Source organism: Polaromonas eurypsychrophila, from assembly GCF_014641715.1.
Taxonomy (GTDB): Bacteria; Pseudomonadota; Gammaproteobacteria; order Burkholderiales; family Burkholderiaceae_C; genus Polaromonas; species Polaromonas eurypsychrophila.
The window spans coordinates 1-57671 of record NZ_BMIG01000014.1 but is presented as its reverse complement, the minus strand read 5'-3'; the positions used below and the strand labels follow the sequence as shown (position 1 = coordinate 57671).

Genomic DNA, 57671 nt, shown 5'->3' with positions numbered 1-57671 from the left:
GCATGGCTCAAGATGACGGAGCCTGAATGGCAAAATTGCCACCACCCGGAGATCGATTACCAGGCGATCAGTTATTACGCCGCACCCAAGATCAGAGCAAAGTTGAACAGTATCGACGAGGTCGATCCTGAATTGCTGCGTACATTCGAGAAGCTGGGTGTGCCGCTGCATGAGCGCATGGCGCTGGCGGGCGTGGCGGTCGATGTTATTTTTGACAGTGTCTCGGTAGCAACCACCTACAAACACAAGCTGGCCGAAGTTGGCGTCATTTTCTGTTCGATGTCGGAAGCGGTGCTGGAGCATCCCGAGCTGGTGCAAAAGTATCTGGGCACCGTGGTGCCCACCGGCGATAACTTTTACGCGGCGCTCAATTCGGCGGTATTTACCGATGGTTCGTTCTGTTTTATTCCCAAGGGTGTCAAGTGCCCGATGGATTTGTCGACTTACTTCCGTATCAATACAGAAGAGTCAGGACAATTTGAACGCACGCTGATCATCGCCGAAGAGGGGGCGTCCGTTTCCTACCTGGAAGGTTGTACCGCGCCGGCGTTCAGCACCAATCAGCTGCATGCGGCGGTGGTCGAACTGGTCGCGCTGGACAATGCCGACATCAAATACTCGACGGTACAGAACTGGTATGCGGGCGACGAAAACGGTGTTGGCGGCATTTACAACTTTGTCACCAAGAGGGGCCTGGCCAAAGGTGTCAATGCGCGTATTTCGTGGACCCAGGTCGAAACCGGTGCGGCGATCACCTGGAAGTATCCCTCGGTGGTCTTGCTGGGCGATAACTCGATTGGTGAGTTCTATTCGGTCGCGGTAACCAACAACTACCAGCAAGCCGACACCGGCACCAAGATGATACATATTGGAAAAAATACGCGCAGCACGATTGTCAGCAAAGGCATTTCCGCAGGCAAGTCGAACAACAGCTACCGGGGTCTGGTCAAGATTGCGGCCAGTGCCACCGGCGCGCGGAATTATTCACAATGCGATTCGATGCTGATAGGCGATGAGTGTGGTGCAAACACCTTCCCCTACATCCAGGTCCTGAACAACAGCGCCCAGGTTGAGCACGAGGCGTCGACCTCGAGGATTGGTGAAGACCAGATGTTTTACTTCGCCCAGCGCGGCGTCGATGCCGAGGCTGCAGTGTCGATGATCATCAATGGTTTCTGCAAAGACGTGTTTCAACAACTGCCCCTGGAGTTTGCAGTCGAAGCGACCAACCTCCTGAGCTTCAAACTTGAAGGAAGTGTCGGATGATTAACCCGAACAGCAAAGTATTGCTTGAAGTGCACGGACTGTGCGCGAGCGTGAATAGCGTGGAAATTCTGAAAGATCTTGACTTCACGGTCAGGAGCGGTGAAGTCCACGCCATCATGGGCCAAAACGGTTCGGGCAAAAGCACCTTCGCCAAGGTACTCGCGGGCCATCCAGCTTATGAAGTGACCGGAGGCAGTGTGCTTTTCGAGGGCCAGAACCTGTTGGCGCTGAAACCCGAAGAACGCGCGCGAGCCGGCTTTTTTCTGGCTTTTCAATATCCAATCGAGGTACCCGGCGTCATCAACAGCCAGTTTCTGCGCCTGACGTACAACACGCATCAAAAACAGCGCGGCAAAGAGGAGCTCGACCCGCTTGAGTTTGACGACTTCGTGCGCGAAAGGATGGGGCTGCTGGAGATGAACCCTGAGTTTCTTGACCGCAGCGTCAACGAAGGTTTTTCCGGCGGCGAAAAAAAGCGCAACGAAATACTGCAAATGGCGTTGCTTGAGCCGCGTCTGGCGGTTCTTGACGAGACCGATTCCGGCCTCGATATCGACGCGCTCAGAATCGTCGCCCACGGTGTGAATCAGCTCACCACCCAAGACAATGCGATTGTGATGGTGACGCACTATCAGCGCCTGTTGAACTATATCGTGCCCGATTACGTGCACGTGATGGATGGCGGTCGCATAATCAAGACCGGCGGCAAGGCGCTGGCACTCGAGCTTGAGGCGCGCGGCTACGAGTGGGTCAGCGACGAGCACAAGACCACTGCGGGTGAGACCGTATGAGCGAAACCACCCTCCTGACGCCGCCGATTGCCGGGCGCACCCTCGAAAGCCTGTTGGCAGGACAGCCGCAGCAGGCGGCGTGGCTCAAGGCGCTGCGCGCGGAGGCGGTCGAGCGCTTGGGTGTTTTGAGGCTGCCGACCACGCGCGACGAGGAGTGGCGTTTCACCGATATTTCCCTGATTGGCAAGACCTCGTTTACGCCGGCGCTAAGCGCAAGCTACCTAAAAGTAGCCGATGTGGCGCACTTTTTTATTGAAGAAGCGAGCACCCGACTGGTGTTTGTGGATGGTATCTTTGCACCGGAGTTGTCCTCTGCCAATGGAGTTCACGGTACCCGCAGCGGCGCGGTGGTGTCCAACCTGACGGCGGCGATGGCTGTGCACGCAGCGGCCATTAAGCCCCATCTCGGCCAGCACGCACCCTTCACCAAGGATGCATTTGCCGCGCAAAATACCGCCTTTCTGCACGATGCTGCAGTTGTCATCGTCCCGCGTGACGAAGCGGTGGCAGCGCCAGTCCATTTGCTGTTTATTGCGACCCAGAAAGATGTTGTGAGTACCCCGCGCTGTCTGGTGCTTGCCGAGGCCGGCAGCGCCGTGACCGTGATCGAAGATTACGTCGTGTTGCACCAGCCGCGCTGGCAGGAGGAAACCCATTTCACCAATACCGTGGCCGAAATCGTGCTGAAAGACAATGCACATGTGACGCACGTCCGGGTCCAGCGCGAAGGCAGCAAAGCGCTGCACATTGCCAACTGCGCCGTGTCGCTCGGTCGCGCCAGCAACTACCAGTCGGTCAGCGTCGCACTGGGCGCGCGCTTGTCGCGCTACAACCTGAACGTGCTGCAAACGGCCGAGGGCGCCACTTGTGCGCTCGACGGTCTGGCGCTGATCTCCGGCCGGCAGCTGGCCGACACCCACAGCTGCATCGACCATGCCCAGCCACACGGCAGCAGCCGCCAACTGCACAAATGCATCGTCGGCGGCAGCGCACATGCTGTGTTCGACGGCAAGGTCATGGTGCGCGAAGGCGCGCAGCGTACCGACGCGCAGCAGAACAACCGTAACCTGCTCTTGTCTGCCAAGGCGCACATCGATACCAAACCGCAGCTCGAGATTTTTGCGTCGGATGTCAAATGTACGCATGGCGCAACTGTTGGCCAGCTCGACAGCGAAGAGGTGTTTTACCTGCAAAGCCGCGGGCTGACCGAGGCAGCGGCCCGCAACCTGCTGACCTATGCGTTCGGCGCCGAGATCATCGACCGCATTCCCATCGCCTCGCTCAAGCGACAACTTGAGCAGACGGTGCTCGAACAAACAACAGGTTTACCATGAACGCGCTGCAAGCGGTACGTAAAACGCCGGTGGTGCAAGGTTTTGACGTCGAGCGCATTCGCGCTGATTTCCCCATCCTCAAGCTGCAGGTCAACAGCAAGCCGCTGGTCTATCTCGACAATGCCGCATCAAGCCAGATGCCGCAGCAGGTCATTGATCGGCTGGTGCGATACCAGACCACGCAGCACGCCAATATCAACCGTGCGGTGCATAGCCTGTCGGAAATCGCGACCAACGCGTATGAGCAGGCGCGGCGCAAACTGCAGCATTTCATCCATGCGCGTGAAGAGCGCGAAGTAATTTTCACCAGCGGCACCACCGATGCCATCAATCTGGTGATGCATGGCTACGGCCGCAAGTTCATAGGGCCAGGCGACGAAATTATCCTGACCACGATGGAGCACCACTCCAACATCGTGCCGTGGCAGATGCTGGCTGAAGAAAAAGGCGCAACAATTCGTGTGGTGCCAATCAACGACGCGGGAGAGCTGGTGATTGAAGACTACGAAAGGTTGTTCAACAAGCGCACCAAATTTGTCAGCGTGATGCACGTCTCCAACGCGCTGGGCACCATCAACCCGATCAAGCAGATGATCGCCTTTGCGCATGCGCGCGGCGTGCCGGTGCTGGTCGATGGCGCCCAGGCCGTGCCGCACATGCCGGTCGATGTACAAGACCTCGACTGCGACTTTTATGCCTTTTCGGGGCACAAGCTGTGCGGCCCGACCGGCATCGGAATCCTCTACGGCAAGGCGGCGTTGCTGGAGCGGATGCAGCCCTTCAAGGGGGGTGGCGACATGATCCTGTCGGTGACGTTTGAAAAGACCACCTACAACACAATCCCCCACAAATTCGAGGCTGGAACGCCCCCTATTGCAGCCGCCATCGGACTGGCTACCGCAGTGGATTATTTGTCAACCATCGGTATGGAGGCTATCGAACAGCACGAGCTCAGCCTGCTTCATCACGCGACCACGCAGTTAAGTCGCATGCCAGGCGTGCGTATTATCGGCACCGCCAAAAGCAAGGCCGCGGTGCTGTCGTTTACCGTTGACGGCGTACATCCCCACGACATCGGGACACTCCTTAATCAGGACGGCATCGCAGTGCGCACCGGGCACCATTGTGCGCAGCCGGTGATGCAGCGCTACAAGCTGCCAGCGACCTCGCGCGCCTCGTTTGCGTTCTACAACACCCTGTCAGAAGTCGATACCCTCGTCGCCGGCATTCGCAGCGTGCAGAAAGTGTTTGCCTAATGGCCGATCCCAGAGCCTTGTACCAAGAGGTCATCCTGGACCACAACAGGAAGCCGCGCAATTACGGCACGCTCGAGCACGCCAGTCATCAGGCGTCGGGCCACAACCCGCTGTGCGGCGACCACATTGACGTGGCTCTCCATCTCGGAGGCGGCTGCATCGACGCCATAGCGTTTCAAGGTGCATCGTGCGCAATCTGCAAGGCGTCGGCCTCGATGATGACAGTCGCCGTCAAGGGGAAAACCCGGCAAGAGGCAGAAACACTGATTCGCGAATTTACCGCCATGTCGACCGGCAAGCTCGATCTGAGCGGCGATCACCACATGGGGCGGTTGGTGGTGTTTGCCGGAATAGCCGACCTGCCGGTTCGCGTCAAATGCGCGATCTTGCCATGGCACACGCTTCATGCTGCATTCAGCGCAGTTGCTCGCACATCAACCGAGGCGGAACAAGATCCGATGCACGTCACGATCGGGGATGCATGAAGATGCGATTAATTTTTCTCTCGGCGTACACAGAGCGTTCAGTGAACGTATCGCTCTTGCATGCCTTGTCTGTGTTCACAGTAACTTTAGATTGAGAGACGCCCATGCTGACAGCAGCTGAATTGAGAAGCTACATCCTGGATGGCTTGCCAAGCGACCACGTCGAAGTGCGGGGGGATGACGGACAGCACTTTGAAGCGGTGATCGTCAGCCCACAATTCACTGGCAAAAGCATGGTGCAGCAGCATCAACTGGTGTATAGCGCACTGGGCGGGCGTATGCGTTCGGAGATTCACGCCTTATCAATACGAACCTTCACGCCGGACGCCTGGCTTATTCAGCGGTAAAACCGATCCCCCAACAACTTTGGAGAATGAACATGATGGATGCGCAGACCAGAATCAAGCAGCAGGTGACGACTAATCCGGTCGTGCTTTACATGAAAGGCACACCCCAATTTCCGCAGTGCGGCTTTTCAGGCGCGGCGATCCAGATGCTGCGCGCATGCGGCGGACCAAGTCTCTTCACAGTTGACGTGCTGGCCGACCCGGAAATCCGGGATGGCATCAAATCCTACGGTAATTGGCCGACCATTCCGCAGCTTTATATCAAGGGCGAATTTGTGGGCGGTTCGGACATCATGCGCGAGATGTTTGAACAAGGTGAACTGCAAAAATTGCTGCAAGCAGCAGAAGGATAAGCGGGAGGAAATCGACATGCCAAAAATTGCTGACATTGAAGACACACCGAATCCGAATGCGGTGAAATTTACGCTTCATGAGCCGCTGACCTGGGGCATCACGCATTCCTATGAAAACGCAATCCAGGCCCAGGACGATAAGCTGGCCTCCACGCTGTTCGACATTGAGCATGTCAGCAATGTGTTTTACGTGGATCGCTGGCTCACCGTGACGCAAGATGGCGGCGCCGACTGGCCCGAGCTGGTGCGCCTGATTGCGGTGCCATTGCGCGCCGCACCGGCGGCAGCTGCGCAATCCGCCGCTTCGGTATTTGCAGCACGTGCGACCATTGCCGACCTTAGCGACGAAGACCAGGCACGCCTTGAAGAAATCAACGTACTGCTGGATGAGCGAATTCGCCCTTCTCTGCAAAGCGATGGCGGCGATCTGCATGTGGTCGGCCTGGCCGGCAACTATCTCAGCATTCACTACCAGGGTGCTTGCGGTAGCTGCCCGAGCTCAATTTCCGGCACGCTCAAAGGTATCGAGAATTTGGTGCGGACGATAGAACCAGACATTGAAGTCGTGGCGGTGTAGCTTGCCGTACAGCGCACTGGCCCACGTCAGTCAATTCTGGCCAATGGCCTACCGGGTGGGATAGATGCTTCACGACATCCTTTGGAAGCAGAATTTGCGCCTGGCCGATGAGTGCCTGCATCACCCTTTCGTTCGCGGGCTGGCCGACGGCACGCTTGACCCCGAAACCTTTAAGCGCTACGTCGCCCAGGATGCATTCTTTCTAAACGCGTTCGCTCGCGCCTATGCGTTCGCCGCCGCCCGCAGCCAGGACATGGCGACTTTTACCCACCTTTGCGAACTGTTGAACGAGGTCTTGCGGGAACTTGAGCTCCACGCTGGTTACGCGAAAGAGCTCAAGATAAAACTGGATTGCGTGCAACCGTATCCGGCGGTAGCCGTCTATACCAATTTCTTGCTTGCGACGGCTGGGCAGAGCGACCCAGGCGAAACCCTTGCGGCCATGACCCCTTGCATGCGGCTCTACGGCTATCTGGGTACCGAGCTGGCGCAGACGATAGGAGCCGACAATCCTTACCAACCCTGGATTGCTACCTACAGCAGTCCTGATTTCCAGGCCCTCATCGCCCGAGTGGAATCGCTACTGGACTCGATGGCACAAGACAGCCGGGCGGTAAGGGATGCCTACACGTACGCCATGCAGTGCGAGTTGAATTTTTTCTCTGCCATGTGGGATCCTGCCGCATGACATTGACTCACCCCTGAACTGAAAAGACAAGGAGTTTGACCATGCAGACCACTGAGCCGGACCACAGCCCACAGCACGGGCCTGACGCGTTATCCCCGCCGCCCGTCGGCCCCGAGAAACTTCCGGGAATCCGCCACATCATCGCCGTCGGCAGCGGCAAGGGCGGCGTCGGTAAATCCACGGTGAGCGTCAATCTGGCGCTGGCGCTGCAGCAGCTCGGTGCGAGTGTCGGAATCGTAGATGCCGACATTCTTGGCCCAAGTATTCCCGGCATGCTCGGGATTCCGACCGGTGAGCCACCAGCAATGACTCCGCAAGGCAGGATGATTCCGGCGCAGAAGCACGGCCTGAAGGTGGTGTCGATGGGCATGCTGACCGGAGACGACAAACCGGCCGTCCTGCGCGGCCCGATGGTCGGCAAATACCTGAAGATGTTCGTCGGCGGCGTGCAATGGGGACTCCTGGACTATCTGATCCTCGACCTCCCGCCAGGCACCGGCGACACTCAGTTGACGCTGGCGCAGAGCATGCCACTGTCGGGCGTGGTGATCGTGACGACACCCCAGGCCGTGAGCCTCAAGATCGCCCGACGCGGCTTGCGCATGTTCGAGAAAGTGCAAGTCCCGATTCTAGGAATCGTCGAGAACATGCGTACTTTCACCTGCCCCCACTGCGGCGAAAGCACGGACATCTTCCGTCACGGCGGCGGCGAGCAGATGAGTCAGGAGCTCGGCGTAGCGTTCCTCGGCGCCTTGCCCCTTGATGCCGATGTCGTCACCTGCGGTGATGAGGGTAGGCCCATCGTGGTGGACCAGCCGACGTCGGTTAGCTCTCAGGTTTATGTCACCATCGCCGCTGCGCTGGTGGCGCAGCTCCATGCGGCGGTCGCTACGCTGAAGCCTTTTGTGTGGAAGTGGGACAGCAACCAGGGGGCGCCGGCCTGGCTGGAAGACGCGGTCCGTCCTGCCGGAGCGCGCAATACGCCAATCGGTCTCCTGCGGCGCGATCCGCGTACCTTGTCCATCCTCTGGGAGGACGGTCATCGCGACGACTTCGACGTCCGCGATCTGCGCCTGTCGTGTCATTGCGCCCTCTGCGTCGAGGAGATGAGCGGACGCAAGCTGCTCGATCCCAAGACGGTGCGGCCTGATGTGAGCCCGCGCCAGATTGTGAGCGTAGGCAACTACGCGATCGGGTTCGATTGGAACGATGGCCACAACAGCGGTATCCATTCGTTCAGCGATCTGCGCGCCTTGGGCGAGCGCGCTATGACGAAGAACGTCGAAAATGTCTGAAGCCTTGTCTGCGGATAGGGCGCCTGCGAATCCGACGTTGGTGGGTCAGCCGATTAGCATCCGCGCGGAGACTTCTCTCTCCGACCCCGACACCTGTAAGTTCACCGTGAGCCGCAGCTTGCATTCCGGCGGTCCCTTTTTCTTCGGCGACAAGGACCTGGCTGCCGGGTCGCCGCTTGGCGAGCGACTGTTCGCGCTCTCCGGTGTGGCAAACGTGCTCATTGCGGAAAACGTGGTGACCATCGGCAAGGAGTCGGGCCCCTCGTGGTCGGGACTGAAAGCGACCATCGGTACGGCCATCCGGACACAGCTGCTCACCGGCGTGCCGGCGATCCTGGAGATGGCGGCTTGCGCCAGCACGCAAGGACGATCCGATGCCGAGCTTGGCGTGGTGGTTCAACAACTGCTGGACAAGGAAGTCAATCGTTCCATCGCGAACCACGGCGGGAAGATTTCGCTCGTGGAGGTCCGTGAAGGCAAGCTTTTTATCAGCATGAGTGGCGGCTGCCAGGGCTGCGCGTCCTCTCAGGTGACTTTGAGGCAGGGCTTCGAGGTCATGGTGAAAAGGGTCGCTCCGGAAATCGTGGAAATCATCGATGCGACGGACCACGCAGCAGGGAAGCTGCCGTTTTACCCGCGCGCCGTCAGTCCACGCAACAAAGACCCCCATGACCGCCAAGGTAATTCCCTCCGTTGACCTGCGCGTCGCTCGCCGCCCGCCAATCATTCCGGCGCAGGCGCTTAGCCCCGGCGGCGCGTTGCCGGACACGTGTGACCGTCCCACGACCAAGGACAAACCGTAAACCCGCTTTTTCGCGCAACGCGGCCATGGTTTGCGTGCGCCCATGCCTTCCGGCAAAAGCGGCGAGCAATTTGCCGCTGCCACAGGCTTGATCCGGAATCAACCTGAAGACCGGTATTCTGAAATTTGCACAGAAGAAACTGGGGGAATGAAGGAAATCGAGATGTCCTGTAACGACGGCTGACAATTTCACAAGCACCAAATTTGAGTTTTTTGAATAAAGGATTGAAATGAGTGAATGGATCACGGTCGCGCGGGGCGAAGAGCTCGCGCCAGGCGAGCGGCGGGTCATAGATACGGGCGAAGCGCAGATTGCCGTATTCAACCTCGACGGTAAGTACTTCGCCATCGAAGACGTTTGCACCCATGATGGTGGACAGCTCACCGGCGGCGTTGTCGAGAATGATCAGATCGTTTGCCCTCGGCACGGGGCACGCTTTTGCATCCGCACTGGCGCGGCGTTGTCCGCGCCAGCCTATGAACCGACTCACACCTTCCCGGTGCGCATCGAGAACGGCGAGATTCAAATACGCGATAGCCGCTGGGATTGATACAAATGCCTCGATTGACATCGCACCGCCTTGGGCGCGGGCAAAGTGTGCAAGGACACCCACATCATGACCATTGAGACCATCCGCTTCAGAAATATCGTGTCGGTGATACCGCACGCGTCCGCGATCAGCCCTCGGCCGGACCACCAAAGAGGTTCCCTCAAGACCAAGCGCGACGAAAACCTTGCTGCCGAGAGACTGCCCAAGCCAAACTGGATTCGCGTCAAGGTGGCGTCATCCTCGGGTCGGTTTGGGGAGATCAAAGAGATCGTGCGCGCCCACCAGTTGGTGACCGTGTGCGAAGAGGCATCTTGTCCCAACATCGGCGAATGCTGGAGCAAAGGCAGCGCGACCTTCATGATCATGGGTGACAAATGTACGCGGCGCTGCCGGTTCTGCAACGTCAGCACCGGCCGCCCCGACCCGCTGGATGCCAACGAACCACAGCGGCTGGCCCAAACCATTGCCTTGATGAAGCTGAACTACGTTGTCGTTACTTCAGTTGATCGCGATGATTTGCGTGACGGTGGCGCCAGCCACTTCGTAGCCTGTATCCGTCAAATCCGCGCACTGTCCCCGAACACGCGCATCGAAATCCTTACGCCCGACTTTGGTGGCCGCCTTGATTTGGCGCTGGGAATCCTCAGTGCCGCGCCGCCAGACGTGCTGAATCACAACATCGAAACTGTGCCGCGCCTGTACAAAGAAGCCCGTCCGGGCGCGGATTTCCAACACTCGCTCAATCTGCTAAAAAATTTCAAGCACGCGCATCCCGCCATACCGACCAAGTCCGGCCTCATGGTGGGGCTGGGAGAGACAGATGCCGAAATTTTGGGCGTGATGCGTGACCTGCGCACCCACGACGTCAACATGCTGACCATCGGCCAGTACCTTCAGCCATCTGGCGGCCACATGCCGGTGCGCCGCTACGTGAACCCGGATACCTTCAAAATGTATGAGGAAGAAGCCTACAAGATGGGTTTTTTGAACGCGGCGTCGGGCCCGATGGTGCGCAGTTCATACCACGCGGATCAGCAGGCGGCCAGAGCAGGAATCGTCTGATTGTGGGGATGAAAAAGCTAAAACGCAGTTGGGGAACGATGTGCAAAGACGAAGTTGCGCGGACTGTCTCCGATCCTGAAAATGGTGAAATTCCTTGAACAAGCTGACACTTAACAGGTTGAACAACCACGTTTATCTCGTCCTCTCAAACCAGGGTGAGCATGTAGGAAACCTGAAGTTGATTAGCGGGGTATGGAAGTTCAAGGCTATTGGTTACGACCCGAATGGTGACGTCATTCCCGGCGGGGGCCCGCTCACTGACCGGCACAACACCACCTTCGTGGCTCTCGACGAGGCGCTGGTTAGCGCCAGCCTCGCCCCGACTTGACGGACTCAGGGCGCGCTGGTACGGCTCACCTCTTTCGTGGAGACGATACGAAGCGGACTCAAGGGGCTTTAAAGGCATTGCGTATTGTTCATCTGGTGTTACCCCCGAAAAGCGTACTCCATAGAGGCTTTGCCGGGTTTCACGTGGTGCGAGTTCACCAACCTTATTCCCTGAACAACGCCTCAATCACCTGACGCAACCACCGGTTGCCAGGATCTGCCTCAAAACGTTTGCTCCAGTGCAGCGACACCGTGAAGTCGCGCAAGGGAAAAGGCGGTTCAATGATGGTGTAACCGCTGTCGGCCGCAAAAATCTGCGCGATGTTACGTGGCATCACCACCGCGAGGTCGGTGGCCTTGACGATGGAGGGCAGCACCATGAAGTGCTCGGTGGTGAGGCGCAGCCGGTCCTCAAGTTGCAGCAGTTCAAGAATGCGCAAGGTGTCGGAGTGTGTACGCACCGCGACAAATTCAAGCTGGCGCAAGGCATCGAGCAAGGCCTGGCCGCTGCGACGCGGCCGGGTGAAGGGATGGCCTTCGCGCAGCAATACGATGTATCTGTCCTTGAGCAATTGAATGCGCTGCGTGTCTTTCACCGTCGGCAAAAATCCGAAAGCAAAGTCGATGCGTCCGCTGTCCAGGCCGGCGGCGATGTCGCCACCGGCCAGCGGCGTGGTTTCAATCCGCAGGCCAGGCGCCAGCCGACGCAGTGCCACCATCAGTTCCGGCAGGAAGCGCGCCTCACCAATATCGCTCATATGGATGCGAAACACCTTGCGCGACTGCAAGGGTTCGAACAGCGCCGACTCATTAAGTGCCTGCTCCAGCATCGCCAGCGCGCTGCGCACCGCGTCGGCCAGCCTGTCAGCCTTCGGAGTGGGTTGAACACCGCCGCCGGCGCGCACAAACAACGGGTCCTTGATCAACAGGCGCAGCCGCGTCAGCCCCTGGCTGGCCGCTGGCTGGGTCAGGTCCATCAGCTCGGCGGCGCGGCTCACATTGCGCGTTCGGTAGACCGCGTCAAACAAGCGCAGCAGGTTCAGGTCGATGTCTTTTATATGCATTGAATGAATACCAGATAGTCTTGTTATTTTATTGATGGATAGTGCCAAGCAGGCCAAACTTCCCGGTCCCCCGAGAAATAAAACACGATAAGAACAGGAGACAGCTTTGGAAGTTTCATTCAGCAAGGAAATCGAGTCGCTGCGGCTGAAAAGCGGCGAGACTTTCCATGGCGAGGGCATTCTCGCGATCACCAAAGCCCTGCTCCAGTCCGGCGTGGCCTATGTGGGCGGCTACCAGGGCGCACCGGTGTCGCATCTGCTGGACGTCATGGTCCAGGCCAAGCCCTATATGGACGAACTCGGCGTGCATGTCGAGGCCTGTTCCAACGAAGCCTCAGCGGCGGCCATGCTGGGCGCGTCCATCCACTACCCGCTGCGCGGCGCCGTGACCTGGAAATCGATAGTGGGCACCAACGTCGCGGCCGACGCCCTGTCCAACCTGTCCTCGCCCGGCGTGCTCGGTGGCGCGCTGATTGTGGTCGGCGAGGACTATGGCGAAGGCGCCAGCGTGATCCAGGAACGCACCCATGCCTACGCGCTCAAGTCCACCATGTGCCTGCTGGACCCGCGGCCCGACCTGGGCAAGATGGTGGAGATGGTCGAGCACGGCTTTCGACTGTCGGAAACCTCCAACATGCCGGCCATCCTGGAACTGCGCATACGTGCCTGCCATGTGCGCGGCAGTTTTGAATGCAAGGACAACCAGCCGCCCGCCATCTCCAAGCGCCAGTTAATGGAAGAGCCCGCAGCTTTCGACTACGCCAAACTCGCGCATCCACCGGTGACCTTCCGACATGAAAAACTCAAGACCGAGGAGCGCATTCCAGCCGCGCGTCGCTACATCGTCGAGCAGCAGCTCAACGAGCTGATGGACGGGCCGCGCAAAGACCTCGGCATCATCGTGCAGGGAGGCATCTACAACTCGCTGATACGCGCGCTGCAGCAGTTCGGCCTGTGTGATGCGTTTGGCCAGAGCGAGATTCCGCTGCTGGTGCTCAACGTCACCTACCCTCTGGTGCCCGAGCAGGTGGCTGGGTTCGCGCTGGGCAAGCGCGCGGTGCTGGTGGTCGAGGAAGGCCAGCCCGAATACATCGAGCAGGAGATCGCCACCTTTCTGCGCCGCCGCGACATCAACACACCCTTGCATGGCAAAGACATGTTGCCCATGGGCGGCGAGTATTCGGTGGAGGTGGTCGCCGCAGGCCTCGCCGCCTTCGTCGCGCGTTACGCCGCCGACGTGGACACAAACTCGGCCACCGGCTGGCTGCAGGGCAATGCAGAGCGCCGCAACGCCGTGGGCACCCAGATAGCGGCGCAACTGAACCAGCCGCTGCCGGTGCGCCCGCCTGGCTTTTGTATAGGTTGCCCCGAGCGGCCGGTGTTCTCGGCGCTCAAGTTGGCGCAGCAGGATGTCGGACCGGTGCACATCGCGGCCGACATCGGCTGTCACGCCTTCGGCACCTTTGCGCCCTTTTCGTTTGGCCACTCCATCCTCGGCTACGGCATGAGTCTGGCTAGCCGGGCCGGCGTCTCGCCGATGATGGCGCGGCGCACCCTGTCCATCATGGGTGACGGCGGTTTCTGGCACAACGGCCTGCTGACCGGCGTGCAGTCGGCGCTTTTCAACGGCGACGACGCGGTGTTGCTGATTTTCAAGAACGGCTACACCTCGGCCACCGGCACGCAGGACATCATCTCCACGCCCAGCGATGACGCCAAGTTCAACGCCAGCGACAAGCTGCAAAGCCTGACGGCCACCAACACCACGATTGAAAAAACCCTGACCGGCCTGGGGATCCAGTGGCTGCGCACCGTACACACCTACGAGGTGGAAGAGATGCGCCAGACGCTCAACGAGGCCTTCACCACTGATTTCAACGGGCTCAAGGTCATCATTGCCGAGGGTGAATGTCAACTCGAGCGACAGCGCCGCATCAAGCCCTGGCTGGCCGGCCTGCTCAAAAATGGCAAACGCGTGGTGCGCGTGAAATATGGCGTTGATGAAGACATCTGCAATGGCGACCATGCCTGCATCCGCCTGTCGGGGTGCCCGACACTGACGCTGAAAGACAACCCGGATCCGCTCAAGGTGGACCCGGTGGCCACGGTGATCGACGGTTGCGTCGGTTGCGGCCTGTGCGGCGCGAATGCGCATGCCGCCACCCTGTGCCCTTCGTTTTATCGCGCTGAAGTGATCCAGAACCCGAATTGGCATGAACGCCTGCTGGGCAGCGTGCGTGGCGCGCTGGTACGGGCAATGCAGACAACATGAATTCCTCACAACCTGTCATCCCGGACTTGATCCGGGAACCATCCCCGACGAATAACCGACGCCGGTGTGCACGCATGGATTGCGGATCGGGCCTGCCCCGGACCACGATCCGGGGTCCGCAATGACAAGCCAAAGTCAACGATGAACATGAACCAACAAAAACCCATCACCCTGTTGATCTGCGCACTCGGCGGTGAAGGCGGCGGCGTGCTGACGGAGTGGCTGGTCGACATAGCACGCGCCAGCGGCTACGCGGCGCAAAGCACCTCGATTCCCGGTGTTGCGCAGCGCACCGGCGCGACCACTTACTACCTGGAAGTCTTCCCGGTGCCGCTGGCAGACCTTGGCGGCAAGCGCCCGGTGTTCAGCCTGAACCCGGTGCCAGGTGCGCTCGACGGATTGATTTCCTCCGAGCTGCTGGAAACCGCGCGCCAGGTCGGCAACGGCATGGCTTCGCCGCAACGCACGCTGGTCATCAGCTCCAGCAGCCGCACCCTGACCACCGCCGAACGCATGGTGCCTGGCGACGGTCGCACCGACCCCGCGCCGCTGCTGCAAGCCATAGGCGCGCAAAGCCGCGCCACGCAGGTCTTCGACATGGGCGAGATGGCCAAAAACTGCGGCACGGTGGTCAGCGCCGTGATGCTGGGCGCCATTGCCGGTAGCGGCCTGCTGCCTTTTTCGCGCCAGGCCTATGAAGACGCGATCCGCCACGGCGGCCGCGGCGCCGAGGCTAGCCTGCGCGGCTTTGATCGGGCCTTTGCGCAGGTGAACATCCAGCAGGCACAGACCGCGCTGGTGTCCCGTTTGCTATCAGAACAAGAGCTGCCTGCGTCCATCATTCAAGGGCTGGAGGCCGATTTGTCTCATATCTTTCCGGCACCCGTACACGAGATGCTGGGGCTGGGCCATGCGCGCATGCTGGAGTACCAGGGCCCCGATTACGCCGACCTGTATGTGGAGCGACTGCAGCAGGTGCTGCGTGCCGAGCAAGAGGCGGATCCCGCCGCCGCGCAGGGTTACGCCACGACGCGCGAGATGGCGCGCTGGCTGGCGCTGTGGATGGCGTTTGACGATATCGTGCGGGTGGCCGACCTGAAAAGCAGCGCCAGCCGCTGGCAGCGTGTCTCCGGGGAAGTCAAGGCTGGTGCCGATGATTTGCTGCAGGTGTACGACCACTTCAAGCCCGGCGCGCCCGAGTTTGCCGCGCTGTTGCCGGTAAAACTTGCCGCACATGTCACACGCTGGGACCGCCAACGTGTGGCGCGCGGCAAAGCGCCGTGGGCGCTGCCTTTGAAAATCGGTACGCACTCGGTCTTCGGCATGTTGTCACTGCGCCTGCTGGCCAGCCTGAAATGGCTGCGCGTGCGCGGCAGCCGCTTTGCCACCGAGCAGTCGCTGATCGAGCAGTGGCTGAGCGGCGTCGTGCGCGGCACACAAACCCATTGGCAACTGGGTCATGAGATCGCACTGTGCGGCCGCTTGATCAAGGGTTACGGCAGCACCAACGAGCGCGGCAAGGACAACCTGATGCATGTGCTGCAGCACCTGGCGACCGGTGCGACGTTTGCATCGAACGACTTGCGCGCTGCGGCCATCGCCCAGGCGCGTGAGGCCGCGCTGGCGGACGAAGCCGGCAAGGCGCTGGACCAGACCCTGGAGCAGCACGGCGCACCGGCACGGCCGGTAAAGGCCCAGCCGATTCGCTGGATGGAGAATCCGCACCGCAAGCCGCGCGCCGCCAGGGCATCCTGACAACACCACCCGAGTTACGACCGCAGACCATCCACTTCAAAAGGAGACAAATCATGAAAACCAGCTTCCAACCCCAACGCCGCGTCTTGCTTGCCATGGCATTGGCTGCCAGCGCCCTGTTGCCTGCGGCCCACGCACAAACCTGGCCGTCCAAACCGCTCCGTGTCATCGTCAACTTCCCGCCCGGTGGCGCAGCCGACCAGCTCGCGCGGGCCATCGGCGTGCCGCTGGCTGAAGTCCTGGGTCAACCGGTGGTGGTGGAAAACCGCGGCGGTGCGAACGGCAACATCGGCGGTGAAGCAGTAGCCAAAGCCCCGGCCGACGGCTACACCCTGCTCATGAGTTCCGGCGGCATGGTGTCGGTCAACCCACACCTCTATCCCAAGATGGCCTTTGATCCGATCAAGGATCTGGTGCCGGTGGCGGCCGCTGCGCGCGTGCTGGTTTTCCTGGAGGTCAAACCCACGCTGCCTGTCAACAACATCAAGGAGTTCCTGGCTTATATCAAGGCCAACCCCGGCAAGCTATCCTTCGGTTCGCCCGGCAACGGTAGCTCGCCGCACCTGGCCACTGAGATGATGAAGGTCCAGACCAACACCTTTGCGGTGCATGTGCCCTACCGCGGTGCGGCGCCAGCCATGCAGGACCTGTTGGGTGGTCAGCTCGACTTCATGTTCGATCCCGGCATCGGCCTGCAGCATGTCAAAGCGGGCAAGCTCAAGCTGCTGGCCGTGGGCAGCTCAAAGCGCTCGCCGCTGTTCCCCGATGTACCAACGCTGGACGAAGCCGGGCTGAAAGGCTTTGACGCCGACACCTGGTTTGGCTTTTACGCACCGGCGGGCACACCGCCCGAGGTGGTCAGCCGCCTGAATCGCGAAATCAACAAAATTCTCGGCACCCAGGCCGTGAAGGACCGCATCCTGGCCATTGGCGGCATTCCGGCACCCATGTCGCCATCGGACTTCAACATGCGGGCATCGATCGACGGCGCGCGTTTTGGAGCGCTGATCCGGGCGCGCAATATCAAAGCTGACTAATGCGGCCCCCGGTCGCGCACTTTGTGCCCCTCCCTGCCTGGGGCCAGGCGACTGGGAGCGACGCACAGCCACCTGAGTTTTTTGGTTCTGGCAACATAATGAAACCATGAGCAAGGAAATCATCCACACCATCCGCGTTGAATTCGGCGACTGCGACCCGGCGCGCATTGTGTGGTTTCCCAATTTCTTCCGCTGGATAGACGCCGCTTCACGCTACTTTTTTGTGCAATGCGGCGTGCCGTCCTGGCAGGAAACCGAAAAAACCATGGGCGTGATCGGCACACCGCTGGTGGACACACACTCGCGCTTTCTGCGCACCGCCACTTATGGCGACACGCTGGACATTCAGGTGACGATTCCGGAATGGCGCGAGAAAAGTTTTGTGCAGCGTTACCGCATCATGCGTGGCGACGAACTGATCATGGAGTGCGACGAAGTCCGCATCTTCGCCGGCCGTCGCGCCGACAATCCGGAAGCGATTCGCGCGCTGCCGATTCCGGCCGGGATTCGGGCCCTTTGCGAATAGAGGCCGGGACCAGCCCCTGCCAACCAATTCCTGAGTTGTCATCCCGGACTTGATCCGGGATCCATCTTTTGCTTCCTCGTGCACCAAGGCGCGCCTGCAGGCCGGGTCTCGCCCCGGCGGGCGACTCACTTTCTCTTGCTTCGCCAAGAGAAAGTAAGCAAAGAGAAGGCGACCCGATGGTCCGGGTCCCTACGCTTCGCTGCGGGCAACCTGCGGTGCTCGCCGAAAACGGGGGCTAGCTCGAACTCGGCTAGCGCCTCAGACAATCGCTCGCCCTGATCCGTTTTCGGCTGTGCTCCTCGGCCCAGCCCGACGGGTGGGGGAAAAGATAAATTCAAAATCCGGAGTGCAGGAAGCGCGCAGCGCTTCCTGCACGGGAATCCCAACAGACCGTCATGTTTGCACGCGAGCTCAACGCACGCGGCCAAATGAAGTCCCCCTCCATCGCCCAGCGGGGCGAGGGAGGGGCTAGGGGTGGGAGTGGGGAGTTACGCCTACTGTCAAAGACAGACCCGAGGCGCAGCGTGACGCCAGATTCAAAGAAGTATGGGCCTCCATCCCTTATTCGGCTTGCGCAGACAGCTACAAAATCAATAGCGCCCGAAAATCGTTGACATTGGTATGCGTCGGCCCGGTGACCACCAGATCACCGAGCGGCTCGAAGTAACCGTAGGCGTCGTTGCGGTCCAGGAAGCGGTCCACCTTCATGCCCTGCGCTGCGGCACGCTTGAGCGTATCGGGCGCCACAAAGGCGCCGGCGTTGTCTTCCATGCCGTCGATGCCGTCAGTGTCTGCCGCCAGCGCATACACACCGGGTTGGCCTTGCAGTGCCAATGCCAGACCCAGGCAAAACTCGCCGGCTCGGCCACCGCGGCCTTTTGCGTCGCCGGGCTGCCGCGGCCGCACCGTCACCGTGGTTTCACCGCCGCTCAGGATCACGCAGGGTTTGCTAAAGGGCTGGCCACGCAGCGCGACGGCGCGCGCCAGCGCCGCATGCACCTTGCCGACCTCGCGCGACTCGCCCTCCATTTCATCGCTGAGGATGTATGCGGAAATACCCGCCGCACGCGCCGCGGCAGCCGCTGCTTCCAGTGACTGCTGCGGCGTGGCAATCAAATGGACCGCATGGCCGTCAAAGGCCTTGTCGCCCGGCTTGGGCGTTTCCAGCGCGCCGCTTTCAAGCTGCTCCGTCAGGGCAGCGGGTATATCAATGTTGTAGCGCTTCAAAATAGCCAATGCATCCGCGCAGCTCGTGACATCGGGCACGGTCGGGCCGCTGGCAATCACCGACGGATCGTCGCCCGGCACGTCGCTGATGGTCAGCGTCACCACCGTCGCCGGCGCGCAGGCCGCAGCCAGCCGGCCGCCTTTGATGCGTGACAGGTGTTTGCGCACGCAATTCATCTCGCCAATGTTGGCGCCGCTGTTGAGCAGTGCCTTGTTGATGCCTTGCTTGTCCTCCAGGCTCAGACCGTCTGCGGGCAGGGTCAGCAAGGCCGAGCCACCGCCGGAAATCAGGCACAGCACCAGGTCGTCCTTGCTCAATCCCTGCGTCATCTGCAGGATGCGCTGTGCGGCTGCCAGGCCGGCGGCGTCTGGCACCGGGTGTGCGGCTTCAACAATTTCTATGCGCTGCGGCAAACCCGCAGGACGCGGCGGGATGTGGTGGTAACGCGTGACGACCAGGCCTTCCAGCGGCGCATCGGCAGGCCACAAGGCCTCGACCGCCTGCGCCATCGAACCGCCCGCCTTGCCGGCACCGATCACCACCGTTTTGCCTTTGGGCGGCGGCGGCAGGCTGGCAGCCGTGTTGTGCAGCGGCAGCGCGCGCTGAACCGCTGCCTGATAAAGATGCTCGAGAAAAGCGCGGGGCTGGTGGGCGGGGTCGGGGTGGGTCATGCGGGTCTCCACCCCGGATTGTGCCGTGCCCGGCGCCCTGCCCGCGTCAGGAGGCCAGCCGGCACATCTCGCTGTACAGATCGGCTTTGCCCTCAAACCCAATCCCCGGCAGCTCGGGCAATGTCACATAGCTGTCCTGCACCTTCACCCCATCCGGAAAGCCCCCGTAAGGCTGGAACAGATCAGGGTAACTTTCGTTGCCTCCCAGGCCCAGCCCGGCGGCGATGGCCAGCGACATCTGGTGGCCGCCATGCGGGATGCAGCGCGAAGGCGACCAACCGTTGTCCCTGAGCATGTCCAGGGTACGCAGGTATTCAACCAGGCCGTAACTCAGCGCACAGTCAAACTGCAGCCAGTCGCGGTCTGCGCGCATGCCGCCATAACGGATCAGGTTGCGCGCGTCCTGCATGGAAAACAGGTTCTCCCCGGTTGCCATCGGCTTGTCGTAATGTTGTGCCAACTCGGCCTGCAGGGCAAAGTCCAGCGGGTCGCCGGCTTCCTCGTACCAGAACAGGTCGTATGGCGAAAGGGCCTTGGCATAGGCGATGGCAGTCGGCAGGTCAAAGCGGCCGTTGGCATCGACGGCCAGGCGCTGGCCTGGCCCCAGCAGCTTGAGAACGGCCTCAATGCGCTTGCAGTCTTCGGCCAGCGAGGCGCCGCCTATCTTTTTCTTGACCACGGCATAACCACGGTCCAGGTAACTCTGCATCTCGCGCTCCAGCCCTTCCACGCCCTGGCCGGGCCAGTAGTAACCACCCGCGGCATACACAAACACTTTGCGGTTTGCCTGGCCGTTGCCATATCGGTCTGCCAGCAACTGGTACAGCGGCAGGCCCGCGATCTTGGCCACCGCATCCCACACCGCCATGTCGATGGTGCCCACCGCCACCGACCGCTCGCCATGGCCACCCGGCTTTTCATTGCTCATCAGCGTCGCCCAGATTTTGTGCGGGTCCAGGTTGTCGCCACTGTCGTCGAGCAGGCTGGCCGGAGCCGCCTCCAGCAGCCGGGGTGCAAAACGCTCGCGAATCAAGCCGCCCTGGCCGTAGCGGCCGTTGGAGTTGAAGCCGTAGCCAACCACCGGCTTGCCGTCCCGGATGACGTCGGTGACCACCGCCACCAGGCTCAGGGTCATCTTGGAGAAGTCGATGTAGGCGTTGCGGATATTCGACTTGATGGGCCGGGTGGACTCGCGGATATCGATGATCTTCAAATGGCACTCTCAGTCAGAAAAAAAGAAGCGCCGGCCAAGGCCGGCGGGACAAATTTGCAGGGGCAGAGTTTCACTGCCGCGCGCTTCGAGGAAACCGGCTATTTCTTGCCCAGACCCAGCCGCTGCGCACCCTCGGTGTACAGCCGCGTTTTGTCTTTCATGAAGCCATCCATCTGCTCGACACCGACGTTGACCAACTCGAAACCGCTTTTGGCAGCCAGCTCTCTCATCTCGGGGTCGTTGTTCAGCATGGCCCACATGTCGGAAAGCTTCTTGCGCGCTTCCGGCGGCGTGGATTTTGGCACGCCAATGCCGCGGTAAGCACCGTCCACCCAGTCCACGCCGAGTTCACGGAAGGTTGGAACATCGGGCAACAAGGGGTGGCGCTTTTCCATGGCCACGGCCAGGGCGCGCGTCTTGGTCTTGTTGTTGATGGCAAAGGCGGTGTAGGTCACCGCACCGTCGATCTGGTTGCCGACCACCGCCAACGCCATGTCACCGGTGCCCTTGTACGGCACATAGGTGCTTTTGATGCCAAAGGCGGCGTTCAGGCGCTCATGCGAAGCGTGGTTGGCCGAGTTCAGCCCCGAGCCGCCCAGGCTCATCTTGCCGGGGTCTTTTTTGGCCGCAGCAATGAAGTCGGCAAAAGTCTTGTATGGGCTGGCTTCGGGCACCACCAGAGCGTCGGGTGTGAAGTGGAACCAGAACACCGGCGTCACGTCGGCGGTCTTGTACTGAACCTGGCCCTCGATGGGCTGAAACACGATGTGCGGCAGGTTCACACCCACCACGTTCAGGCCGTCGCCGGGCAACTGGTTCATCTGCGACCACATGAGGGCGCCACCGGCGCCGGCCTTGTACTGGATGATGGTGTCGACGGCGGCACATTTCTTCTTCAGCACCACCTGCTGATGGCGCGCCGACAGGTCAGACTCGCCGCCGGGGGGGAATGCTTGCCAGTACAGCAGGTTCTTCTCGGGACAGGGCTGGGCCAGCGCCAGAGGCGCAAGCAGGGCGAGGCTCAGGGATGCAATCAGTTGCTTCATGGTTGTGTCTCCTTCGGTTTTAGCGGTTTCTCAATCTACTCTTGATTCACGCCTCAGTCGGCTCGGCGGTTTTTTCCCGCGCGCCGGACAGGCGCTCGCACACGGCCTGGGTCACCTGCGCCATGGTGGCGCTGCCGCCCAGGTCGCGGGTGTGCAGCGAGGTGTCGGCGGTGATTTGCTCGATGACCTGCATCAGGCGCTGCGCTGCAGCGTTTTCACCAAGATGCTCCAGCAGCATCACGCAGGACCAGAAGGTACCGACCGGATTCGCCAGACCTTGGCCCATGATGTCGAAGGCCGAGCCGTGGATGGGCTCGAACATCGATGGGTAGCGCCGTTCCGGGTCAATGTTGCCGGTGGGTGCAATGCCCAGACTGCCGGCCAGTGCGGCCGCCAGGTCGCTGAGCACATCGGCATGCAGATTCGTGGCGACCAGCGTGTCGAGCGAGGCCGGTCGGTTGACCATGCGCGCCGTGCAGGCGTCCACCAGTTCCTTGTCCCAGCGCACGTCGGGAAACTCCTTGCTGATCTGCAGCGCGATCTCGTCCCACATCACCATGCCGTGGCGCTGGGCGTTGGACTTGGTGACCACCGTCAGCAGCTTGCGGGGACGCGACTGCGCGAGACGGAAAGCAAACCGCATGATGCGCTCGACACCGGCGCGTGTCAGGATGGACATGTCGGTAGCCACCTCGATCGGGTGGCCCTGGTGCACGCGGCCGCCGACACCGGCGTATTCACCCTCGGAGTTTTCACGCACGATGACCCAGTCCAAGTCCTGGGCCGTGCAGCGCTTGAGCGGCGCGTCGATGCCGGGCAGGATACGTGTGGGCCGCACATTGGCGTACTGATCGAAACCCTGACAGATTTTCAGGCGCAGGCCCCAGAGCGTGATGTGGTCGGGAATGTGCGGGTCGCCGGCCGAACCGAACAGGATGGCATCCATGCCGCGCAAGGCATCGAGCCCGTCGTCCGGCATCATCACGCCGTGTTTGCGGAACCAGTCACCGCCCCAGCCGAAAGACGTGAAGTCGAAGCTGAAATCTTTCTGCGCGGCGGCCAGTGCCTGCAGCACCTGCTGGCCGGCTGGCACCACTTCCTTGCCAATGCCGTCGCCCGGGATGCAGGCGATCTTGTAACTTTTCACGGGGTTCTCCGGTTGATGTGTACCGTCCACTTTACGGATTGCAGTGTTCAAAAGAAACGTCTAAAGTTATCTCATTGTTTACTTTGAGTTAAGAGTTACCCCATGTCCACACCAGTCTCCGCCCCGTCCGAGATGGCGTTTTTCAGCCTGCTGGCGCGCTGCGCGAGTTTCTCGGCAACCGCCCGCGAACTGGATGTCACGACACCAGCGGTCAGCAAACGCCTGGCGCAGATGGAAGGCCGGCTCGGCGTGCAACTGCTCAACCGTACGACGCGGCGCGTCAGCCTGACGCCCGAGGGTGAGTTGTACCTTGGCCATGCCCGGCGCATCCTGGCCGAAATCGACGACATGGAGCAACTGGTGGCCAGCGCGGTGGCGGCGCCCAAGGGCCTGCTGCGCGTGAACGCCACGCTGGGTTTTGGCCGCACCCACATCGCGCCGCTGATTTCGGGTTTTGCGAAGCTCCACCCCGAGGTGCAGATCCAGCTCCAGCTCACGGTCAACCCGCCGCCGGCCGACGACGACGCCTTTGATGTGTGTGTGCGTTTCGGCGAGCCGCCGGACGCCCGTGTGATCGCCCGCAAGCTCGCACCCAACCGCCGCCTGCTGTGCGCGTCACCCGCCTATTTGGCCAAACGGGGCGCGCCAAAGGTGCCGCATGAGCTGGCGCAACACAGTTGCATCGGCATCCGCCAGGGCGACGAGGCTTACGGCATCTGGCGCCTGAGCGCGGGCAAACGTGTGGAGACCGTCAAGGTGCGTGGCAACCTGAGCACCAGCGACGGCGAGATTGCGGTGAACTGGGCGCTGGCTGGCCACGGCATTGTGATGCGGGCCGAGTGGGACATCGCGCGTTACCTGCGCAGCGGTCGCCTGCGCCAGGTGCTGGAGAACTACCAGTCGCCGCCGGCCGACATTCATGCGGTCTGGCCGCAGCGGCACCAAGTGTCAGCCCGCGTCAGGGCCTTTGTCGACTACCTGGCCAGCCACTTCGAAAAAACCTCGACGCGTTCCGCCGGCCTGGTGAGCAGCTGGTGAGGCCGCGGCGGCGCGGCAGGTTTATTGCCGGATGCGGCCGGTGGCGGTCACGATGGTCAACTCGACAAACCGGGAGCCGGACCGCATGCCGGGTTTGAAGCCAACCTTGTAGCCGCCCAGATCGACATCAATGCTGTCGAGCGCGTTGACAAAACCCTCGCGCGATATCTTCGGTCCCATGCGCCGCGCGGCTTCCACGATCACTGCACCGGCAATATAACCCTCCATCATGGCGTAGCTCATGGGCACCTCCAGGTTGGGCGCCTTGCTCGCGATGTCGCTGAACTCCTTGCTCAGCCGCCCTGCAATTTTGTAGGGATTGGGGGTGACCTGCGTGATCGCCAGGCCCTTCAGCTGGTCCTCACCGAGGCGCTGCGAAATCTGCTCGATGTCCGCCCCGGAGTGCGCAAACAACTGCGCCGTGCCGCCGTCCAGCCGGTACTTCTCGATGAAAGCTGCGGCAGCAGCGCCGCTGGCGACCACGATGATGGCCTGCGGCGCAGCAGTGAAAAACGTGTCGACCACCGCGTTGGGCACCTTGTTGGTTCCCTGCACATAAGTGGCCTTGGCGGTGAGCTTGGCGCCGCGGGCTTTCATCACCTCTTCCATGGCCGTTAGCAGCGTTGCCGCGCCGGGGCCATCTGGGTAAAACAGGCCCAGACGGGTCACCCCCACCGTGACCAAGTGTTCGGTGATTTTGTTGATTTCGTCACGCAGGTTGGCACGCACGCTGTAGACCAGGGGGACTTCGCCGCGAATCTCGTTGACGCGGTAACCGACGAGCGCGATGTTCTCGGTCTCCAGCAGTTTCGAGCCCACAAGCTCACCAACGATCCGGTCGCCGAAATAACCGGCCAGCACGAGCGGCCGGCTCTCACTGAGCAGCGCCTTGGTTGCGGCAAGATTGTCAGCGGGGCGCCCGCCATCGTCCTTGCGCACCAGGCTGAATGTGTGGCCATTGACGCCGCCAGCCTTGTTGGCCTTGTTCAAGGCCAACTGGATACCGGTAGAGTAAGCGCGGGCCTGAGTGCCATCCAGACCCGACAGTGGGGCGACTTGCCCGACGACGATCTGAGCGGCGCCTGCCGCAAGCGAAACCGCCAGGGTGCAGACCACGGCCAGTCCGCGGACAAAAGATGGAAAAGTCTTCATGTTGTTATCTCCTCGTTGTTATGAACGCCTCACGGCGCAGGCAACAGGCCGGAGCACGCATCCGCCTGGGACGGTGAGCCTCGCTACCGGCGCCCTTGCGCGCCTGTTCTGGCGGCTATTGGAGCATGGGGTACAGGCAAAGTCGATAAGAGGTAGTACGGAGAGCTTTTTACCTATGGTTGGTATGCCAACCAGTTATACCCCCTTGCCCGAGAGGGCTGTGCAGGTGAAACTCTAGGGCGTTTTGGCGCCGCCTTCAAACCACTGCCGGACCAGTGCGCGTTCTGCGTCCAGCATGCCAGTGGCATTGTTGATGGGCATGATTTTGCTGACCACCACCTGCTGATACACCGACTGCGCATGTTGCTTGAGCAAGGCCGGCGAATCCAGCCGGACATTTTTCATCTGCAACTGGGCGCCGTGGCACTGGTAACAGCGTTGCTCCATCACTTTTTGCAGAGCCACATAGTCATTTTGGCCTCCAGCCCATGCCGGTTCTGCGTGAGAAGCTACTGAATTAATAGCAACTGCCGGCCCCACGGGAGCCGGCGGCGGCCTCATCCAGACGATGGCTCCCAGAATTAACGCCACGCCGACAAGCGCATAAGGCAGGGGATTGCCGCTGCGCCCCAGCTTGTAGCCGTGGCGCATCACAAAAAACTGCCGGATCAGCGCGCCGGCCAGCATCATGACAATCAGCACCAGCCAGTTCTGCGGATGGCTGTAGGTGAAGCTGTAGTGGTTGCTGAGCATGGCAAACAGCACCGGCAGCGTGAAGTAGGTGTTGTGCACGCTGCGCTGCTTGCCGCGCTGGCCATGCACCGGGTCCACCGGCTGGCCGGCCTTGATGCTGGCGATCACCTTGCGCTGGCCAGGAATGATCCAAAAAAAGACGTTGGCGCTCATGGCGGTTGCGATCATCGCGCCCACCAGCAAAAAGGCCGCCCTGCCTGCAAACCAGTGGCAAGCCAGCCACGACGCCAGACACACCAGCAGAAGCACCAGCGCGCCGACGATGGCGTCGCCATTTTTGCGCTTGCCGAAAATCTGGCAGATACCGTCGTACAACATCCAGAACACCACAAAAAACGACAGCGCGACACCGATGGCGGCGCCGGACGACCAGTTCATCAGCGACTTGTCGATCAGGTAGGTACCGGCGTTCCACAGATAAGACACGGTGAACAGCGCGAAGCCTGATAACCAGGTGCTGTAACTTTCCCAGTAAAACCAGTGTAGGTGTTTCGGCAGTTCAGGCGGCTTGACGGCAAATTTGACCGGGTGGTAAAAACCGCCGCCGTGCACGGCCCAGAGTTCGCCACTGACGCCCTGCTTCTTGAGGTCCTCATCAACCGGTGGCGTCAGGCTGGAATCGAGAAAAACAAAATAGAAGGAGGAGCCGACCCAGGCGATGGCGGTGATGACGTGGACCCAGCGCAGCAGCAGATTGGCCCAGTCCAGGTAGTAGCTTTCCATGACTCAACTTTCAAATCTGCTCACCACTGCGGGCGCTCTGAGCAGAGAAATTCGGCCGCGAACACTGAATGCTCCGCTGCGACCTGTCCACTAAAGTGTATACAGTTTCCGAACCTGTGCCAACGGGGATCCGATGAAAACTCAGGTTTTCACCGTGCCGGCGATGAGCAACAACTGTGCCGCCACGGCAATGGCAATCACTTCGGGCTCCTTGCCCGCAATGCCGGGCAGCCCAATCGGGCAGGTGATATGCGCCAGTTCTGACGGCGTAAAACCACGCGCCTCCAGCCGGTGGCAAAACGTCGCCCACTTCGTTTTGCTGCCGATCAGACCGATGTAAGGCAAATCATTTTTCTCGCGCTGACGCTTCAGGCACTCGGACACGATGTCCAGATCCTCGGCGTGGCTGAAACTCATGATCAGCACCCTGGATTGGGGCGCCAGGGAACTCACCGCGCCTTGCACCGGCTCCGAATGTTCGCAAATCACAGCAAGCGGCGTGGTGGGCGGGAAAATCCCGTCGCGGCTGTCGATCCAGGTCAACGCAAACGGCAGCCGCGACAACACCTGCACCAGCGCATGGCCGACATGGCCGCCGCCGAACAAGGCCAGCGGCTGAAACTCAGCGCCCAGCCGCATTTGCAGTGCTTGCACATCGCTGGGTCCGAAGGCCTGAAAGCGCAAGGTCATAACACCGCCACAGCACTGGCCGAGGGACGGGCCCAACACATAACGGCTTGCCGGTTCAGCATCCGCCGAGGCAGGCGCAGCTTGCAGCCGCGTGCGCGCCTGGGCAATCGCCTGGTATTCCAGATGGCCACCACCGATGGTGCCGACGATGGCATCGGCAAAAACTGCCATCCAGGTGCCCGCTTCGCGCGGCACCGAGCCCTCGGTGGATACCACCAGTACCAGCACTGCGGGCTCGCGACCCAAGCGCTCCAGAAACAAAGCCTTGTGATGAATCACCGTACAACCCCTCTCATACAACCTCTGATTCAGGAGGCGCGAATAGCATAATCCGTCAATAAATCCTGCACCTGTTACACCACGCACCTTCAACAGACTGCACAATAACAGCACCAACCAGGTGAACCCACGAGGAGACATATGTCTGACCCTTCCCCCCGCCGCTTCTGGCTGCTGGCGCTGCTGTCCGCAGGCGTCGGCGCCATTGTCTCGGCTTGCAAAAGCGCTCCCGAGCCCGCAGCGCCCGCGGCGGCGGCGCCGCTGCCCCCCGCGCCCCCGCCCAGCGCTGTGATCGGGCCGATAGCCGGCCCCAGCGGCTCGGCCCGCAACTCGGCCGCCTCGACCCCGCGCCTCTACCGCGAAAGCGGCGCCACCCACCTCTACGGCCTGAACGCCGAACGCATTTACAAGGGACGGATGCCACCGCTGCTGTATGCGGTGGGTGTGATCAATGTCGAGATCAACCAAGTCGGCATCGTCACCAAACTCGACTGGATGCGCGCACCGCGCCACGCGCCTGAAGTGATCGCCGAGATCGAACGCACGATCAAGGCCGCTTCGCCGTTTCCGGCGCCCGTGCGCATGGGCAAAGTGGTGTATACCGACACCTGGCTGTGGCACAAAAGCGGCAAGTTTCAGTTGGATACGCTGACCGAGGGGCAGAACTGAATTTTCACGCTTGTCATGCCGGACTCGATCCGGCATCCATGCCGCGCTGATTCATCACTTTCCGTGTCGCTGCGTGAGTTTCAGGGAGGCCCGCAACTCGACGCCGCTGAAAGTCCTCACCCCATCTGAGCCAGATCAAACTGCTGCACCTCTGGCGGTCTGGCCACCTGGTTCAGCCGCCCGCTCAGACCATTTACCCCGCCCAGCAGGCCAATGGCAAGGCCCAGGTCGCGTGAACCCCGGCTGTCCATCGAGATGTCAGCCGTAAAGCGCCCATCCGGGTTCTTGGCCAGTTGCATGTCCAGCAAGGCGTCCTGCAGGTTCCACAGCAGCGGCAAGGTCCGCCGCTCTGAAAATTCGCTGCGACTCAGGCTGCCCTGCTGGTCAACGCTGTATTTCAGGTTTTGCAGGCCTTGCTCAAAGCGCTCCCTCGCGGCGGAAATCGATTCGGCCACGGTTTGCGGCTCGGTTGCTGCATCGCTGGCCTTTGTGGCTGCTGGGTCTGGTGCGTCAAACAGGGCTGTCGGGTTGCCAGTGCGTACTTCTGCGGGCAAGGCCTGGGCTCCGGATGTACCACTGTCCACGGCGGTTCGGCTGAGCACGGCGGCGTGGTTCCAACTGGTGCCGTCGGCAAACCGTATCTTCTCCAGGGCGTTGGCACCCTTGCCCGCGTTCTCGAAATAGTTGGCAACAGTCAGCTGGTCGGTGCTGCCGTTGATGCTGAGGATCAGGTCATTGCCCTGCCTGGCAATAGCCAGGTCGGCCTCGGCAATGCCGGCACCCAGTTGCACCGTGTCGCCCGAGGGTTTGCCTGCGTCGAAATTGGCGATGATGTCCTGCCCGCTGTCGCGTCCCCACACATAGGTGTCATTACCCAGCCCGCCAAACAGGATGTTGTTACCCACGTTTCCTTCCAGGCGGTTGTTTCCTGCGTTGCCGATGGCGTTGATGTTGGCGCTGCCCGTCAGGGTCAGGTATTCAACGTTGTCAGCCAGGGTGTAAGAGACGCTGGCATACACCGTGTCTGTGCCTTCCAAGGCACTTTCGACTACCAGATCGTCACTGGAGTCGACCCAGTATTTGTCGTTGCCCAGACCGCCAAGCAGGATGTCGGCGCCCGCGCCGCCGTCCAGACTGTCGTTGCCGCCTTGGCCCCAAAGCTTATTGGACTCGGCGTTGCCGGTGAGCTTGTTGGCCAGCGTATTGCCCATGCCGGCCTCGGCCGTCCCGGCCAGTGTGAGGTTCTCAAGGGCGTCTGCCAGGCTGTAGGTGACGCTCGACTGCACGGTGTCCGTCCCCTCTGCGGCGTTCTCGACGACGGTGTCGGCTTGGCTGTCAACGATATACAGGTCATTGCCCTTGCCGCCAATCAATACGTCGGCGCCCGCACCGCCGTCCAATATGTTGGCAGCGTTGTTGCCAGTCAACACGTTGGACAGTTCGTTGCCGGTCAGGCTGATCGCAGACCCCAGCAGCACGCCATCTTCGACGTTGGCCGCCAGGGTGGCTCCGCTGATTCGACTGAGTACGGTGTCGCGCCCACCGTCAACGTCTTCGACGATGGTGTCAATGTCGTCTTCAAACAGGTAGGTGTCGTTGCCGGCGCCGCCTGCCAGGATGTCCAGACCTTTCATACCGTTCAGGTTGTCGTTGCCCCCGCCGCCTGTCAAGGTGTTGTCGGCGGCGTTGCCTTGCAGCAGGTTGTTCAGCTCGTTGCCGGTGCCGTCTATGGCAGTCAAGCCCGTGAGGATCAGGTTCTCGACCTCGCTGCCCAGGGTGTAGGTAACGCTGGTTTCTACCGTGTCTGTGCCTTCGCCGGCGTACTCCATCACGCTGTCACCGATGTTGTCTACCTCGTACAGGTCGTCGCCTTCGCCGCCCAGCAAGCTGTCTGCGCCCAGGCCTCCCATCAGGCGGTCGTCGCCCTCATGACCCGTCAGGGTGTTGGCGCCGCTGTTGCCGGTGAGTTTGTTGGCGCGCTCGTTGCCAGTGGCGTCGGTATTGCCTGTACCTGAAAGCTGCAGATCTTCAACATATTCATCCAGGGCGTGGCTGATGGAGGAGATGACGCGGTCTGTGCCCTGGCCTTCTTCTTCGTAGGTGCGGTCGTCGATGTTGTCAACGTAGTAGGCGTCGTCACCTGCGCCGCCTTCCATGCTGTCGGCACCTCCGCCGCCGTTCAATGTGTTTTTGGCGGCGTTGCCTACGAGGACGTTGTCCAGGCTGTTGCCTGTGCCGTTGATAGCATCGAGGCCCGACAGGATCAGGGCTTCCACATGGGCCGACAGGGTCTTGCTGACCGTGCTGATGATCGTGTCTGTGCCTTCGCCCGCTCTTTCCACAATCGTGTCGCCAGTGTGGTCAACGTAGTAGGTGTCGTCTCCGTCTCCACCCGTCATACGGTCCGCACCTTCGCCGCCATGAAAGCGGTCATTGACATTGGTGCCGGTCAGCGAGTCGGCAGCAGCAGTTCCACGGACGTCAACACCTTGGGCCAGTAGTTCGTCAAACTCCAATTCGGTGCCATCCGCAAACTCGAAGTTCTGTACGCTCGAGAAGCTATCGGCTTCAGAAGGGTCAAAGTCGTCGAGGTGGATAACATCCCCTTGATCTCCTATCGTAAGCAATAAGGAGCCAAGGCTCAGGCTTACCATCTCTGAGGTGATGCCCGGGCCAAAGCGTAGCGTGCCGCCACCCGGGTCCGTGATGTGTACCACGCCGCTGCCGGCGTTGTACACGTAGGTATCGTCGCCCGACTGGCCTATCAAGGTCGTGTTGGGACCAGCAATGAAGGTGGTACCCAAGTCAGGAGATCCGTACAACGTCAAGTTTCCGGCGCTGCCGTCTCTCAACAGTCCTTTGTCTGAAAGATCATCGGCTGTGAGGAAAGCGCCATTGTCCAAGGTAAGGATGGCGCGCGGCAAACCGTCCGGATTGACGTACCAACCCTCAAGCCGCAAACTGTCTTGGCCATTGCTGGCGGAGATTAGCAGATCCATACCGTCGCTTTGCACACTAAGATCGGCCAGGGCCAAGGCGTCGACATTGACACCGCGTGTGCTGTCTGCGGCCACCACTTGCTGGCCCATGCCGGCGTGAAAGGAGACGAAGCCCTCATCAAAGTTGGGCGCCGGCGGCGCCATGGCAATCAGGGCCGGCAGCGAGATGCTGGAGCCGTCTGCAAACTCAAAGCGCCCTATCGTGCCGTTGAGTGCGTCGTCAATATGCGGGATCATGACGCGCACGCCCTGGTCTGCGCCCCACTGCAGGTCAAGCGTGACATGCTCCGTGCCGTCCAGCGGCGAGGTGGCCGTACCCCAGGATAAGTTGATGTCACTGAGTGACAGGCCCTGCCCGAAACTGACGGTTTTCATAGGCAGCAGCCCGGCGTCCAGGTAGGGTTGCAAGCCTGCAAAATTATTTGCCGTCAGCATGACGGTTTGCAGCGGGTGCGTGTCGTAGTAGCTGCTGGCTTCACCCCACTCGTCCATATCAAAAGCAGGAGCCTTGAGTAGCACCGGGAGTGGTTTGACGTAGTAGCTAGTGACCCATTCTGCTAATGCATTCGACCCTGTTCTCTCACTATAAACACGGCGAGCCTCTTCAAGGGTATCGTGGTATCCCGAATAGCTCTCTTCCGCGCCTATAAAAAACTTGCCGCCAGACCCATAACTTTCACGCGCGTTCCGAATGCCTTGTCCTCGGTAAATGGCTTCAATCGAATCATCGGTCCAATCATTATTTCGATCAGTCTGCGAATTATCATCACTCACCAAAAGATCGATCCCCGTATTGTTTGGGTCTATCAAGATACGGGTGTCGGGCTGTTCATACAGCCGTTGGACATAGTTTCCGTAGTGTGGGACCTCATACATGTACCCAAGGGCCTTACCGGCCACAGTGGTATGGCCATCCCCCACCACCATGGTGCGGCCGTTTTCGAGGTACTGATCTCCGTTGCCCGCCATCAGGATCTCGCCGCCAATGAGTCTGGCATTGCCGGTGCCCCCATACGCAAAACCGGCGCCGTAGATGGTGTTGTCGCCCACGCCGCCAATTACCGCCGAATACTGGTCAGCCATCACCGTATGGCTGCCGTCAGTCAGCGTGGTTGTCCCCAAGTTGTAATTCAGATAGTTATGAGTGAGGGTGACAGGAATGAACTCTGGCAAAGGCCCGGCCAATACCGCAGAACCAGGGTTGCCAAACGTGAGTGCACTGCCGTTACCGGCATAGCTCTTATAGGTTTCAACGTATTTTCGCTGCTCGGAAATCACCTCAACTGGCGAACTTTGCGGCCACTGGTAAGCGAATGGCATGCTCCAAGAAGATGCCGGTATGTAGGTGTAATAGTTGGTCCAAGTCACGGCACTCCACGCCGTTTGATTAGCAGAACTGCTGCTTATCGGGTTCAAAGTAACGAGTTCGCCAGAGACGGCCTGGGACTGGTCACCCAAGGAAATCAAGGTGTCAAACGTCGAAGCCCCGTATTGCGCCCCCTGGCTTTTGGTCCAAGTTGTGCTGAGAACAGTAGAAGAAGTGGTTGTCCATGCGCTGTTGAGGTCTGCGAGCAAACGATGTGTATATAAATTGTGTTGTGTCAGTTCACGGCTATCGTTGGAGAACGCGCCCCTGAAACGGTCGGGATCAACAGGCCGAAACCAGGTGCCATCAAGCTGCCGGACGTACCCCTCCCCAGCATATTTCTCACCTATGCTGCTGCGCGCCCAGGTCTTGAATTCCTGGATCAGGCTGCTTTGCAAATCGCTCCATTGGGGTATTGACGCATCGATGAGCGCCTGCGCAGAAAGTGCATTGCCGTCAGCATCCTTAAACAACCACGACGTTTGCGTCGCGCTGTAGTAATCCTTGATGCGCATGCTCGTTTCGGTGCCACGGACCTCAACCAATAGATCGTTGTTCGCGCGCCTGGCTGTCAGGCTTTGCAGTTGTACGCCTGATGCATCCATCTGGATGGTTGAGCCGTCCTCCGAGTCGTCCATCACCGTCGCCTGACCCATCCCATAACCCAGCACATAGGTGTCTAGGCCGGCGCCGCCGCGCAAGGTGTCCACGCCGCTGCCAGCATGAAGCCAGTCATTCCCGTCACCACCGTCCATCACATCATTGCCGCTATCGCCACGCAGGGTATCGGTACCCGCGCCGCCTTGGAGACTATCGTCGCCGTTCCCCCCAAGGAGCACATCGTTGCCGGCGCCACCGATCAGCATGTCGTAGCCTTCGCCGCCGTCGAGGGTGTCGCTTCCTGAGCCGGCACTGAGCAGGTCGTTTCCCAGGCCTCCCGTCAACAGGTTGTCGCCTTCGCCCGCGTCAAGCACGTCGTCGCTGATGCCGCCGTGTAGCGTGTCGTTGCCGCCGCCGCCGGTCAGCGTGTCCATGCCTTGCCCGCCATCGAGCCAATCGTTGCCGTCCCCCCCGTCCAGGCGGTCGTCGCCATCGAGGCCGTAGGCGTGGTCGTTGCCGCCCAGTGCCAGCAAGGTGTCCGCGCCCGAGGAGCCATACAGCGCGTCGTCGGCCTCGGTGCCGGTGGCCGCCTGCGCAATCAATTGCTGCAGGCTCACAAAGCCGCCACCTTCTTCAAAAGTGACGCCGGCCAACGTGCTGGCCTCGCCGGCCTCCAGGCCGTAAAAGTAGCCGCCCAGGGTGATCACTGGGCCGGCCATCTGGACGGTGTTGCCGCTGCCGTCCAGGCTTTGGGTGAAGGTCGACAGTATGAGGTCGCCGTCCGCGCGGCTGGCCTTGACGAGGGCGCCTGCCGCGCTGCCGAACAGCACCAGGGTATCGCTGTCGGTGCCGGTGCGGTTGCCGATATAGACACTGCCCGCGGCCTGGGTGATGCTGTAGGTGTTGTTGCCGCCGCCGCCATCCAAGGTGTCAGAAGATCCGCTGCTGACTAGCACATCATTGCCCGCCCCCGCGTGGAAGGTGTTAGCTCCGCTGCCGCCTATCAATACAGAGCCGATCTGGTTGCCATACAGCGTGTCGTTGCCATCGCCACCTTCCAGCGTGGCGCCGCCATGCTGTGCCCGCAGGCTGTCGTTGCCGCTGCCGCCCAGCAAGGTCTGGCCGGCTTCGCTGGTGCTCACATTGAGGTTTTGCTCCACATGGGCTTGAACCCAGGCCGAGGCCGATTGCCCGGCGATGCTGGCCATGCTGCCACGGAGGGCACCCTCCACCACCAGGGGGCCAGTGGCGTAGTTAAGCACCAGGTTTGCGCCGTCAACGGTGACGGTCACGGGCTCGCCGTCAGCCAGGGTCAAAGTATTGCTGCCGCTGCTGTCTTTGACGCGTTCGCCAGCGCCGGCCACGAGGATATCGTCACCCTCGCCGCCTTCAAGAATGTCGTTGCCCGCGCCGCCCGTCAGGGTGTCGTTGCCCGCGCCGCCGTAAAGACTGTCATTACCGTCGCCGCCGTCGAGAACGTCGTTGCCGTGGAACTGGCCGGCCAGTTTGTCGGACTTGTCGTCGCCATACAGCAGATCGCTGCCGGCGCCGCCGGTTAGCGTGTCATTGCCGCCGCCGCCATAAAGCTGGTCGCTGCCATCCCCGCCATCGAGGCTGTCTTTGCCGTGAAATTGGCCGGAGAGAAAAGTTTCCCACTCGTCCCCGTAAAGTGTGTCGCTACCTTCGCCCCCAATAAGCGTGTCGTCATGTCCACCTCCCAGAAGGGCGTCACTACCCGCCCCTCCGTCCAGGTAGTCCTTGCCGTGAAAGTTTCCCGCGAGAACGAGGTCGGAAGGATTGCCTGCTTCAGATTGATCTCCACTCAGCGTGTCATTGCCCTCGCCGCCATACAGAATGTCGTCGCCGCCGCCCCCGCCAATGTTGTCATCTCCCGCCTCGCCATCTACATAGTCTGCACCGTGGAACTCCCCCAGGAGTTTCCGGCTAGCCGCCGCGTCGGCCCAGATGTTGTCATTGCCTTCGCCACCCATAATCGTGTCGTTGCCCCCATTGCCTTCTAGGTAGTCGTCGCCGGCTCCGCCATCCACATAGTCATCGTCATGGAATTGGCCACCCAAGTAGCCCGGCACGTTGGCGGCCTGGGCTTCGTCGGCAAAGATCGCATCGTTACCGGCCCCGCCGTAGAGTGTGTCGCCGCTGCCGCCACCATGTAGCTCATCGTCCCCCGCCCCGCCGTCGAGATAGTCACGGCCATGGTGGCCGCCTGCAAGTGTGGTCGCCAGCGCATCACCGGTGAGCTTGTCGTTGCCCGCCCCGCCAAACAGCACATCGTCATTGCCGGAACCGGTCAAGGTGTCGTTGCCTTCGCCGCCGTCGAGGTAGTCGTTGCCGTGTTCGGTAGCGGCTGCGTACTCGGGCAGGACGACATTGTCCGAGGCGCCGTCGCCGTCGAGGATGTCATCGCCGCTGCCGCCAACCAGGGCATCTGCCCCACTACCGCCGTACAGGGTGTCGTCACCGGTTCCGCCGTCCAGGTGGTCGTCGCCGCCGTTGGCGAGCAGACGGTCTTTGCCGGCGCCGCCAAACATCACGTCGGCGCCGTCGGGGCCCTGTGGCTGGGCCAGCACGCCGCCCAGGTCGCCGTGCATGAGGTCGTCTCCCGCGCCGCCGACCATCAGGTCTTTGCCTTCGCCGCCATACAGGGTGTCGCTGCCGGCGTCACCGACCAGGGTGTCGTCGCCGGCACCGCCGTCCAGGGCGTCGGCCTGGTCGATGGTGGCCGCTGTGGTTTGGGCCATCACTTCGTCGAGCGGGCGCTGGATGTCGGCGTAGATCTTGTCGTCGCCGGCGCCGCCGAAGGCGTAGTCGCGCTCGGTGCCGAGCTCAATGAGGTCTTTGCCGGCCCCGCCTTTGACAATGTCGCGCCCGCTGCCGGCTTTGATCCAGTCGTCGCCGCCGCGCAGGGCATCGATCTCGTCGTCGCCGCCGCCGGCGATGATCTCGTCGTTGCCGACGCTGTCGTAGAGCTTGTCGGCCTGGTCGGGACGAGGCGCACCATCGGTGATGATGTTACCCAGGGCGTCGGCCTGAGTCTGCACGCCTTCTGTAGCGGCATCAAAATCCATCGGCGCCAGGTCACCAAAAATCTGCTCGCCGGTAGCGGGGGCTGGTTGGACAGGCACTGAGCCAGGCAAGGTGATGCCCAAGTTGCCGGAAGCGAAGTTTTGCACCACGGCGCTGCCCCCCCCCCCGCTGATGCTTAGCGTTTGGCTGCCATCTGCTTCGCTGCGGGTGGTGTAGATGAAGCGCTTGTCTTGGGATTGCCAGGTGCCGGTGCTGCCGGGAGTGCTGTTGGCGAGTTTGGTGAGGGGGCTGGCGCCCAGGGTGATCTGGCCGCCGTCTGTGGTGATGACTTGGATGCTTCCCAGGCCGTCTGAATCGGTGATGGTGTCTATGCCGCTGTGGCTGGCACGCAGGGTGTAGGTGTCTGTGCCTTGCCCGCCCTTCAAGATGTCGCCGTCCTTGCCGCCGTCTAATATGTCGTCACCTGTTCCGCCTAGCAGGGTGTCCTGGCCTTCGCCGCCTTTCAGGGTGTCGTTGCCTGCCCCGCCTTCCAGATAGTCGTTGCCGGCTTTGCCGTCCACGATTTCGTTGCCCGCGCCGCCGTAAAGGCGATCGCCAATGGCGTTGTCTGTGCCGTTTAAGGGATCGGCCTGGCTGCTGCCGAAAGCAACGCGGTTTGCCGGCCCGTTCAGGCCGACGCCGTTGATACGTTGTGCGACGCTGGTGTTGCTTAGGGTGTCGAAATAGTCGGTATTGGTGGCGCCAATGACTTTGTCTGCATCAATCTTGTTGCGTTCGACCAGGGCGCCAAGCATCGCTGCGCGGTCGGCGATCCACTGGTCGTTGAAAGTTTCAGGATTCGCTGTTGCCTTATCGGCCTGCCAAGCAGCATAGTCAGCTGCGCGAGTGCTTTGCCACAACGTTGTCAAAGCCGCATCGGCTGCGGCCGTTTTTCCGCTGATCCATATCGGAGAAAGATCTTGCAATACAACCAGGGCGGAGAAGTCATCACGGGCGTCGGCGCGCAAGTCCGCGCTGCTGGCACGCAACAGGAGATTTCCTGAACTGGCCGACAGCGGTCCATCCAGGGCGGTGCCTAACCGTCCCATTGCAGAATGCAGGGCATCACGGCTTGCGTTGCTGGCCGGCAACACAGACTTGGAAAGTCCCAGGAAGGACTCGCTAGCGTTAACCAGATTTTCCAGACTCGCCGCCGGACCGGTTGCGGCATTTCTGATGAAAGTCCGAAGTGAATCGAGGCTCAAATCAGCTTGCATGCGGCTGAAAAGAGCGTAAAGCGTGAGCGCGTCATCTACCTGGCGTTGGTCGTGGTTGTAGCTGGGACGACTTGGGTCCGGGACATTCGTCTGAAACTGGTCCTCGATGGGAACATTGACACGCTGCCCAGGAACGCTGTGCAGGCCCGCAATAATCTGGAGGCTGGCTCCAGACTTGTTGGCTTCGTCTGATATGAAGTTCAGGACGTTCGGTGAACCAGCTGTCGGGACGCGACCTCCCAATGCCGAGAACAGATGGGTCACATCGCCGGTGGGCGCAAAGCCAGGACTGTTAAACGCCGCCGCCTGACTAATTTGGCTTCCAAATAGGCCAGCGAAAGCCATGGCAAGGTGGCCACCCAAAGATGTACCCACCACATCAATTTTCCTGTCTGGGTCCTCCATGAGCAACTGCGCGACCTCACCGGTCGATGTCACGTCGACAACGCGAGTTACTTCAAAAAATACAGAATACGTGGTGGACCCTACGGTGTGTTCTAGAGCACGAAACTGTGCTACGACTGTTCCAGCTGGCGTGCCAACGCGCTGCCACCAGTTGTGCATTGCGACAATTTGCGCGAATGCAGCGCCGTTACGACTGATAGACACGCTTTCTGGGAGGTCGGACAGCAGCTGCTGCGTGCCGCGGATGGCTACCGAAATTTGATTGCTATTGTCAGATTGCACGCCTTTGAACACGGTGACGTCAAATCCCGTTCCACCGCCCCCGATTGCAAGCGCATCGTTGTAGGTTGGGAGAGCGATGTGAAAGCGTTCGGCAAAGCGTTTCGCTTGCTCGGTCGCCAAGCCTCTTACTCCGCCGTTGAGATTAGTCAGCGTTGCTAGATCGAGGATTGGACCAACAGGTCTGACAAACTGACCGTAGGCAGCATGGCCAAGTTCGCTCAAGTCAACGAGTTTTTGCGCGGAGTTCATAGGTGATCCTCGGAGCGTGTGTGGTTGGAAGCAATTTGGATTGATACGACGGTGAGTTTGAGTACAAAGCGGCTGTTTGGTCATTGCTTCCGCCGGCGTGTTTCCGGCAAGAACGGTTAGACCGCATAGGCGAAGGCGAAATGATGTCGAGCACCAAGGTTTCTAAAAAATGATCCCCACCCAAAAGGTGTATATCAGTATTTTTAGAAAGGACAGCACCATCACTTCTTCGTATGATAGGAATTTCTCTGATTGAAATTTTGGGATATCCGGTGCGATGCGGATTGCCGAAAAGAACCACTCTCTCTATGGGGTCACCGTAAGCATAGGGATCGTTGTCCTTCGGCAAGTGCGGCGTAATCGGTAGCTCCCCCGGCATGTGGCTACGGAAATAATGCGCCGGCGCCTCAACCCTCTCATAAACCGTGATGCCTGCGTACTTTTCGCACAACTCATCAACCAGTCGATCCGCTTCGGCGGTGCGTCTGTTGAGGTCTTGCACATACAGGCTATATGCCACCACCGCGACAATTGGCAAGAGCCACGGAACGATCCAAAGCCAGGGTCTCGTGGGGGCAATTGCGGCCACCTGAGAAGTGGTACGGCTCGTTTGAGTCAGCCCTTTGTCAAGGGATGATTGCGGTGGCTCCTCATGAGGGGTCTGCATTTGGTTCCTCCGTGTGTTGCCTGTGCTGACACTTGATCCCATCGACGCACTCAGCAGGCGTAGACAGCGATGCGTTCCGCGACGCTTGGAACTTCTGAGTGGGCGCGATTCGAGATGCGGACAGCATCAAGACATGGCCTTCGGCCAAATTAAAAAGTTGTTGCGCATTGTTCATCGAAATATCCTCGGCTTATTGATTGATAAATCAAACGGGGGCGAGTTGACGTAGGTCGCTGATGCAAGATCACTACCGCTGCCAACAAAGCGCGAGCAAGGGTGCTGTGAAGCTATGGGTGAAAAGGACTTCAACCATGCTGGCTCTCCACCGTGGCGTGCGTATTCGATTTGGCGCGACAAAATCTTCTGGTCGCTTTGCCGGAGGATCAAAACTTCTGCTCTAACAACTGCAGGATTGCCTTTCAGAAAATACTCGGTTGCGCCCTGCCTCGTCACATAAGCATGGCTCAGGTCGGGCGGGCTCTGTTCACGTGGCGTTTGAGGAAGCTCTCCTGGTACCTTGAAGTAGCTTGCAGGCGCTTCAACTCGCTCGTAGATGTAGATGCCCGCATCCTTCTCGCAAAGTTGATCGACCAGTTTGTCCGCTTTATCTATTTGCCATTGGCTGTACGGGCAGGAGGCCAAACCAGCCACAAACGCCAGCGTGATGGTCCAGGGTAACAAGCGTTTTACGAGGGCAAGGACGTTGGGCATTCAGCACTCCTGCAACAAACTGCCACCAGACGGATGCCACTGTGTTGGACAATCTGAAATTGTCCCGCAGCGCTCATGTTTTTAACGTGCACCCGACCAGTGTCGTAGGAAGGGTGCCGTCTTTTTTCTGCGCATTGGTGTCGTCGATGGGTCTTTAAAGACTTCGGTTTCCTCATAACGACTTGTCCTTGTTAGAAAATTTTGAATCAGCTTTCAACACTCGTTTCACCGCTCCCTCCCCGCCTCAGCCGACACCTTTTGCACCGGGCTCAGCAAATACTCCATGATGGTGCGGCGCCCCTGGTGGATTTCTGCGGCGACTTGCATGCCCGCCTCCAGGCCCTTGCGCTGGCTGGTGTCACCGTTGAGGGATTCCAGAAATTGCGTGTCCAGCTTCACCAGCGCTTTGTAGCCCTGCGGTACGGCCTGGCCGGGATTGTTGGTGGTGTTTGATTGCGCGTCGGGCGCCAGGGTTTGAATGCGCCCTTCTATCAAGCCGTATTTTTGAAAGGGGTAGGCAGCGACCTTGACGCGAACCTGCTGGCCTGTCTGCACAAAACCCACGTCTTCATTTTTTACCTGCACCTCGGCCAGCAGTTGTTCGCCCTTGGGCACCAGGGTCAGCAAGACCATGCCGGGCTGAACCACGGCGCCCTTGCTGGTGGTGGCCACGTCTTTGACGATGCCGGCTTGTGGCGCCTTCAGCTCCAGCAAGCCGGTCTTGTAGCCCATCTTTTGCGTGTCTTGCTCCAGCTTGGCGAGCTGGCCCATGGCCTCAGTGCGCTCTATCAACAGCTGGCTGCGGAAGGTGCTGGACAGGCCGGCGATTTTTTTGTCTTGCGCGGTGATGGTGGACAGCAGGCCCTGCACGGTGGCGGCCTGCGCCTTGAGGTCTTGGGACTTTTCGATGGCCTCGCGCTCTTTGTCGTTGCCGGCTATCGGGCTTAAAAACCCTTCTGCCACCAGCTTGCTGTGCGCCTTGGCGCTTTGCTCGTAACTGGGCAAGGTGGTCTTGAGTTTGGTCAGGGTCTCTTGTGCGGCGCGAAGCTCGTTTTGCGCGCGCTCGCGGGTGGCCACTTCTTGCGCCAGCGCATCGGTAAAGGCTTGGCGGTGTGCGTTGGCTTGGGCTTGCACCTGGGTAATCATGGCGGGTTCATCGCCGTCCTTGATGGCCAGCGGTGTGCCCGCCAGTTCCGAGTCCACGCGCCGGAGCGTCAGGCGCTTCAAAGTCAACTCGCTGGCCAGGCTGCGGCTGTCGGCGCCTGTCATGGTCGGGTCCAGCCGGATCAGCACCTGCCCGGCTTGCACCTGGTCGCCCTCTTTCACCAGAATGTCGGACACCACGCCGGCCTCCGCCGGCTGCACAATTTTTGTGTAGCTGATAGGCACCAGCTTGCCTTCGGCCACGGCAACGATGTCTATCTTGGCGAAGATGGCCCAACCCAGCAAGATGGTGAAGAGCACGGCGACGAGGTAGAAAATCAGCCGCGGCAGCTTGGGCATGGGGCTTTCCTGAATGGCCAGCAGGCCGGGGGAAAACTCGGCCGCGTCTGGCAGCAGGCGTTTGGTCAAGGCTTGGGTCAAGTTACTCATGCCACTTCACCCAGCTCGGTGCGTGCAATACGCCTTTCTTGCTCCCTCGCCCTTTGGGAGAGGGCTGGGGTGACGGCCAGGAGCAATACTGTTCGTTTGGCTGTCATTGCGGGCTTGACACGCAATCCACGCTTCGCAGGCCACTGCCTTGGTTCATGCGGCATGGATCCCGGATCGAGTCCGGGATGACAGCCAGGGTCGGGGATGGCAACAGAACTTGTCATTGCGGGCTCGACCCGCAATCCATGCCCGCGCGTCATGGACGCCGGATCAGAGCCTGCCCCGGACTTGATCCGGGGTCCGGCATGACAGTGAAGCAGGACGAGCTGCGTAGTTATCATGCAACCGCCTTCGGCTGAATGACCTTCTTGAGGTGCCCGCCGCCAATCACAAAAATCTCGTCCACCTGCAGGGTCTTGGGCAGCGCGTGCGTGACAAACAACATGCTGACCTTGCCGCGCAAGGCGTTGACGGTGGTGGCAAAGGAGTTGGCGGTTTGTGCGTCCAGCGCGCTAGTGGCTTCGTCAAAAATCAGCACCTTGGGTTTTTTGAGCAGCGCACGGGCAATGGCCAGGCGCTGCTTTTGCCCGCCAGACAAGCCGGCGCCGCGCTCACCAATTTCAGTTTGGTAGCCTTGGGGCAGCGCCTGGATGGCATCATGAATCTCCGCCATCTGGCAGGCTTGGACCACCTGGTCAAAGCTGGCGTGCGGGTTGGCCATGATCAGGTTGTCGTACACCGTGCCGCTGAACAGCACCGTCTCTTGCGGCACCACGCCAAAGTTGGCGCGCAGCTCATTGGCGCTCAGGTGCAGGATGTCGATGCCATCGACTTTTATTTGCCCCTCGGTCGGCCGGTAAAAGCCTTGCAGCAGTTTGGTCAGCGTGGATTTACCGGTGCCGCTGGGGCCCATGATGGCGACGGTTTGGCCGGGCGTGATCGTGAGGTTGACGTTGCGATACAGCAGCGGCAAATCAGCCGCATAACGAAAGCCGATGTCTATCAGCTCTATCTCGCCGCGCGCCTCGCTTTTGCGGCTGGGCGCCAGGCGGTAGGGCTCGGGCGGCACGTTCATCAAATCACCTAGCCTGTCCACCGCCAGGCTGGCTTGCTGAAACTGCTGCCACAGGCCGACCATACGCAGCATGGGCTGGCTGAGCTTGCCGGCAAACATCTGAAAGGCCACCAGCATGCCTATGGTGAAGACGGTGCCTGTACCCGCAGCCAGAGAAACGGTGTCTGGGTGCATGACGATCCACGCGCCTGTCACCAGGATCAGCAGCGTCATCATCTGCTCCAGCGTGTTGGCCACCACGTTGTAGGTGTTGGCGATCTGTTTGGTCTGAAAGCCTGACTGCAGGTAGGTGGCCAGGTAGCCGTCATACCGGGTTTGTAGTTGCGGCTCAAACTGCAGGCTTTTGACGGTTTCCAGTCCCGCGATGTATTCGGTCAGGAAAGCCTGGTTGCGGGCGCCCAGCATGAACTGCTGGTTCAGACGCGTCTGGAAAATGGGCGCCACCAGAAACGAAAGCAGCGCAATGACGGTCAGAATGCCCAGCACGATAAGTGTCAGCGTGACCGAGTAATAGAACATCACGCCCATGCAGATCAACAAAAACGGCAGGTCCAGAATGATGGTGACTGCTGCCGAGGCAATGAACTCGCGTATGGTCTCTACCCCATGCAGCCGCGCCGCAATGACGCCGGTGGGCCGGTTCTGAAAATATTTGGGCGGCAGGCGGAACAGGTGCTGGAAAACCGCCGCACCCAGCACCGCATCGACCCGGTTGCCGGTGTGCAAAATCGCATACTGGCGCACCCAGGTCAGCAGCGCAGTAAACAGCATGAACACCACCATGCCTATGCCCAGGGAAATCAGTGTGCTCTCGGTGCGATGCACCACCACTTTGTCGATGATGGCCTGGGTAAACAGGGGCAGGCCCAGCGCCAGCAGTTGCAGCACCAGGCTGGCGCCCAGCACTTCATGCCACACCTTGCGATGCTTGAGCAGCTCTGGCACAAACCAGCTGAAGCCGAAGGACGGACCGGCAGCCGAAGCAGCGTCAGGGTCGCGCACGGCTTCGTCTTCAGAATAAAGCAGCACAGCCTGGCCGCTCAGGGTTGGTGAAAATTCGGCCCTGGGCGTGGTCAGCGGCGCCTGGCTGTTGGCCGGCAGCCAGACCACCTGGTCACTGCTGACTGCAACCACAACGCCCAGTGTGAAGGCGGACGGCGTGATGTCGGGGACGCCTTCTGCCGCATCTGCATCTGCATCTGTAGACGGCGTGCTGGCATCACGCAACTCCACCAGCAAGGGCATGGGCAACTGGTCGAGTACCTGAGGGGCTATGGCGCGAAGCTGCGTCTTGAAACCCAGGCCACGCGCTGCGCGCACAAGCGCGGCTTCGTCATACGGCGGCGGAAACTGCTGCAGCAACAATTGCGCATCAAACGGGCGGCGGTGCACCGCGCACAAGGTTTGCAGCGCCCACACAAAATCCGCTTGTGCATATTTTTTTTGCATTGCTCCCTAACCCACAATGCCTTGCGGGTCCTCCCTCAATTCGTATGCGCGAAGCATTCGTTTGAAACATCGCGAACGATGCTGATTTATCTACAAAACGAGGGAGGCGTTTGGTTGACCCCTGTCAATATTGACAGGGGTGCGACGCAAACCAAGGGTAATTACTGTGTAATTGGCATTACACGGAAAGGATTCTGATCGGAGCCCGCAATGACAGGCAAACACGTCGCACCTCTTCACGACCCCCGATACGTGGAATAACTCCACGGACTGACCAGCAGCGGCACATGGTAGTGCTGGCGGGTATCGGCAACGCCGAAATCCAGGCTCACCTTGTTCAGAAAGTTCGGCTCCGGCAGGGTCACGCCGCGCGCGGCGAAGTAGGCCGCCACATCGAACACCAGCCGATAGGTGCCACGCTGCAGGCTGCTGTTGTCATAAAGCAGGCCGTCCGGGTTGCGGCCATCGCTGTTCAGAACAAAGGACTTAACCAGCGTTGCCTGCGCGCCGCTGGTGGTGTACAGCTCCACGGCCATGCCGGCGGCCGGCGTGCCGTGCATGGTATCCAGCACATGTGTGCTCAGGCCCATTGAAGTTTCCCCGGTGGTATGTCGTGAACAGAAGTGTATACACTTTTTCGGGCTTTGAGCTATCATCTGGCGCATGGAAACCTCGACCACCAGCGCCATCGTTGAAGCGCTGACGCGCGCCATCGTTGATCACCGCCTGCATCCGGGCACCAAGCTTGCGGAACAGAAGCTGGCCGACCATTTTGGCGTGTCGCGCACCCTGGTGCGGCAGGCCCTGTTCCTGCTCTCGCAAAACCGGCTGATCCGGCTGGAACCCGCACGCGGCGCCTTTGTCGCGGCGCCGGCCGTCAACGAAGCGCGCCAGGTGTTTGCCGTGCGCCGCATGCTGGAAGCCGAAATGACACGCGCCTTTGTGCGCGAGGCCACGCCGGCGAAGATACGCGCACTCAGGGAACATGTGGCACAGGAAAAAGCCGCCGTGGCCAGCAACGATGTGGCCGGCCGCACCGAGCTGCTGGGTGACTTCCATGTGCGCATGGCCGAACTGATGGGCAACGAAGTGCTGGCGCAAATGCTGGGCGAGCTGGTGTCTCGCTGCGCGCTGATCACGCTGATGTACCAGAGCGCCAGTGCAGCCGAACACTCGAGCGAGGAACACGCCGAGATTGTCAAGGCGCTTGCCGCCAAAGACGAGGAGCTCGCCGTGCGCCTGATGGACGAACACCTGCTGCATGTCGAACAGAGTTTGACCTTTGACCGCAAGGTCCCGAGCAACGATATCTCCATGGCACTTTCATGACCACTTCTGCCGGCAACCCAGCACAATTTTCCGCCGGGCCGCCCCAAGGAAAATTAGCCCCCTCGGGGGGCAGCGTAGTACGCGAAGCGACAAGCGTGGGGGCAATGTCTTACCCCAGAGATTTGATCGGTTACGGCCGCACGCCGCCGCATGCGCAGTGGCCGAACCGGGCGCGCATCGCCGTGCAGTTTGTGCTGAACTACGAGGAAGGCGGCGAAAACTCGGTGCTGCACGGCGACGCTGGCTCGGAGCAGTTTTTATCGGAAATGTTCAACCCGCCGAGTTACCCCGAGCGGCACCTGACGATGGAAGGCATTTACGAATACGGCTCACGCGTGGGCGTCTGGCGCATCCTGCGCGAGTTTGAAAAGCGCAATTTGCCGTTGACCGTGTTCGGCGTCAGCATGGCGCTGCAACGCCATCCGGAATTGACGGCAGCGTTTGTCGAACTCGGTCACGAAATCGCCTGCCACGGCCTGCGCTGGATCAACTACCAAAGTGTGGACGAAGCCACCGAGCGCGAACACATGCGCCTTGGCATGGACATCATCACGCAGATGACGGGCCAGCGCCCGCTCGGCTGGTACACCGGCCGCGACAGCCCACGCACGCGCCGCTTGGTCGCCGACGATGGCGGCCTCGCGTACGACAGCGACTATTACGGTGACGACCTGCCCTTCTGGATGAAAGTAGCCCGCAGCGACGGCGAAGTGGTGCCACGGCTGGTCGTCCCGTACACGCTGGACACCAACGACATGCGTTTTGCCCTGCCCCAGGGCTTTTCGCAAGCCGATGATTTTTTCACCTACCTGCGCGACAGCTTTGATGCCCTGTACGCCGAGGGCGACCCGGACGGCATGAACGCGCCGAAGATGCTGAGCATAGGCATGCACTGCCGCCTGCTGGGCCGGCCCGGTCGCATCGTGTCGCTGCAGAAATTCCTAGACCACATCCAGCGGCATGAGCGTGTCTGGATCTGCCGCCGCATCGACATTGCCCGGCACTGGCAACACGTCCACCCTTTCAAAGATTGACCATGGCCCTCATACTGGAACACATCAACACCGCGCCGATCGCCGAGGCTGCCTCACTGCTCGACGGCTTGTATGAACACTCGCCGTGGATAGCCGAAGCGGCGCTCGGGCAGCGGCCCTTCCGGTCCCTGCCGCAACTCAAACACGCGATGGCGCGTATTGTTCACGACGCCGGTCGCGAGGCGCAACTGGCCCTGATCCGCGCCCATCCCGAACTCGCGGGCAAGGCCATGGTCAGCCAGGCGCTGACGGCTGAATCGACGAATGAACAGAACCAGGCGGGCCTGACCCACTGCAGCCCCCAGGAGTTCGAAAAAATCCAGGCGCTCAATGCCGCGTACGACACCAAATTCGACTTTCCCTTCATCCTCGCAGTGCGCGGCCCGCGCGGCACCGGACTGGCACGGCAAGAGATCATCGCCACGTTCGAGCGGCGCCTGGCCAATCACGCCGACTTCGAGTTGGCCGAGTCGCTGCGCAACATCCACCGCATAGTGGAACTGCGCCTGAACGACAAGTTCGGCATAGAACCCCGGCTGGGCCACCAGGTCTGGGACTGGCAGGAAGCACTGAGTGCCTTCAGCGACCCCGGCTACATCGAGAAAGGCCAGCTCACGGTCACCTACCTGACCGACGCGCACCGTTCGGCCGCCGGCCTGATCAGCCAGGCCATGCGCGACAGCGGCTTCGACGAAGTCACGATCGACGCCGTCGGCAACGTGGTGGGGCGGTACAAAGCGTCGAAGCCGGGCGCCAAAACCCTGATGACGGGTTCGCACTACGACACCGTGCGCAACGGCGGCAAATACGACGGGCGCCTGGGTATCTTCACGCCCATGGCCTGCGTGGCCGAACTGTCGCGCCGCGGCGCGCGTCTGCCCTTCGACTTCGAAGTCATCGGTTTTGCCGAGGAAGAAGGCCAGCGTTACAAGGCCACTTTTCTCGGCTCGGGTGCCTTGATCGGCCAGTTCAACCCGGTCTGGATGGAGCAAAAAGACGCAGACGGCATCAGCATGCGCGAAGCCATGCAACACGCAGGCCTGCCCGCAACGCTGGAGGCCATCAAAGCGCTGCAGCGGAATCCATCGGACTACCTCGGCTTTGTGGAAGTCCATATCGAGCAGGGCCCGGTGCTCAACGAACTCGACATCCCGCTGGGCATCGTCACCTCGATCAATGGTGGCGTGCGTTACCTGTGTGAAGTGACCGGCATGGCCAGCCACGCCGGCACCACACCGATGAACCGGCGCCGAGACGCCGCCGTGGCGGTGGCCGAACTCGCCCTGTATGTGGAGCAACGCGCTGCCCGCGACGGCGACTCGGTCGGCACCATCGGCATCCTGAACGTACCCGGCGGCTCCACCAATGTGGTGCCGGGCCGCTGCCAGTTCACGCTGGACCTGCGCGCGCCCAACGATGCGCAGCGTGACGCCATGGTCAGCGACGTGCTGGCAGAACTGGGAGCGATTTGCGAGCGGCGCGGCGTGTTTCACACAGCGGAAGAAACCATGCGCGCAGCAGCCGCTCCTAGCACGGCGGAGTGGCAGCAGCGCTGGGAGCGTGCCGTGGACAGCCTGGGTGTGCCCATCTATGCAATGCCCAGTGGCGCCGGCCACGACGCCATGAAGCTGCACGAGGTCATGCCGCAGGCCATGCTGTTTGTGCGCGGGCAGAACGCCGGCATCAGCCACAACCCGCTGGAAAGCACCACCAGCGACGACATCGACCTGGCCGTCCAGGCCTTCCAGCATCTACTGAACCAACTCGCGACAGAGACCTCATGACCGCAGCGCAGAACCGCTTCAAGCAAGGTCGCGCCCCCTCGGGGGGCAGCCCTGTAGTTCAAGGCGTGGGGGCCTTATGACAAACGACGACAAGCTGGACGCCTGGATCGATACCCACTTCGACGAAGAAGTGCGCTTCCTGCAGGAACTGATCCGCGTCCCCACACCAACCCCGCCTGGCGACAATGCGCCGCATGCCGAACGCACCGCCGAGTTGCTCAAGGCTTTCGGATTCGAGGCAGAGAAACACCCGGTACCGGCTGCTGACGTGCAGGCTTACGGGCTGGAGTCGCTGACCAATTTGATCGTGCGCCGTCCGTACGGCAAAAGCCGCAAGGATGGAGAACGACCGGGTCCGGTCGTGGCGCTCAATGCCCATGGCGACGTGGTGCCGCCCGGCGAAGGCTGGAGCTGCGACCCGTATGGCGGGGAAATAAAAGACGGCAACATCTACGGTCGCGCCTCAGCCGTCAGCAAGTCCGATTTCGCGACCTTCACATTTGCGGTGCGTGCACTCGAGTCGCTGGGCCTGCCGTTGAAGGGTGGTGTGGAATTACATTTCACCTATGACGAAGAGTTCGGCGGCGAGATGGGACCCGGCTGGCTGCTGCGCAACAAGCTGACTCGTCCCGACCTGCTGATCGCCGCCGGCTTCAGCTATGAAGTGGTCACAGCGCACAACGGCTGCCTGCAGATGGAAGTCACCGTGCACGGCAAGATGGCGCATGCGGCGATACCGGCCAGCGGCGTCGATGCCCTGCAGGGTGCCGTGCAGATTCTGAACGCGTTATATGCGCAGAACACACTGTACAAAAAAGTCAGCTCGCAGGTCACCGGTATCACCCACCCTTATTTGAACGTGGGCCGCATCGAGGGCGGCACCAACACCAATGTCGTGCCCGGCAAGGTGATGTTTAAGCTGGACCGCCGGATGATCCCCGAGGAGAATCCGGTCGAAGTCGAAGCAAGCATCCGCAAGGTGATTGCCGATGCGGCGGCCCTGAGCCCCGGCATCGAGGTCGAAATCAAGCGTCTGTTGCTGGCCAACGCGATGAAGCCGCTGCCCGGCAACCAGCCGCTGGTCGATGCCATCCAGAAACACGGGCAGGCCGTGTTTGGCGAGCCGATTCCGGTCATGGGCACGCCGCTATACACCGATGTGCGCCTGTATGCCGAAGCCGGCATTCCGGGCGTGATTTATGGCGCCGGACCGCGCACCGTGCTGGAGTCCCACGCCAAACGCGCTGACGAACGCCTCGCGCTGGAAGATCTGCGCAAGGCGACCAAGGTGATCGCGCGCACGCTGCGCGAGTTGCTGAGTTGATAAAGCTCCATTTTTGATAGCTGTTTATGTAGGCCGGACAAGGGCTTGGGGCCTTTTTTCTTCATAAAAAAGGGTTGCTTCAGGCTTTCGGCAAGGTCTCCCACCAGCGTTCGGCGAACCTGCCCTGCAGATAGGCTACAAAGGCCTGCACCTTGCCCGGCACCAGCTTGGGTGACGGAAACACGGCGTGGATCTCCTGCTCCGGGAGGCTGTGGTCGGCGAGTACTTCCAGCACCTGCTCCGAGGCCAGCGAATCGGCCGCCACATAACGCGGCATGGCGGCAATACCCAGGCCGTTGCGCGCCGCCGCCAGCACCGCCGACAGGTTGTTGGACCGCAAACGGCCGGCCACCGGCACCGTGACCGCTTCGCCCTTGGGCGAGATCAGGCGCCAGACATCGTCCCCGAGCACGCTGCTGTAGATCAGCGCGGCGTGACCGCTCAGGTCCCTGGGCTTTTTCGGTGTGCCGTATTTCTTGAGATAACGCGGCGCCGCCACCATCACCCAGGGATTGACGCCCAGGTAACGCGACCCGAGGCTGGAGTCGGCGAGCTTGCCCATGCGCACCGCCACATCCAGGCCCTGCGACACCAGGTCGGTGTAGCGGTCCTCGAAGCTCAGGTCCAGCTGAACCTGCGGGTGCCGTTTCATGAAGTCGAGTGCCAGCGGCACGATCACGCGCCTACCAAACGCCACCGAGGTGCCAATGCGCAACATGCCCTGGGCCTGGCTCTGGCGCAGTCGCACGATGTTGTCGGCCTCCTCGGTCTCGCGCACGATGATCTTGCACTTCTCGTAATACAGCGCGCCGGATTCGGTGAGGCTCACGCCGCGCGTATTGCGGTTGAGCAGGCGCACATTCAGGCGCTCCTCGGTGGCCGCGATCTGTTTGGAGACCGTGGGCTGGGTGGTCGAAAATTCACGCGCAGCTTTCGAGAAGCTGCCGGTTTCCACCACCCGCACAAACATGTGCATGACCTGCAATCTGTCCATGGCCTGATGATAGTCACTTATTCCGCCACGGAATAGCTTTTATGGTTTGCGCGCCCCTTCTGCGTTGCCGCCCTGCTGCCTACAGTCGAACCTCCACAAAGGAGACAAGACATGGCAAGAATGACAGCCGCCCAGGCCGCAGTCTGGGTTATGGAAAAAGAAGGCGTGACGCAGGCCTTTGGCATCCCCGGCGCGGCGATCAACCCGCTGTATTCCGCGCTGCGCAAGCAGGGCACGATCAGCCACATCCTGGCGCGCCACGTCGAAGGCGCCTCGCACATGGCTGAGGGTTACACGCGCGCCGCTGCCGGCAACATCGGCGTCTGCATCGGCACCTCCGGCCCGGCCGGCACCGACATGATCACCGGTCTGTATTCGGCTCAGGCAGATTCCATTCCGATTTTGTGCATCACCGGCCAGGCACCCCGCGCGCGCCTGCACAAGGAAGACTTCCAGGCCGTGGACATTGAATCCATCTCCAAACCGGTGACCAAGTGGTCGGTCACCGTGCGGGAGCCGGCGCTGGTGCCGCGCGTGTTTCAGCAGGCTTTCCATGTGATGCGCTCGGGCCGTCCCGGCCCCGTGCTGATTGACCTGCCCTTTGACGTACAGATGGGCGAGATCGAGTTCGACATCGACACCTATTCGCCGCTGCCGGTGTACAAGCCGGCGGCAACACGCGCACAGATCGAGAAGGCGCTCACGATGCTCAACGAGGCGGACAAACCGCTGATCGTGGCTGGCGGCGGCATCATCAATGCCGATGCGTCAGAGTTGCTGGTGCAGTTTGCCGAGCTCACCGGCATCCCGGTGATTCCCACGCTGATGGGCTGGGGCACCATCCCGGACGACCATCCCCTGATGGCCGGCATGTGCGGCCTGCAGACCAGCCACCGCTATGGCAATGCCACCATGCTGGCCTCGGATTTTGTGATCGGCATCGGCAACCGCTGGGCCAATCGCCACACCGGCTCGGTCGAGGTTTACACCAAGGGCCGCAAGTTTGTGCACGTGGACATCGAGCCAACCCAGATCGGCCGCGTGTTCTCGCCCGACTTTGGCATCGTGTCGGATGCGAAAGCCGCGCTGGAATTATTTATTGAAGTTGCCACAGAATGGGCGGCACAGGGCAAGCTGAAGGACCGCGGCGAGTGGGCATCGGCCTGCCGCTACCGCAAGGGCACCATGCTGCGCAAGACTAACTACGACAGCGTGCCCATGAAGCCGCAGCGCGTCTACCAGTGCATGGTCCGCGCCTTCGGCGAAGACGTCTGTTACATCAGCACCATCGGCCTGTCGCAGATCGCCGGCGCGCAGTTCCTGCATGTCTACAAACCACGCCACTGGATCAACTGCGGCCAGGCCGGCCCGCTGGGTTGGACCGTGCCAGCGGCGCTGGGTGTGCGCGCTGCCGACCCGACCCGCAAGATCGTGGCCCTCTCCGGCGACTACGATTTCCAGTTCATGATCGAGGAACTGGCCGTGGGCGCGCAGTTCAAGCTGCCCTACATCCACATGGTGGTCAACAACTCTTACCTCGGGCTGATCCGGCAGGCGCAACGCGGCTTCGAGATGGACTACTGCGTGCAGCTCGGCTTTGACAACATCAACACCGACCAGGATGAACCGGTCCGGGCTTATGGTGTGGACCATGTCAAGGTGGTTGAGGGCCTGGGCTGCAAGGCCATCCGTGTGCATCGGCAGGAAGAACTCGCGCCAGCCATCAAGCAGGCCGAAGCCTGGATGAAGGAGTTCCAGGTGCCGGTGGTGATCGAGGTGATCCTCGAGCGTGTGACCAACATTGCCATGGGCACCGAGATCGACAACATCATCGAGTTCGAGGACCTGGCCGCCAGCCGGGAAGATGCCCCCACCGCCGTTGCCGCAATGTTGGACTAATCCGGAAACAGAATGCCCAAATTCGCCGCCAACCTCACCATGCTCTTCACCGAGCTGCCCTTCATGGACCGCTTTGCCGCCGCACGGGCAGCCGGTTTTGACGCCGTGGAGTATCTTTTTCCCTACGACTACAGCACCGAAGAACTTGTCTCCGCGCTGAAGAAAAACGGCCTCCAACAGGTCCTGCACAACCTGCCGGCGGGCGACTGGGCCGCCGGCGAGCGAGGCATCGCCTGTCACGCCGGCCGCACCGCCGAGTTTCGCGAAGGTGTCAACCGCGCGATCACCTACGCCACGGCACTGGGCTGTCCGCAGGTCAATTGCCTGGCCGGCAAGCTGCCGGAAGCCGCCAGCAGCACGCTGGCCCATGCCACCCTGGTGGCCAATTTGCGTTTCGCGGCATCGGCGCTGGAGGCTGCCGGCATCCGGCTGCTGATCGAGCCGATCAACACATTCGATATTCCGGGCTTCTTTCTGTCACGCACCGACCAGGCGCTGGCCATCCTGGACGAAGTGGCATCGCCCAACCTGTTCGTACAGTACGACATTTACCATGCGCAGCGCATGGAGGGCGAGCTGGCCAGCACCCTCGGCAAGCACATGGCACGCATCGGCCATATCCAGCTGGCCGACAACCCTGGACGCAACGAGCCAGGCACCGGCGAGATCAACTACACCTGGCTGTTCAAACACATCGATGCTGCTGGCTACTCGGGCTGGATCGGTTGCGAATACAAACCCAAAACCACAACGACCGAAGGCCTCGGCTGGCTGGCAGGAGCAATGACATGACCAAATCAGGACTGAAGCTCGGTTTTATCGGGCTCGGCATCATGGGTGCGCCCATGGCCTTGCACCTGCTCGAAGCCGGCCACATGCTGTTTGTCAACACCATCGGCAAAGTGCCACCGGAACTGGCCGACAAGGGTGCAACCATCTGCACCACCGCACGCGGCGTGGCCGAGCGCGCCGACATCATCTTTGTGATGGTGCCCGACACGCCCGACGTGGAGGCCGTGCTGTTCGGCGACGACGGCGTCGCATCGGGATTGTCAAAAGGCAAGACCGTGGTCGACTGCAGTTCCATCGACCCGATTGCCACACGCGGTTTTGCCAAAAAGATCCAGGCCCTCGCTTGCGAATGGCTCGATGCGCCAGTGTCCGGCGGTGAGGTAGGTGCCAAGGCGGCCAGCCTGACCATCATGGTCGGCGGCGAGCCTTCGACATTCGACCGGGTCAAGCCCCTGTTCGACTTGATGGGCAAGAACGTGACGCTGGTAGGCGGCGCCGGCGACGGGCAGGTCTGCAAGGTGGCGAACCAGATCATTGTCGCGCTGACGATTGCCGCCGTCGGCGAAGCGTTGGTGTTCGCCTCCAAAGCCGGGGCCGACCCGGCCCGCGTGCGCGCCGCATTGATGGGCGGCTTTGCGTCTTCACGCATTCTTGAAGTGCATGGTGAACGCATGATCAAACGGACCTTTGCCCCTGGATTCCGCATAACACTGCACCAGAAAGACCTGAACCTGGCCCTGCAGGGTGCCCGTGCACTGGGCATCGCGCTACCGCAGACCGCCGGCGCGGCGCAATTGATGCAGTCCTGCGTTGCGCTCGGCCATGGCCAGGCCGATCATTCCGCTCTCGTCAAGGCGCTGGAAGCCATGGCCCAGCACCCGGTGGCGCCAGACGCCTAGGTTCCAACCGGCGGTCACCCAACAGGGCAGGCAATAACAGCCAGCCCTTTTTTGGTTGTGCGCCTGCGGCCGGCGGCCTTGCCCGGCCAATCCGGAATAAACCCGGGGCCAGACGCCCCGAATCGCCCGGCTTACCCCGTTTTAAGGGGTATCTACGGAGGCTTGGCCGCGCCCATCCCGGCCAACTTGTCCGAGAATAGAGCCTGAAAATAAACTGTACAAACCATGTTTACAAACGCACAGGCATTGTTTTTGCTTGGTTTAAGCAGCCGATTCATTTTTATCTGGAGTTCCCATGACAAAACGCGTTTTCATCCAAACCCTGGCCGCGCTGGCGGTCACTGCCGCCACGTGCAGTAGCGCCTTTGCCCAAAACACTCCGATCAAGTTCCAGCTCGACTGGCGTTTTGAAGGTCCTGCCGCGTTGTTTGTCACCCCGGCCGCCAAGGGTTATTTCAAGGATGCCAAGCTCGACGTCACGATTGACGCCGGCAACGGCTCGGGCGGCACCGTCACGCGTGTGGCCTCGGGCAGCTACGACATGGGTTTTGCCGACCTGGCCGCGCTGATGGAATTCCACGCCAACAACCCCGACGCCGCCAACAAGCCAGTCGCCGTCATGATGGTCTACAACAACACGCCGGCGTCGGTCATGGCATTGAAGAAATCCGGCATCAAGACCGTCGCCGACCTCAACAACAAGAAACTCGGTGCCCCGGTGTTTGACGCGGGCCGCCGCGCCTTCCCGATTTTCGCCAAGGCCAATAACATTACTGGCGTGCAGTGGACCGCCATGGACCCGCCGCTGCGCGAAACCATGCTGGCCCGCGGTGACGTGGATGCCATCACCGGCTTCACCTTCACCTCGCTGCTCAATCTCGAAGCCCGCGGCGTCAAGGCCGAAGATGTGGTGGTGCTGCCTTATGCCGAGAACGGCGTGAAGCTGTACGGCAACGTCATCATCGCCTCGCCGAAAATGATCCGGGAAAATCCTGCCGCCATCAAGGCCTTCCTGCTTGCCTTCACCAAAGGCGTGAAGGACGTGATCGCCAAGCCGGCGGCCGCGATTGAAGATGTCAAAGCACGCGACGGCATCATCAACACCGCGCTCGAAACTCGTCGCCTTCAACTGGCCATCGACACCGTGGTCAACAGCCCGGACGCACGCGCCGAAGGTTTCGGCCAGATCCAGGGACCACGCCTGTCGCTGATGGCTTCCCAGGTGTCGGATGCCTTCAACACCAAGACGCGCGTGAACCCGACCGCCATCTGGAATGGTTCTTTCCTGCCCACCATCGCGGAACTGAACGTCCTGCCGAAAAAATAAGCCACGGTGCGCTGCAGCTTCTGCCTGCGGCGACAATCAGACACGGCCAGCTTTCACCCGGAACGCTGGCCGTTGCCTTGACTGAATCACGAATCCACATCCACCATGCACGACACGCAAGACGCCAATTTTGTTGACTTCCAGGACGTCTGGCTGGCCTACAACGACGAGCTGCTGGCACAAAACCACTTCGCTGTGGAAGCCATTGACCTCAAGGTGCGCGAGGGCGAGTTCATCGCCATCGTGGGCCCGTCGGGTTGCGGAAAGTCCACCTTCATGAAGCTGACCACCGGGCTGAAGATGCCGTCGAAGGGACGCATCCTGATCGACGGCCAGCCCGTCACCGGGCCGCTGAAGATTTCCGGCATGGCTTTTCAGGCGCCCTCGCTGCTGCCCTGGCGGACCACGGTTGACAACGTGCTGCTGCCGCTGGAAATCGTCGAGCCCTTCCGCAGCCAGTTCAAGTCCCGGCGCAAGGAGTTCGAGGAACGCGCGCGCAAGCTGCTGCAAAAAGTCGGCCTCGGCGGCTATGAAGACAAATTTCCCTGGCAACTCTCGGGCGGCATGCAGCAGCGCGTCAGCATCTGCCGCGCACTGATCCACGAGCCCAAGATGCTGCTGCTTGACGAACCTTTCGGCGCGCTCGACGCCTTCACGCGCGAGGAACTATGGTGCATCCTGCGCGACCTCTGGATCGAGCAACGCTTCAACGTCATCCTGGTTACCCACGATCTGCGCGAGTCGGTCTTCCTGGCCGATACCGTCTATGTGATGAGCAAGAGCCCAGGCCGTTTTGTGGTCAAGCGCGAGATCGACTTGCCGCGCCCGCGCGACCTTGAAGTAACTTATACCCAGGCCTTTGGCGACATCGTGCACGAGTTGCGCAGCCACATTGGGGCCATCCGCACACCCGTCATCAACCCGGCGCCGGCCACGGAAGGCAGCCATGAGTAAAAAACAGATTGAACGCTGGTCCCCGTTTGTGCTGCTGGCGGCCATCATTGCGCTGTGGCAGGCGGTGGTTACCCTCTTCGACATTGCCGAATTCATCTTCCCGGCCCCGCTGGCGATTGCCCAGGCCATGGCCGAGTTCGCGGGCCCGATTGCCCAGGCCGCCTGGAAAACCTTCTGGGTCACCATGGTCGGCTTCGGCCTGTCCATCGTGGTCGGCGTGATGCTGGGCTTCCTGGTCGGCTCCTCGCGCCTGGCCTACGCCGCGGTTTACCCTTTGTTGGTGGCCTTCAACGCCGTGCCCAAGGCGGCCATCGTGCCCATCCTGATCGTCTGGTTTGGCATCGGTGTCGGTCCCGGCATACTCACCGCCTTTTTGATCTCCTTCTTCCCCATCACCGTCAACATGGCCACTGGCCTGGCCACACTGGAGCCCGAGCTCGAAGACGTGTTGCGCGTGCTGGGCGCCAAACGCTGGGACGTGCTGATCAAGGTCGGCCTGCCGCGCTCCATGCCTTACTTCTACGGCTCGCTCAAAATCGCGATCACGCTGGCTTTTGTCGGCACGGTACTGGCCGAGATGACGGCCGGTGATTCCGGCATCGGCTACCTGATGCTCAGCGCCGGCTCGCAGCAGCGCATGGCGCTGGCCTTTGCCGGGCTGGTGGTGATCGGTGCGATGGCGATGATCATGTATGAGCTGTTCAGCTACATCGAGAAACACACCACCGGATGGGCACATCGGGGCACGCAGGGCGATTGAGGCCGCCCGGCCTGCGGTTTATGCATCGAATCGGTCTCTAGCCCCTGGGGGACGAGGGGAAGCAGCTATTGAATTCATAGCGAATCGTGCGTTACGCTGCTGCCGTGGATTGCTTTGGACAGCAGATCTGACTCCACACTCCCAACCCCCCGCCCTTCCCTCGCCCCGCTGGGCGAGAGAAGGGAGCCTCATTTGGTCGCGTGCACTGCGCTCGCGTGCAAACATGACGGTCTCTTGGGATTCCCGTGCAGGAAGCGCTGCGCGCTTCCTGCACTCCGGACTTGAATCCGCGTTGGTATTTTTTTCTTTCCCTCTTCACCCGTCGGGCTGGGCCGAGGAGCACAGCCGAAAACGAATCAGGGCGAGCGATTGTCTGAGGCGCTAGCCGAGTTCGAGCGAGACCCCGTTTTTGGCGAGCACCGCAGGTTGCCCGCAGCGAAGCGAAGGGATCCGGACCATCGGGTCTTTCTTTTAGCGACGC

45 protein-coding genes (1 of these 45 running past the window's edge) are annotated in these 57671 nt (G+C 60.9%); 30 read left to right on the top strand and 15 right to left on the bottom strand.

Annotated elements, in window-relative coordinates; genetic code table 11:
- The 14 genes from sufB to IEX16_RS16260 all read left to right on the top strand — a co-directional run.
- Positions 1-1266 carry the 3' portion of a Fe-S cluster assembly protein SufB gene (gene sufB / locus IEX16_RS16325; RefSeq protein ID WP_188709552.1) on the top strand. The gene continues 171 nt to the left of window position 1, outside the view, so the window shows 1266 of its 1437 coding nt (coding positions 172-1437); its start codon lies beyond the left edge, outside the window; its stop codon occupies positions 1264-1266.
- Complete coding sequence (sufC, locus tag IEX16_RS16320; protein WP_188709551.1) at positions 1263-2057, top strand: Fe-S cluster assembly ATPase SufC; 795 nt, start codon at positions 1263-1265, stop codon at positions 2055-2057. Before sufB ends, sufC begins: the two co-directional genes overlap by 4 nt.
- Complete coding sequence (gene sufD, locus IEX16_RS16315) at positions 2054-3391, top strand: Fe-S cluster assembly protein SufD (RefSeq protein ID WP_188709550.1); 1338 nt, start codon at positions 2054-2056, stop codon at positions 3389-3391. Before sufC ends, sufD begins: the two co-directional genes overlap by 4 nt.
- Entirely contained in the window at positions 3388-4647 is a 1260-nt protein-coding gene (locus IEX16_RS16310; RefSeq protein WP_188709549.1) for a cysteine desulfurase, read from the top strand. The genes sufD and IEX16_RS16310 overlap by 4 nt, the downstream gene beginning before the upstream one ends.
- 17 nt (positions 4648-4664) lie before the next feature.
- Positions 4665-5132 (top strand): Fe-S cluster assembly sulfur transfer protein SufU, encoded by a 468-nt coding sequence (gene sufU / locus IEX16_RS16305; protein WP_373288368.1) that lies wholly within the window; start codon positions 4665-4667, stop codon positions 5130-5132.
- Between the two features lie 104 nt (positions 5133-5236).
- Positions 5237-5479: a BolA family protein gene (locus tag IEX16_RS16300; RefSeq protein ID WP_188709547.1), complete on the top strand. Its 243-nt coding sequence runs from the start codon at positions 5237-5239 to the stop codon at positions 5477-5479.
- Positions 5480-5514: 35 nt separating this feature from the next.
- A complete protein-coding gene (grxD, locus tag IEX16_RS16295) occupies positions 5515-5832 on the top strand; it encodes a Grx4 family monothiol glutaredoxin (protein ID WP_188709615.1) in 318 nt (105 codons plus the stop codon).
- Positions 5833-5848: 16 nt separating this feature from the next.
- A complete protein-coding gene (locus tag IEX16_RS16290; protein ID WP_188709546.1) occupies positions 5849-6409 on the top strand; it encodes a NifU family protein in 561 nt (186 codons plus the stop codon).
- A 64-nt stretch (positions 6410-6473) separates the two neighbouring features.
- Positions 6474-7097: a TenA family protein gene (locus IEX16_RS16285; protein WP_188709545.1), complete on the top strand. Its 624-nt coding sequence runs from the start codon at positions 6474-6476 to the stop codon at positions 7095-7097.
- Between the two features lie 41 nt (positions 7098-7138).
- The gene (locus IEX16_RS20310; RefSeq protein ID WP_188709544.1) at positions 7139-8392 is read left to right on the top strand and encodes an MRP-like and DUF971 domain-containing protein; all 1254 of its coding nucleotides are present in this window, start codon (positions 7139-7141) and stop codon (positions 8390-8392) included.
- Positions 8385-9089: a NifU family protein gene (locus IEX16_RS16275; protein WP_188709543.1), complete on the top strand. Its 705-nt coding sequence runs from the start codon at positions 8385-8387 to the stop codon at positions 9087-9089. Before IEX16_RS20310 ends, IEX16_RS16275 begins: the two co-directional genes overlap by 8 nt.
- 335 nt (positions 9090-9424) lie before the next feature.
- Positions 9425-9745: a non-heme iron oxygenase ferredoxin subunit gene (locus IEX16_RS16270; RefSeq protein WP_188709542.1), complete on the top strand. Its 321-nt coding sequence runs from the start codon at positions 9425-9427 to the stop codon at positions 9743-9745.
- A gap of 66 nt (positions 9746-9811) precedes the next feature.
- The gene (lipA, locus tag IEX16_RS16265) at positions 9812-10807 is read left to right on the top strand and encodes a lipoyl synthase (RefSeq protein ID WP_188709541.1); all 996 of its coding nucleotides are present in this window, start codon (positions 9812-9814) and stop codon (positions 10805-10807) included.
- A 94-nt stretch (positions 10808-10901) separates the two neighbouring features.
- Positions 10902-11135, top strand: coding sequence for a hypothetical protein (locus tag IEX16_RS16260; RefSeq protein WP_188709540.1), 234 nt, complete (start codon positions 10902-10904; stop codon positions 11133-11135).
- Positions 11136-11298: 163 nt separating this feature from the next.
- Here the strand turns inward: IEX16_RS16260 and IEX16_RS16255 are convergent, their stop codons facing one another.
- Entirely contained in the window at positions 11299-12198 is a 900-nt protein-coding gene (locus IEX16_RS16255) for a LysR family transcriptional regulator (protein ID WP_188709539.1), read from the bottom strand.
- 106 nt (positions 12199-12304) lie between these two features.
- Here IEX16_RS16255 and IEX16_RS16250 point away from each other — a divergent pair, with 106 nt between their 5' ends.
- From IEX16_RS16250 to IEX16_RS16235, 4 genes are all read left to right on the top strand, one after another.
- Positions 12305-14470, top strand: coding sequence for a thiamine pyrophosphate-dependent enzyme (locus IEX16_RS16250; RefSeq protein ID WP_188709538.1), 2166 nt, complete (start codon positions 12305-12307; stop codon positions 14468-14470).
- Between the two features lie 147 nt (positions 14471-14617).
- Positions 14618-16225, top strand: a complete 1608-nt coding sequence (locus IEX16_RS16245; protein ID WP_188709537.1) for an indolepyruvate oxidoreductase subunit beta family protein — start codon at positions 14618-14620, stop codon at positions 16223-16225.
- Positions 16226-16278: 53 nt separating this feature from the next.
- Entirely contained in the window at positions 16279-17262 is a 984-nt protein-coding gene (locus IEX16_RS16240; protein ID WP_188709536.1) for a Bug family tripartite tricarboxylate transporter substrate binding protein, read from the top strand.
- A 106-nt stretch (positions 17263-17368) separates the two neighbouring features.
- The gene (locus IEX16_RS16235; RefSeq protein WP_188709535.1) at positions 17369-17788 is read left to right on the top strand and encodes an acyl-CoA thioesterase; all 420 of its coding nucleotides are present in this window, start codon (positions 17369-17371) and stop codon (positions 17786-17788) included.
- 582 nt (positions 17789-18370) lie between these two features.
- On the opposite strand, the gene IEX16_RS16230 is transcribed toward IEX16_RS16235, so the two are convergent.
- The 4 genes from IEX16_RS16230 to IEX16_RS16215 form a co-directional block, all read right to left on the bottom strand.
- A complete protein-coding gene (locus tag IEX16_RS16230) occupies positions 18371-19687 on the bottom strand; it encodes a glycerate kinase type-2 family protein (protein ID WP_188709534.1) in 1317 nt (438 codons plus the stop codon).
- Between the two features lie 46 nt (positions 19688-19733).
- The gene (locus tag IEX16_RS16225; RefSeq protein ID WP_188709533.1) at positions 19734-20900 is read right to left on the bottom strand and encodes a mandelate racemase/muconate lactonizing enzyme family protein; all 1167 of its coding nucleotides are present in this window, start codon (positions 20898-20900) and stop codon (positions 19734-19736) included.
- A 98-nt stretch (positions 20901-20998) separates the two neighbouring features.
- The gene (locus tag IEX16_RS16220; RefSeq protein ID WP_188709532.1) at positions 20999-21946 is read right to left on the bottom strand and encodes a tripartite tricarboxylate transporter substrate binding protein; all 948 of its coding nucleotides are present in this window, start codon (positions 21944-21946) and stop codon (positions 20999-21001) included.
- Between the two features lie 46 nt (positions 21947-21992).
- Positions 21993-23093, bottom strand: a complete 1101-nt coding sequence (locus tag IEX16_RS16215; protein WP_188709531.1) for a tartrate dehydrogenase — start codon at positions 23091-23093, stop codon at positions 21993-21995.
- Between the two features lie 102 nt (positions 23094-23195).
- On the opposite strand from IEX16_RS16215, the gene IEX16_RS16210 reads away from it, so the two are divergent.
- Positions 23196-24131, top strand: coding sequence for a LysR family transcriptional regulator (locus tag IEX16_RS16210; protein WP_188709530.1), 936 nt, complete (start codon positions 23196-23198; stop codon positions 24129-24131).
- A 21-nt stretch (positions 24132-24152) separates the two neighbouring features.
- Here the strand turns inward: IEX16_RS16210 and IEX16_RS16205 are convergent, their stop codons facing one another.
- From IEX16_RS16205 to xdhC, 3 genes are all read right to left on the bottom strand, one after another.
- Positions 24153-25283 carry an ABC transporter substrate-binding protein gene (locus IEX16_RS16205; protein WP_188709529.1) on the bottom strand — a complete coding sequence of 377 codons (1131 nt, stop codon included), beginning with the start codon at positions 25281-25283 and terminating at the stop codon, positions 24153-24155.
- A 234-nt stretch (positions 25284-25517) separates the two neighbouring features.
- Positions 25518-26759 (bottom strand): urate hydroxylase PuuD, encoded by a 1242-nt coding sequence (locus IEX16_RS16200; protein WP_188709528.1) that lies wholly within the window; start codon positions 26757-26759, stop codon positions 25518-25520.
- Positions 26760-26900: 141 nt separating this feature from the next.
- Positions 26901-27728 carry a xanthine dehydrogenase accessory protein XdhC gene (gene xdhC, locus IEX16_RS16195; protein WP_373288367.1) on the bottom strand — a complete coding sequence of 276 codons (828 nt, stop codon included), beginning with the start codon at positions 27726-27728 and terminating at the stop codon, positions 26901-26903.
- A gap of 141 nt (positions 27729-27869) precedes the next feature.
- Between xdhC and IEX16_RS16190 the strand changes: the two genes are divergently transcribed.
- Positions 27870-28397 (top strand): hypothetical protein, encoded by a 528-nt coding sequence (locus tag IEX16_RS16190; RefSeq protein ID WP_188709526.1) that lies wholly within the window; start codon positions 27870-27872, stop codon positions 28395-28397.
- A 116-nt stretch (positions 28398-28513) separates the two neighbouring features.
- Here the strand turns inward: IEX16_RS16190 and IEX16_RS16185 are convergent, their stop codons facing one another.
- The 6 genes from IEX16_RS16185 to uraH form a co-directional block, all read right to left on the bottom strand.
- Positions 28514-38683, bottom strand: coding sequence for a calcium-binding protein (locus IEX16_RS16185; protein ID WP_188709525.1), 10170 nt, complete (start codon positions 38681-38683; stop codon positions 28514-28516).
- Positions 38574-39266 (bottom strand): hypothetical protein, encoded by a 693-nt coding sequence (locus IEX16_RS16180; protein WP_188709524.1) that lies wholly within the window; start codon positions 39264-39266, stop codon positions 38574-38576. Before IEX16_RS16180 ends, IEX16_RS16185 begins: the two co-directional genes overlap by 110 nt.
- Positions 39267-39437: 171 nt before the next feature.
- Positions 39438-39977, bottom strand: coding sequence for a hypothetical protein (locus IEX16_RS16175; RefSeq protein ID WP_188709523.1), 540 nt, complete (start codon positions 39975-39977; stop codon positions 39438-39440).
- Between the two features lie 225 nt (positions 39978-40202).
- On the bottom strand, positions 40203-41570 hold the full coding sequence (locus IEX16_RS16170) for an HlyD family type I secretion periplasmic adaptor subunit (protein ID WP_188709522.1): 1368 nt from the start codon (positions 41568-41570) through the stop codon (positions 40203-40205).
- Positions 41571-41907: 337 nt separating this feature from the next.
- A complete protein-coding gene (locus tag IEX16_RS16165; RefSeq protein WP_188709521.1) occupies positions 41908-44094 on the bottom strand; it encodes a peptidase domain-containing ABC transporter in 2187 nt (728 codons plus the stop codon).
- Positions 44095-44330: 236 nt separating this feature from the next.
- A complete protein-coding gene (uraH, locus tag IEX16_RS16160) occupies positions 44331-44684 on the bottom strand; it encodes a hydroxyisourate hydrolase (protein ID WP_188709520.1) in 354 nt (117 codons plus the stop codon).
- 73 nt (positions 44685-44757) lie between these two features.
- Here uraH and IEX16_RS16155 point away from each other — a divergent pair, with 73 nt between their 5' ends.
- From IEX16_RS16155 to IEX16_RS16140, 4 genes are all read left to right on the top strand, one after another.
- Complete coding sequence (locus IEX16_RS16155) at positions 44758-45423, top strand: GntR family transcriptional regulator (RefSeq protein ID WP_188709519.1); 666 nt, start codon at positions 44758-44760, stop codon at positions 45421-45423.
- A gap of 104 nt (positions 45424-45527) precedes the next feature.
- Complete coding sequence (gene puuE, locus IEX16_RS16150) at positions 45528-46457, top strand: allantoinase PuuE (protein WP_188709518.1); 930 nt, start codon at positions 45528-45530, stop codon at positions 46455-46457.
- A gap of 2 nt (positions 46458-46459) precedes the next feature.
- The gene (gene uraD / locus IEX16_RS16145; protein WP_188709517.1) at positions 46460-48241 is read left to right on the top strand and encodes a 2-oxo-4-hydroxy-4-carboxy-5-ureidoimidazoline decarboxylase; all 1782 of its coding nucleotides are present in this window, start codon (positions 46460-46462) and stop codon (positions 48239-48241) included.
- 76 nt (positions 48242-48317) lie between these two features.
- Positions 48318-49565 (top strand): M20 family metallopeptidase, encoded by a 1248-nt coding sequence (locus IEX16_RS16140; RefSeq protein WP_188709516.1) that lies wholly within the window; start codon positions 48318-48320, stop codon positions 49563-49565.
- A gap of 79 nt (positions 49566-49644) precedes the next feature.
- Here the strand turns inward: IEX16_RS16140 and IEX16_RS16135 are convergent, their stop codons facing one another.
- Positions 49645-50559, bottom strand: coding sequence for a LysR family transcriptional regulator (locus tag IEX16_RS16135; protein ID WP_188709515.1), 915 nt, complete (start codon positions 50557-50559; stop codon positions 49645-49647).
- A gap of 111 nt (positions 50560-50670) precedes the next feature.
- Between IEX16_RS16135 and gcl the strand changes: the two genes are divergently transcribed.
- The 6 genes from gcl (at position 50671) to IEX16_RS16105 (ending at position 57190) form a co-directional block, all read left to right on the top strand.
- The gene (gene gcl, locus IEX16_RS16130; RefSeq protein ID WP_188709514.1) at positions 50671-52458 is read left to right on the top strand and encodes a glyoxylate carboligase; all 1788 of its coding nucleotides are present in this window, start codon (positions 50671-50673) and stop codon (positions 52456-52458) included.
- Between the two features lie 12 nt (positions 52459-52470).
- Entirely contained in the window at positions 52471-53250 is a 780-nt protein-coding gene (gene hyi / locus IEX16_RS16125) for a hydroxypyruvate isomerase (protein ID WP_188709513.1), read from the top strand.
- A complete protein-coding gene (locus IEX16_RS16120; RefSeq protein ID WP_188709512.1) occupies positions 53247-54149 on the top strand; it encodes a 2-hydroxy-3-oxopropionate reductase in 903 nt (300 codons plus the stop codon). Before hyi ends, IEX16_RS16120 begins: the two co-directional genes overlap by 4 nt.
- Positions 54150-54444: 295 nt before the next feature.
- The gene (locus IEX16_RS16115; RefSeq protein WP_188709511.1) at positions 54445-55476 is read left to right on the top strand and encodes an ABC transporter substrate-binding protein; all 1032 of its coding nucleotides are present in this window, start codon (positions 54445-54447) and stop codon (positions 55474-55476) included.
- Positions 55477-55581: 105 nt separating this feature from the next.
- Positions 55582-56430 (top strand): ABC transporter ATP-binding protein, encoded by an 849-nt coding sequence (locus IEX16_RS16110; RefSeq protein ID WP_188709510.1) that lies wholly within the window; start codon positions 55582-55584, stop codon positions 56428-56430.
- The gene (locus IEX16_RS16105; RefSeq protein ID WP_188709509.1) at positions 56423-57190 is read left to right on the top strand and encodes an ABC transporter permease; all 768 of its coding nucleotides are present in this window, start codon (positions 56423-56425) and stop codon (positions 57188-57190) included. Before IEX16_RS16110 ends, IEX16_RS16105 begins: the two co-directional genes overlap by 8 nt.
- Positions 57191-57671: the final 481 nt, after the last annotated feature.

What these genes read in the sequence shown, in the direction of transcription:
- sufC (WP_188709551.1), top strand. Translation starts at nt 1,263, where the DNA reads ATGATTAACCCGAACAGCAAAGTATTGCTTGAAGTGCACGGACTGTGC.
- sufD (WP_188709550.1), top strand. Translation starts at nt 2,054, where the DNA reads ATGAGCGAAACCACCCTCCTGACGCCGCCGATTGCCGGGCGCACCCTC.
- IEX16_RS16310 (WP_188709549.1), top strand. Translation starts at nt 3,388, where the DNA reads ATGAACGCGCTGCAAGCGGTACGTAAAACGCCGGTGGTGCAAGGTTTT.
- IEX16_RS16300 (WP_188709547.1), top strand. Translation starts at nt 5,237, where the DNA reads ATGCTGACAGCAGCTGAATTGAGAAGCTACATCCTGGATGGCTTGCCA.
- grxD (WP_188709615.1), top strand. Translation starts at nt 5,515, where the DNA reads ATGGATGCGCAGACCAGAATCAAGCAGCAGGTGACGACTAATCCGGTC.
- IEX16_RS16290 (WP_188709546.1), top strand. Translation starts at nt 5,849, where the DNA reads ATGCCAAAAATTGCTGACATTGAAGACACACCGAATCCGAATGCGGTG.
- IEX16_RS16285 (WP_188709545.1), top strand. Translation starts at nt 6,474, where the DNA reads ATGCTTCACGACATCCTTTGGAAGCAGAATTTGCGCCTGGCCGATGAG.
- IEX16_RS20310 (WP_188709544.1), top strand. Translation starts at nt 7,139, where the DNA reads ATGCAGACCACTGAGCCGGACCACAGCCCACAGCACGGGCCTGACGCG.
- IEX16_RS16275 (WP_188709543.1), top strand. Translation starts at nt 8,385, where the DNA reads ATGTCTGAAGCCTTGTCTGCGGATAGGGCGCCTGCGAATCCGACGTTG.
- IEX16_RS16270 (WP_188709542.1), top strand. Translation starts at nt 9,425, where the DNA reads ATGAGTGAATGGATCACGGTCGCGCGGGGCGAAGAGCTCGCGCCAGGC.
- lipA (WP_188709541.1), top strand. Translation starts at nt 9,812, where the DNA reads ATGACCATTGAGACCATCCGCTTCAGAAATATCGTGTCGGTGATACCG.
- IEX16_RS16255 (WP_188709539.1), bottom strand. Translation starts at nt 12,198, where the DNA reads ATGCATATAAAAGACATCGACCTGAACCTGCTGCGCTTGTTTGACGCG.
- IEX16_RS16245 (WP_188709537.1), top strand. Translation starts at nt 14,618, where the DNA reads ATGAACCAACAAAAACCCATCACCCTGTTGATCTGCGCACTCGGCGGT.
- IEX16_RS16240 (WP_188709536.1), top strand. Translation starts at nt 16,279, where the DNA reads ATGAAAACCAGCTTCCAACCCCAACGCCGCGTCTTGCTTGCCATGGCA.
- IEX16_RS16235 (WP_188709535.1), top strand. Translation starts at nt 17,369, where the DNA reads ATGAGCAAGGAAATCATCCACACCATCCGCGTTGAATTCGGCGACTGC.
- IEX16_RS16230 (WP_188709534.1), bottom strand. Translation starts at nt 19,687, where the DNA reads ATGACCCACCCCGACCCCGCCCACCAGCCCCGCGCTTTTCTCGAGCAT.
- IEX16_RS16220 (WP_188709532.1), bottom strand. Translation starts at nt 21,946, where the DNA reads ATGAAGCAACTGATTGCATCCCTGAGCCTCGCCCTGCTTGCGCCTCTG.
- IEX16_RS16210 (WP_188709530.1), top strand. Translation starts at nt 23,196, where the DNA reads ATGTCCACACCAGTCTCCGCCCCGTCCGAGATGGCGTTTTTCAGCCTG.
- IEX16_RS16205 (WP_188709529.1), bottom strand. Translation starts at nt 25,283, where the DNA reads ATGAAGACTTTTCCATCTTTTGTCCGCGGACTGGCCGTGGTCTGCACC.
- IEX16_RS16200 (WP_188709528.1), bottom strand. Translation starts at nt 26,759, where the DNA reads ATGGAAAGCTACTACCTGGACTGGGCCAATCTGCTGCTGCGCTGGGTC.
- IEX16_RS16190 (WP_188709526.1), top strand. Translation starts at nt 27,870, where the DNA reads ATGTCTGACCCTTCCCCCCGCCGCTTCTGGCTGCTGGCGCTGCTGTCC.
- IEX16_RS16185 (WP_188709525.1), bottom strand. Translation starts at nt 38,683, where the DNA reads ATGACCAAACAGCCGCTTTGTACTCAAACTCACCGTCGTATCAATCCA.
- IEX16_RS16180 (WP_188709524.1), bottom strand. Translation starts at nt 39,266, where the DNA reads ATGCAGACCCCTCATGAGGAGCCACCGCAATCATCCCTTGACAAAGGG.
- IEX16_RS16175 (WP_188709523.1), bottom strand. Translation starts at nt 39,977, where the DNA reads ATGCCCAACGTCCTTGCCCTCGTAAAACGCTTGTTACCCTGGACCATC.
- IEX16_RS16170 (WP_188709522.1), bottom strand. Translation starts at nt 41,570, where the DNA reads ATGAGTAACTTGACCCAAGCCTTGACCAAACGCCTGCTGCCAGACGCG.
- IEX16_RS16165 (WP_188709521.1), bottom strand. Translation starts at nt 44,094, where the DNA reads ATGCAAAAAAAATATGCACAAGCGGATTTTGTGTGGGCGCTGCAAACC.
- uraH (WP_188709520.1), bottom strand. Translation starts at nt 44,684, where the DNA reads ATGGGCCTGAGCACACATGTGCTGGATACCATGCACGGCACGCCGGCC.
- IEX16_RS16155 (WP_188709519.1), top strand. Translation starts at nt 44,758, where the DNA reads ATGGAAACCTCGACCACCAGCGCCATCGTTGAAGCGCTGACGCGCGCC.
- puuE (WP_188709518.1), top strand. Translation starts at nt 45,528, where the DNA reads ATGTCTTACCCCAGAGATTTGATCGGTTACGGCCGCACGCCGCCGCAT.
- uraD (WP_188709517.1), top strand. Translation starts at nt 46,460, where the DNA reads ATGGCCCTCATACTGGAACACATCAACACCGCGCCGATCGCCGAGGCT.
- IEX16_RS16140 (WP_188709516.1), top strand. Translation starts at nt 48,318, where the DNA reads ATGACAAACGACGACAAGCTGGACGCCTGGATCGATACCCACTTCGAC.
- IEX16_RS16135 (WP_188709515.1), bottom strand. Translation starts at nt 50,559, where the DNA reads ATGGACAGATTGCAGGTCATGCACATGTTTGTGCGGGTGGTGGAAACC.
- gcl (WP_188709514.1), top strand. Translation starts at nt 50,671, where the DNA reads ATGGCAAGAATGACAGCCGCCCAGGCCGCAGTCTGGGTTATGGAAAAA.
- hyi (WP_188709513.1), top strand. Translation starts at nt 52,471, where the DNA reads ATGCCCAAATTCGCCGCCAACCTCACCATGCTCTTCACCGAGCTGCCC.
- IEX16_RS16120 (WP_188709512.1), top strand. Translation starts at nt 53,247, where the DNA reads ATGACCAAATCAGGACTGAAGCTCGGTTTTATCGGGCTCGGCATCATG.
- IEX16_RS16115 (WP_188709511.1), top strand. Translation starts at nt 54,445, where the DNA reads ATGACAAAACGCGTTTTCATCCAAACCCTGGCCGCGCTGGCGGTCACT.
- IEX16_RS16110 (WP_188709510.1), top strand. Translation starts at nt 55,582, where the DNA reads ATGCACGACACGCAAGACGCCAATTTTGTTGACTTCCAGGACGTCTGG.
- IEX16_RS16105 (WP_188709509.1), top strand. Translation starts at nt 56,423, where the DNA reads ATGAGTAAAAAACAGATTGAACGCTGGTCCCCGTTTGTGCTGCTGGCG.